Here is a 57671-nt window from a genome sequence, read left to right as displayed (position 1 = left end):
CGCAGCAACGTGCTGGCCCACATGCCCGTCATCGACGGCGCGGGCATGGCGCTGCGGCGGATGTCGTCCACGGTCGAGAAGATGATGAAGGACGCGCTGGACAGCTATGTCCACCGCGACGAGGCGCTGGCCACCGATGTGCGGGCCCGCGATCTTGAAGTCGACCAGATGTACAACGCGCTCTTCCGCGAATTCCTCACGCACATGATGGAAGACCCGCGCAACATCACCGCCTGCATGCATCTGCATTTCATTGCCAAGAACATTGAACGGATGGGCGACCACGCCACCTCGATCGCCGAGCAGGTGATCTATCTGGTGTCGGGCGCGCTTCCGGATGAATCCCGTCCCAAGCGTGACAGCGTCAGCCGCGCCGGGCTTTCCGAAAGCGAGGATTAACGCATGACATCTCGGCAGCAGCCGTGCGTGCTGGTGGTCGAGGACGAAGGCGCGCAGCGCGAAGTCCTGAAGTACAATCTTGAATCCGAAGGGTTTCAGGTCCTGATCGCCGAAAATGGCGACGAGGCCCTGTTGCTGGTGCGGGAAGAAACCCCCGACCTGATCGTGCTCGACTGGATGCTGCCGAACGTGTCGGGCATCGAGGTGTGCCGGCGCGTCAAGGCCGACCCCGAGACCCGGCAGATCCCGATCATCATGCTGTCGGCGCGGTCCGAAGAAGGCGACCGCGTGCGCGGGCTGGAAACCGGCGCCGACGATTATGTGGTCAAGCCATACTCGGTGGTCGAGCTGATGGCGCGCCTGCGCACGCAGCTGCGCCGCACCCGGCCCGCCACGATGGGCGAACGGCTGGCGTTCGAGGACATCATCCTGGACGCGGGCGAGCATCGCGTGTTCCGCGACGGCCGCGCCCTGCATCTCGGCCCGACCGAGTTCCGGCTGCTCAGCACGCTGATGGAAAAGCCGGGCCGGGTCTGGACCCGCGAGCAACTGCTGGACCGCGTCTGGGGCCGCGACATCTACGTCGATACGCGCACGATCGACGTGCATGTGGGCCGCCTGCGCAAGGCGCTGATGTCGAACGGCGGCGACAATCCGGTCCGCACGGTGCGCGGCACGGGGTATTCGCTGGGATGATGCGTGCGAGCGGCGGGTCCGAGGCTCAGCCGGCCAGCGGCATCGCTGCAGGCATAGGCGGCGCGTGGCGCGGCGGGATCGCCCGCGCGCCTTGCGTCACGCGCCCGCGGCCTGAACCGGCACGATCCTGACCGGAATCGCCTTGTAGGCCGGGGTCTTGCTGCCCTTCGCCTGGTGGTGCAGCGGCATCAGCACGTTCGCCTCGGGGAAATACGCGCCGACCGCGCCCTTGGGCAGCGGGTGTTCGACCACCTGCAACGGCCCCAGCCGCCGGTCGCGGCCGTCATCCGCGACCGTCTCGACCTCGACCCGGTCGCCCAGCTTCAGCGACAGCCGCGCCATGTCGTCCGGGCCCATGAACAGGATGTCGCGCGCCCCCTTCACGCCGCGGAAGCGGTCGTTGTAGCCATAGACCGTGGTGTTGAACTGGTCGTTGCTTCGCAGCGTCATCAGCCGAAACACGCCCTCGTCGTGGCCGGCATATGTCGCGTCCAGCGCGTCGGGCAGGATGAAGTTGGCAAGGCCGGTCTTGGTTTCCCACTTGCGCTCGCGCGAGGGCAGCGGCTTGGAGAACCCGCCCGGCTCGTCCTTCCGCGTCTCGTAGTCACGAAATACGTCGGGCCAGATCGCCTCGATCTCGGCCCGCACCAGGGCGTAGTCCCCGGCCCAGGCGTCCCAGTCCACATGCGGGTTCGGCTGCAGGATCTCCCTTGCCAGCCGCGCGATGATCGCGGGTTCCGACATCAGGTCCGGCGCCGCCGGCGCCTTTTGCCCGTGCGAGGCGTGGACTCGGGCCGTGCTGTCCTCCATCGTAACGACCTGCTTGCCGGTGGCCTGCACGTCGTTCTCGATCCGGCCCAGGCAAGGCAGGACCCAGGCGCATTTTCCGGCGATCAGGTGGGTGCGGTTCAGCTTGGTCGCGACGTTCACCGTCACGTCCAGCGTCTTCCACGCGGTTTCCACCGGCACCGTGTCCGGGACCGCGCGCAGGACGTTCCCGCCCAGCATCAGCATCGCCTTGACGCGGCCAGAGACGATGCCCTCGCAGCCATCGGCGATGTCGTAGCCTTCCTCTTGCGACGGCGCGAACCCGTAGCGCGCGCCGATCCGGTCCAGCGGCACCTGTTCGGGGCGGGACGACACCCCCACGGTGCGCTGCCCCTGCACGTTCGAGTGGCCGCGCACCGGGCAGATGCCCGCGCCGGGGCGGCCGATATGGCCGCCGACCAGCAGCAGGTTCATCAGCATCTGCACCGCCTGCACCCCCAGCCGGTGCTGGGTGATGCCCATGCCGTAGATGCTTATGACGCGGTTCGAGCGGGCGAAGATGTCGCCCGCGTCCTGCATCTGGCCGCGCGTCAGGCCGCTTTCGCGTTCCAGTTCGTCCCAGGATTGCTGCTTGATCCAGTCGGCATAGCCGTCGAAGCCGTGGGTGTGTTCGGTGATGAAGTCGCGGTCGATGACCTCGGCGGCGTCGCTGCGCTCGAACACGGCCTTGGCGATCCCGGCCAGCGCCGCGATGTCGCCGCCCGGCAGCGGCTGAAGGTAAAGCGAGCTCATCTTCGTCGCCCGCTGGGTCATCATCTGAACCGGGTTCTGCGGGTTCACGAACTCTTCCCAGCCACGTTCGCGCATCGGGTTGATGACGATGACCGGCACCCCGCGCTGGCGCGCCTGCTGCAGCGGATGCATCATGCGCGGGCTGTTCGAACCGACGTTCTGGCCCACTGCGAAGATGCAGTCCGTCAGCTCGAAATCCTCAAGCCGGACGCTGCCCACGGGGGTTCCCACGGATTCCTTAAGGCCGATGGACGTGCTTTCGTGGCACATGTTGGCGCTGTCGGGCAGGTTGCTGGACCCGTAAAGCCGCGCCATCAGCTGCCACATGTACGACGCCTCGAGCGAGGCGCGGCCCGAGGCGTAGAAGATCGCCGACTGCGGATCGTCCGACAGCGCCCGCATCGCGCGGCCGATATCGGCGAACGCCTCGTCCCAGGTCGAGGGGACAAGCCGGTCCGCGTCGGGATCGATGCGCAGCGGCACGGTCAGGCGGCCCGCGCGTTCCAGGTCATGGTCGCTCCACGTCAGCAGCTCGCACAGGGGGTGGCGGTCGAAGAAGGCAGCGTCGGCGCGGGCGTCGGTCAGTTCCCACAGCGTGGCCTTGGCGCCGTTCTCGCAGAACTCGAACGGGTGGGGCTTGGCGGGCTTTGCCCAGGCGCAGCTGACGCAGGCGAAGCCGCCGGGCTTGTTCTGGTTGCGCATTATCGTCGCGGTGACGGGTCCGGACACCGCGTTGCCGAACTGCTTCGTCAGGCTTTTGACCGATCCCCAGCCGCCTGCCGGGCCAAGCGCGGCGTTCAGGTCCTGCTTGTCGGGCATCGGCTCGTCCTCGTGGTCGCGATTGATCCGGATCAACGCGAGGCCGGGGCGGGGGGTTCACCTAACTTGAAGCAAGATCAGCCGCGCGGCGGCCGGTCTCAGCCGCCGCGCTGGCCTCGCTCAGCGGATGCGCCGGGCGATGGCGGCGGCCAGGGGGTCGTGGACCTCGCGCGCGCCCGATGCGGGGTCGTGGCCCAGAAGGCCGTTCGGACACAGCCGGTCGTCGTCCCAGCCGGGATGGTTGGCGATCGGATAAAGGCAGATCCCCTCGACCCGCGCACCGCGGCGACGCGCCCGCGCGACCTCGTCCGCGACATAGTCGAACCAGCTTGCCCGGCGCGGCCCCTCGGTCCCCGTTTCGGCCAGCATCAGCGGGCGGTCGTAGCGCGCCGCGACCTCGACCAGCAGGTCCGACAGCGGGCGATAGATGATGTCGTCCACGTCGATCGGCTTGCCGCCGTGGATCCACTGGTTGTTGAAGTAGTAGTTGACGCCGACGATGTCCAAGGCGTCCGGGTTGCCGCCGATCTGCGGCCACATCCGTCCACTGACCAGCTCGAACGCCTGGAACTGCGCGTCGTGCCAGCCCTGCGCTTCCCACAAGGGGCGGCCGGTCCAGGCCGCGTGGTGGATGGCGATCAGCGGCTCGGCCATGATGAAGCGGGCGCGGGGGTCGACCGCCCGCAGTTCGTCCACGGCGGCGAGATAGGCGCGGGCAAGCTGGACCTTCAGCTCATACCCGCGACCGGCGGCATGGGGATTGAGATAGCGGGCGTCGCCCCCGGCCCAGGCGAAGAAGCTGACCTCGTTCACCGGGCACCAGAACGGCACTGCGTCGGTCAGGCCGCGCAGGTGCCTGCCCACCGCGCGGGCAAAGGCGGCGAAGCGTTTCACGAAGTCGGCGGACCAGATGTCCAGATCGTCGGGCCAGCCGTAATGCAGCAGGTCCCAGATCACCTGCGTGCCGCTGTCGCGCGCCGCCTCGATCATCGGCATGAGGCTGGAGAAGTCGTAGCGGCCCGGCTCGCGCTCGATCAGGTGCCAGCGCGCGGCATCGCGGCAGGCGCGAATGCCCAGGGCCTGCAACTGGCGATAGTCCTGCGCGGCGTAGGTGTCGTGGCCGGTCGATGCCAGCACGTCGAGCCGCGGCCCGTGGCGCAGCCGGTGGGTGGAGCTTTCCCAGCCGCCCAGCACGAAGCTGTCGAAGGTCGCGGGCGGCGGGGCGTAGGGGTTTTCGGCCAGCACCTCGGCGATCAGGCGTTCCCACTGCGGGACCACGACCTCGGCGGAGTAGGTCGCCTTTACATGGGCGCGCAGCGCGTGGCCCATGCGCGTCCGCAGCGCCGGGTCGCGCGCCAGCCGCAGCATGGCGGCTGCGACCGCGTCGGGGCTTTCGTGCGGCACGAAGATTCCGGTCTCGCCGTCTCGGATCTGCTGTAGCGCGCCGTTGTCGGGGGTGGCGATGACGGGCAGCCCGGCCGCGCCCGCCTCGGCGATGACATGCGGCATCCCCTCACCGCGCGAAAGCCAGCAAAGCCCGTCCATCGCCGCCAGAAGGTCCGGCACGTCCTTGCGGTCGCCGGTGAACTGGAGGCGCCCCTCAAGGCCAAGCTCGTGCGCCAGCCGGTGCAGCTCGTCGCGGTATTCCGGCATGAAGGCGTCGGGGCCGCCGACGACGACGAAGCGCGCCTTCGGCTCGGCCCCGACGACCTGCGCGGCGGCGCGGATGAAATCCTCGACCCGCTTCTTGCGGTCAAGCCGCCCGACCCAGCCGAACAGGACCTGATCGTCCGCGATCCCCAATGCGGCGCGCATCGGCGCGCGGCGGGCGGAATCGAACTCCGCCAGGTCCACCATCGACGGGATTTCCAGCGCGTGCTGCGGCCGTTCGGGCATCCGCGACGCGGCGGCCTCGCGGATGCTGTCGCAGACGCCCACGTAGCGCGCGGTGAAATGCTTCGGTCCCGACAGCGCCTCGCGCACAAGCCCGCCATGCTCGATCAGCGGCGGGCGCACCGCCAGCCGTTCCAGCGCCGGATAGATGTCGGCCACGTCCTGCGACGAGATGACGATGTCGGCGCCGCTGATCTTGCGGCGCAGGTAATCGATCGTCTCCTCGAACCCGAGCGAATACGCGGTCGTGTCCACGTGGACGCCGAGCGCGCGCAGCTGCTCGTGGCTTTGATCCGGCATCCCCTCGCGGCGAAAGCAGGGGATCACGTCGATCCGATACTTCGTCCGGTCGAGGGTCCGGGCCAGAAGCCGCACCTCGGTTTCCTCGCCGCCGACCACGAGCCAGGCAAAGACCCACAGGATGCGGATCTTGCCGGCGTCGGGATGGGGTTCAGGAATGTGCCCCGACCCCAGCGCCTCGGCCACGCGCGCGTCCTCGCGCTCGCGGTCGGAAAGCTCGCGGACGGCAGAGGTTTCCGGGGCGGCGGTCACGGCCGCCGCCCCGGGTTCGGTCATCGGACGCGGCTCATTCATGCGCGAACACGATCTGCAGGAACTCGGGCCGGTCCTTCACGAGATGGCGCAGGAAGCCCGGCGCGTCGTCATATGGCACGACATGGGTAATCATGTGTTCGCGGATCAGGTCGCCCTCGTCGGCCAGCAGGTGCAAGGTTTCCTGCGCCAGCCGGCGCTGGTCCCAGGCATGCGCCAGTTGTCGGGGCATCCGGTTGATCTGCGCGCAGCGGATCGACAGGCCGTTGTGGTGGAACTCCTCCCCCAGCCGCGCGCCGTCCATGCCGCCTTGATAGAAGGCGAGGTCGATGATCGTGCCCTGCGGCCTGAGCGCGCGCAGCGCGAGGTTCAGGCTGTCGGATCGCGCGCGGGTCTGGAACACGTATTCCGCGCCGCGCCCGCCCGCCTTGTGGTGCCAGCGCGACTTGGCGTGGCGCCACGCCTCGTCCTCGCCCATCGCGTCGAAGCCCATGCGCCGGGCGAGGTCCTGCCGCCAGGGCGAAGGGTCCACGATGACGATTTCCGACGCGCCGCCCTGCCGCGCGAACAGCGCGCAGAACAGCCCGACCGTCCCGCCGCCCCAGACCAGCACCGGCCGCCCCTCGACGCCCGCGCCGAGATAGGGCACCGACGCCCCGAACTGATCGGCGTCGGCGTGCAGGATCCCGTTCGCCGCGATCGGCCCCATCTGCGCGACGAAGATCCCCAGCATCGGGTCGATCCCGTCGGGCATCTTCAAAAGCAGGTCGCGGCCGGGATCGGCGGTGTGGCCGGTCTTGTGGCCGAATGTCGTGGCCACCGCGTCGCCGTTGGCAAAGCCGTGGGCGCGGCTGTCGATGACGCGCCCGACCTCCATGTAGCCGAGGAAGTTGACCGGAAAGCGCGCCGACGGCTCGCCCGGGATGAACACGACCTGACCCTCGTCCCAGCGGGAGTGAAGGTAGGGGTTCGTGCCCTTCATGAAGGTGAGTTCGGTCCCGGCGGACAGGCCGGTGTACATCAGGTCCAGCCGGACCTGGCCGTCGCCGGCTGGGCCTTCGTCATAGCCGAAGAAATAGGGCTCGTTCTCGCGTTCGATCCCCAGGCTGCGGATGTGCCTATGCTGATGCGGCAGCGCCGGTGTCCGCCGAAGCGGCTTCACGAAAAAAGGGCTGCGGGTTGGACCGCAGCACCTCCATCTTCACGAGGGCGCCGGTCGCGGCCGATTTCGACACGGCCAATGCGACGCGGTGCGTTTCCAGCGCCTCGGCATAGGGGCAGCGGATGCGGTTTTCCTTCCCTTGCACGGCGTCCACGAAGTCGCGGTCCTCGCGCCAGACGGGGTCGCCTTCGGCATGGCGGACCGGGCGGCCGTGGCCGGTGTCGATCATGATGTCGTGGTCGGTGATTTCCATCGCCAGCGCGTCCGCAAAGACATGCAGGCCGACGCGGTGGTTCCAGCGCAGCAGGCAGGTCGCGGCGAGGTTCGCGATCGTGCCGGATGCGAAGCGCAGGCTGGCGGTCGTCGCGGTGGGGACGGTCAGCCCCTCGAAATCCGCGCGGTCGCGGTGGCTCGCCAGCCCGAACACCTCGGTCACGTCGCCCGACAGGAACCGGGCAAGGTCGATGATGTGGGTCGCCTGTTCCACGACCTGGCCCCCCGACGCATCCTCCCGCCACCACCATTGCGGGGGCGGGGTCTGGTCCAGCCAGAAGCCCGTCATCAGCTGCGCGGGGTTGTCGGCCAGCCGCGCGCGCGCCTCGTCCACCGTGTCGAGATAGCGCCAGTGGTAGCCCACGGCGGTGATGAGGCCCGCGCGCTCGACCTCGGCCGCGATCTCCTCGGCAAGGCCGAGGTCGAGCGACAGCGGCTTTTCGACGAAGAAGGGCAGGCCTTTCTCGATGCAGGCGCGTTCGGCGTCGCCATGGGCGAAGGGCGGGACGCAGATGTAGACGGCGTCCAGTTCGACCGCCTCCAGCATCTCGGCGTGGGTGTCGAACGCCTGCGCGCCGAAGCGGCCGGCGGCGTCCTGGGCGCGGGCCCCGTCAGGGTCGGCGATCGCCACGATCCGCACGTCGGGCATCTGTTCCAGGACGCCGAAATGCCGGTGGGCGATGCCCCCCGCGCCGATGAAGCCCAGACGTGTCGTGGTCATGTCCCGAAGTCCTTTGTCGTTGGCCGCGCAGAACGGCGGCATAGAGCCGGGCGGTATCCTCGCCCATGCGGGTTGCGGTGTAGAATGCATCATAGCGCGCGCGCTGCGACAAGGCGGTCGCGGCACGCGCCGCTGCGTCGTCGATGGCCGAGGCGAGCGATCGCGCCAGCGCGCGGGGGTCGGCGGGCGGCACCAGCCACGGATGGTCCGGCCCCAGCGCCTCGGTCACGCCGCCGATGCGGGTGGCGACGACCGGCAGGCCGTGCGCCATCGCTTCCAGCACGACAAGGGGCAGCCCCTCGAAGGTGGAGGGCAGGACGAGCAGATCGGCATCCGCCATGAGCGCGGGCACGTCGTTCCGGGGCCCGAGGAAATCGACCGCAAGTCCGTGCCGCGCGGCGCGGGCGCGGATGCGGTCCTGCTCGGGGCCGCCGCCGGCCAGCCGCAGCCACGCGCGGGGATGGGTGCGTACAAGCCGCGCCATCGCGGCGACCAGGGTGCGGTGGTTCTTTTGCGGGGTGAAGCGGGCCACGCACAGGATCGTCGGCGGCTGGTCGGCGCGGTCCGGGGGATGCGGCGGCGGCCCCGCGTCGATCCCGTTCGGGATGCACGCCATCGGCAGGCGCGGCCCGCGCATCGTTGCCAGCATCGGCCGCCAGCTGTCGGCGGCGGCCCGGCTGACCGTTATCACCGCGTCGAGCGTGGCCACCATGCGCGCGTAATCCTCGCGCTGCCGGGGGCAGGTGATGAGCCATGGCAGATGCTCGGTCCGCACAACGGGCGCCGAGGTTTCGCCCGCCAGACCGTGGCCTTCCCAGCCGATACCGGCATGGACATGGACGATATCCGCGCCCGTCAGCGCATGACGCCAGCGCCCGTCGGCGACCGTCGCCGCCATGACGCCGAGCCCGCGCCCTTGGACCGCAAGCGCCCGGCCCGCCTCGTGATCGGGAAACACCACCCGCGCGCGCCAGCCGTCCGGCAGCGCGCGGGCGAGCGTCAGCATGTGGCGGCCGACGCCGGACGGGTCCGGGCTGTCGGTCGCCATGACGACGGTTCGGCCCCCGTGCGGGGGCGGATCGGGCGATACCGAAGGCGCCACGTCACTCCCCGGCGATCACCGAAGCGGCGGCGAGGGCGGGCAGGCGGTCGGCCAGCCTGCGGTGGATCGACAGCGCCTGACCGACCACCTGGTCCATGTTGTAGTAGCGGTACGTCCCCAGCCGCCCGGCGAAGATCACGTCGGGCCGTTCCAGCGCCAGCGCCTCGTAGCGCTTGAACAGCGCCTGGTTTTCAGGGCGCGGTATCGGGTAGTAGGGATCGCCCTCGGCCGAGGGGTATTCATAGGTGATCGAGGTCTGCGGGTGGATCTGGCTCGTCAGGTGCTTGTATTCCGTGACGCGGGTGTAGGGCACGTCCTCGGCCGGATAGTTCACGACCGCGACCTCTTGCAGGCGGCGCTGGTCCAGCGTCTCGTGCCGGAACCTCAGGCTGCGATAGGGCAGCTGGCCGAAGCGGTGGCCGAAAAAGGCGTCGATCGGGCCGGTGTAGATCGTCAGCGGCGCGAGATCGCGGTCGGGCAGATCGTGGAAGTCCTGCCCCAGCGCAAGATCGATCAGCGGGTGGTCCAGCATCCGCTCGAACATGCGGGTGTAGCCGTCGCGCGGCATCGCCTGGAAGCTGTCGGTGAAATAGCGGTCGTCGGCGTTGGTGCGGGTCGGCACGCGCGAGGTGACAGACTTGTCCAGTTCCGACGGGTCCAGCCCCCATTGCTTGCGGGTGTAGCCCTGGAAGAACGTCTCGTAGAGCCGGGTCCCGACCGCGTTCACCACCACGTCGCGGCTGTTTCTGATGTCCGCGACGGGTTCGGCCTGAGCGGCGAGGAAGGCCGCGACCTCGGATTCCGTCGAAAGGTTCAGGCCGTAGAGGGCGTTGACCGTGGTGCGGTTGATGGGCATCGGCACCCGTATGTCGCCGACCTGCGCCAGCACCCGGTGCTCATAGGGCCGCCACGCGGTGAAGCGCGACAGGAAGTTCACGACGTCGTCGCTGTTGGTGTGGAAGATGTGGGGGCCGTAGCGGTGGACCAGAACGCCCGCCGCGTCGTGGTGGTCATAGGCGTTGCCCGCGATATGGTCGCGCTTGTCCACGACCAGCACCCGCTGGCCCGAAGCTTCCGCCAGCCGCTCGGCCAGCACCGATCCGGCAAATCCCGCCCCCGCGATCACCACATCATAGGGGCGCTTTCCGCCGCGGCGGATGCCCGGCGCGGGGAAGCGATCGTCGCCCCGGCGTTCCACGCGGGCCGCGGCGGCCTCGGTCACGAGACGGTTCATGTGGCGGAAGGTCGCGTCCCAGCTGAGCGTCGCCAGCATGTGGTCGGCGGCGTCGCGCCACCCGGTCGATTGGCCGCGCGCCATCGCCAGCGCGTCCGCGCAGGCGGCGATGAAGCCCGGGCAGTCGGCGGCGATCCGCACCGCCTCGGTCTCGCCGTATTGGCGGATCACGTCGCGGATAGCGGTCGAAACCACGGGGCGGCCGCCGGCGAGGTATTCCGGCGTCTTGGTCGGGCTGATGAACCGCGTCGCCTCGTTGATCGCGAAGGGCATCAGCGCCACGTCCCAGCCCGACAGGTAGGCGGGCAGGTCGGCGTATTGCTTTTGCCCCAGCCAATGGATGTTCGCCGCGCGCGGCAGGTCCGCGTCGGCGATCTTGGCCACGGGGCCCAGCATCACGATCTGCCAGTCGGGATGCGCCGCCGCCATGTCGCGGATCAGGTCGAGGTCGAGCCGCTCGTCGATCACGCCGTAATAGCCGAAGCGCGGATGCGGGATCGCGGCCTGGTCGGCGGGGTCGGCCTGCGCCACGCGCGCCTGCGCGAAGTGGCGGGCATCGACGCTGGACGGAAAGGGGTGGATGTTGTCGTGCTGGACGCGCTTTGCTTCGTAAAGGCTGTGGCCTCCGGTAAAGACGACATCGGCGGCGGCGAGCAGGTCGGCCTCGTTCCGGCGCAGGCTTTCGGGGGCAAAGCGGAACGCCGACAGTTCGTCCATGCAGTCATAGACGACCGCGCTCGCCTGCACATGGCGCGCGATCGGCCACATCTGCGGGGTGTAGAACCACAGCACCGGCTCGGCGATGCCGGTGAGCGCGAGCATCTGGTCGAGGAGCGCGGCCAGCGCGCGGTCGGCTTCCTCTGGCGAGAAGGCGCGGGGCACGCGCGGGCGCACGGCCTGCACGGTGGTGCCGGGGAAGGCGTGGAACTCCAGATAGGGCAGGTGGTGATCGACCGGGATCGTCTCTTCCCAGAAGATCACGCGGCGGTCGGCGGCGAAGCGGCCGATCAGGTGCTGCGGGCGTTGCAGCACGAAGTCCCAGCGCAGGTGTGAAAAGCAGATCAGCGGCGCGGGGGACGGCGCGGCGGGCAGAACGGCGGGCAGCACGGGGTGGGCATCCGCGGCTGCGGCAATGGTCGAGGTGACAGAGGTCATGCGGAAACCCTTCCGGCACGATAACCGCGTGCCTGGTCGATCAGCGCCGAAAGCTGGCGGATGGAATGGGGCCATGTCCAGTTCGCCTGGACGACGGCGCGGGTGTCGAACTGCGCGGACCGCGCAATCAGGTCGGCAAGAGCCTCGTGGAAGCGATCTTCCGAAGCGGTCAGCCCGGTGTCGGGGCGGATGTACTGCTGGCCGCAGACCAGCCGGTCGTTGGCCAGCACGGGCAGCCCGGCCAGCATGTATTCGGTCAGGATCGCGGGCGCCCCGTCGTCGATTCCGCAAACCACGCCGATGCGGGCGCGGTTGATGAGGGCGTTGACCTCGTCGTGGCTGACAGGGCCGATCCAGTCGATGTTGAGGCCGCGCCGCTCGCCCTCGGCCCGCAGCTCATCGGTCAGGTGGCCGTAGCCCACGACGCACAGCGCCCGGACGCTGCGCGGCAGGCGGTCCAGCGCCTCGATCAGCAGGTCGTGTCGCTTGTAGGGCTGGGTCGCGGCCACATAGACCACGTCGTAGTCCTTGGCCGCGCCCGTCGGGTGGAACGTCAGGTCGGACGCGAAGTCGGGGCCGATCGGCAGCACCTCGCAGATCGCGGCGGGGTGGCGGGCATGGATCCGTTCCGACTGCCAGTCCGATCCGGTCAGGAAGATGTCGAAATGACGGCTGACCTCGGGCGGAATACGGATCGGGTCGGCGTCGATGGAATTGTAGATGCGGATGCTGTCCTGGCAGGCGTCCAGCAGCGCCTCGTTCACGCCAAGGCCCCAGACGCACAGGATCTCGGGCGCGCCGTGGCGGGCGATGTGGGCCAGCGCGTCGGCGGACCCGTAGGGGGCAGGGTGGCCATCGGCGCGGAAGCTGCGGCGGGTCAGCCCGGCGGATGCGGGGGCGGACGGCCGCTGCGCGCCGCGATCGGGACGGGCCTCTTGGTCAAGCAGCCCGGCGCTGTCGAACCACGCATCGTCCCGGCCGGCGAACTGCCAGATCTCGGCCGCATCGACGAGCCCGGCAGCCACCGCCGCCAGCGGCAGTCGTTCCAGGTAGCCGCCCACGACGGACACGGGGGTGAGAGGCCTGGCCGAAGGATCGGGGTCGCCCGCATCGCGCGCCCAGGCACGGTCGAAATCCTCGGGCAGGTAGCGGCTGGGGGAAGGAGGAACGCCGTCGCAGAAGTCCGACACAGCTACGATGCGGCTTTTCATCACGTTCCTTCGGCTTCCCCTCGGTCCACAGCGCGTTCACGAGGACTAGTATTCCCGTGAACACCATGCAGCTTGATGTTTGTTATCATGCGCGGGAAGCAGGGAAAGTTCCCTTGGACGGTCATCTCCGCTTTGGCCGCAGCCCGCCCAGCACGATCCCGGCGACGAACAACACCGTGACTGCGCAGACGATCGCGGGCCCGGTCGGCAGGTCCGCGTGCCACGCGCCTACCAGCCCGCCGACGACGCCCGCGACGCCCACGACGGCGGCGCCGATGGCCATCGCCTCGGGCGTGCGGACCAAGGGGCGGGCGGCGGCGGCGGGGATGATGAGCATGGCGCTGATCAGCAGCGCGCCGACGATGCGGATGCCCGCCGCCACCACCAGCGCCAGCGCGATGTTGAGCGCCCATTGCTCGGCCCGCGGCCTGATCCCCGCCGCGACCGCCATCTCGGGCGACAGCGTGGCCAGCAGCAGCGCCGACCAGCGCCATGCCAGAAGCGCGATGACCGCCCCCGCGCCCAGCCAGATGGTCGCGAGGTCCGTGCCCGTGACGGCCAGGATGTCGCCGAACAGATAGGCCATCAGGTCAACGCGGATGCCCGGCACGAAGGACACCGCGACCATGCCGACGGCGAGCGCCGCGTGCGACAGCACCCCCAGCAGCGTGTCGCCCGCGTTGTTGCGCCCGCCAAGGCCCGTGACCGCCGCCGCCATGGCGAGCGCCACGAGGATCACGGCCGGAAACAGCGGCACCGCAAAGGCAAGCGACAGCGCGACGCCAAGCAGCGCCGCATGCGCCGTCGCATCGCCATAATACGCCATCCGCCGCCAGACGACGAAGCAGCCCAACGGGGCGCAGGCCAGCGCAAGCCCGATCCCGGCAAGCGCCGCGCGCAGCATGAAATCGTCAAGCATCGGGCGCGGCCCCGTGGCGGTGATCGCCGCTTCGACCGTGCGCGTGGCCGCAGTCGTCGTGCGAATGGCTGTGGTGGTGGCGGTAAAGCGCCAGCGTCTCGGCGGCGTCGGTGCCGAAAAGCCCGTGATAGGCGGGCGAGGACGACACGATCTCGGGCGAGCCCTCGCAGCAGACATGACCGTTCAGGCAGACCACGTGGTCGGATGCGCGCATCACGATCTGCAGGTCGTGGCTGACCATCAGGACGGCGCAGCCGTGGCGCGCGCGCACCGCTTCGATGCGGGCATAGAACGCCGCCGTCGCGGGCTGGTCCAGCCCCGCCGTCGCCTCGTCCAGGATCAAAAGGTCGGGCCGGTCCAGCAACGCGCGCGCCAACAGCACGCGCTGAAGCTGCCCGCCCGACAGGCCGGTGATCTGCTGGCCCGCGATCCCCGGCAGACCCGCGTCGGCCAGCGCGGCGGCGACCGCGGCGGCGTCGCGGCGCGCGGGCAGGTTCATGAAGCGGCCGACCGTGACCGGCATCGACGGGTCGATGGCGAGGCGTTGCGGGACGTAGCCGATCGTCAGCCCCTCGATCCGGCGCACCGTGCCCGAGGTCGGGGGCAGAAGCCCGATGATCGTGCGGACGAGCGTCGATTTGCCCGACCCGTTCGGGCCGACGATGGTCACGATCTCGCCCCGGCGCACGCGCAGGTCCACCCGGTCCAGGACCGGATGCCCTTCCAGCGCGACGCTGACGCGGTCCAGTTGGACCAGCGGCGCGCCCGCGAAGACGCGCGGCGCGGCGGCGACAGCGGTCGGCGCGACGGCGGCGCTTTCGGCCGCGGCGGATGCCTGCATCACGACGCCCTCCTGCATGTGGCGCAAACCCCTTCGGCCTCGCGCACGGCATGTTCGATCGCGAAGCCCGCGCCTTCGGCGGCCGTTTCCAGCCTACCGCGCGCCGTCGGAACCGTCGTCTCGATCACGCGGCGGCAGGCGCGGCAGATGAGGAACGCGGGCATGTGCGGGTCTTCGGGCGCGGCGTTCGCGCCGGTTGTGCAGGCGACAAAGGCGTTCAGCGTCTCGATCCGGTGGACGAAGCCGTGCTTCATCAGGAAGTCGAGCGCGCGGTAGGCGACCGGCGGCTGGCTGCCCAGCCCCTCGGCGCGAAGCCGGTCGAGGATGCCGTAGGCGCCGAGCGCGCGATGTTCTTCGAGCAGGATTTCCAGCACCCTGCGGCGCACGGGGGTAAGCTGCAGCCCGGCCACCCGGCAGCGCGCCTCGACCCGGTCGATCGCCGCCGCGATGCAAGCGTCGTGGTCGTGGGCCATCGGGTCGGATGCGACGGCGTCATGCATGGCGCGGCCCCCCAGTCGGGGCGGGCAGTGTTGACGGACGGTGGGTTATAACGTAACTCATGTGATAACATTACATTGGGAGCCGACGGATGTCACGCCTTTCTCATGCCGCCGCTTTGGCGGTCATCCTGCCGCTTCCGGCCCTTGCCGAAGCACCTCGCGTCGTGGCCGACATCGCGCCCGTCCAGGGGCTGGTCGCGCGGGTGATGGACGGCGTGGGAACCCCGGCGCTGCTGATCCCGCCCGGCGCGTCGCCCCACAGCCACGCGATGAAGCCGTCGCATGCCCGTGCGCTGAGCGATGCGCAGGCGGTGTTCATGGTGGGGCCGGACCTCACCCCGTGGCTGCTGAAGCCGGTCGAGACGCTGGCGCCGCAGGCAAGCCACATCGTCCTGATGGACGCGCCGGGAACGCTGCGCCTGCCGAACCGCACCGGCGAGACGTTCGAGACCCATGGGCACCACGAGGATCACGCGCCTGAGGCGGCCGAGGCGGGTCACGCGCATCATGAAAGCGAAGCCGGCACCGATCCGCACGCCTGGCTCGACCCCGAAAACGGCAAGCTCTGGCTGTCGGCGATCGCGGCGGAGCTGTCGCGGATCGACCCGGCGAACGCGCCCGCCTATGCCGCGAACGCCGCCCGTGGCGCAGTCGAGATCGACGCAGCCCGAACCGACGTGCAGACCGCGCTCGCCGCCGGGCAGACGCCGCGCTTCATCGTCTTTCACGACGCCTACCAATACATGGAACACCGCTTCGGCCTGTCGGCGGCCGGGTCGATCTCGCTCGGCGACGCGACGCCGCCAGGTCCCGCGCGGGTGGCGCAGCTGCGCGACAAGGTCGCGGCGCTGGGGATCGACTGCGCGTTCAGCGAGCCGCAGTTCAACGCCGACCTGTTGCGAACGGTGTTTGGGGGATCAAACGCCCGCATGGCGGTGATCGACCCGCTGGGCACGACGATCCCCGAGGGGCCGGACTTCTATCCGGCGCTGATCCGGTCGGTGGGCGAGGCGCTTGCCACCTGCGAGTAGGGGCAGGGGCCCGGCTATCCGGCGCCGCCGAACAGCCCCGCGTGCTGCGCCCGCAGCGCGGCCTTCTGCACCTTGCCCATCGCGTTTCGCGGCAGTTCCGGCACCACGATCACGCGCTTGGGCTGCTTGAAGCGCGCGATCCGGTCGGTCAGCGCGTCCATCAGCGCGTCCGGTTCCAGCGCTGCGCCCGGGCGAGGGGCGACCACCGCCACCACCGCCTCGCCGAAGTCGGGGTGGGGCACGCCGATCACGGCGCTTTCCAAGACGCCGGGCAGGTCGTCGATCAGCATCTCGACCTCGCGCGGATAGACGTTGAGCCCGCCGGTGATGACCAGGTCCTTGCCGCGCCCGACGATGGTGACGTAGCCGTCCGCATCCCTTGTTCCCAGGTCGCCGGTGATGAACCAGCCGTCGGGCCGCAGCTCGGCGGCGGTCTTGTCGGGCATCCGCCAGTAGCCTTGAAAGACGTTGGGGCCGCGCACCTCGATCATCCCGATCTCGCCGTCCGGACGCTTGGCCGGGGCGGTTGCGGGGTCCCCGTCGGCACCCGCCTCGACAGACGTGATCCTGACCTCGACGCCGGGCAGGGCCGGGCCGACCGACCCCGGCCGGCGCTCGCCCGCCAAGGGGTTCGAGGTCGTCATGTTCGTCTCGGTCACTCCGTAGCGTTCGAGGATCCGCTGCCCGGTCCGTTCCTCGAACCGCCGGTGCGTCTCGGGGAGAAGCGGCGCGGAGCCCGAGATGAAGACCCGCGCCGTTGCCGCCACCTCGCGCGTGAAATCGGGCCGGTCCAGCAGGCGGGTGTAGAAGGTCGGGACGCCCATCATCATCGTGGCGCGGGGCAGCAGGGCGATCACCTCGGCCGGGTCGAAGCGGGGCAGCCAGATCATCGCCCCGCCCGCCAGAAGAAGCGTGTTGCAGGCCACGAACAGCCCGTGGGTGTGAAACACCGGCAGCGCGTGCAAAAGCCGGTCCCGCGCGGTCACCTGCCACGCGTCGCACAGGGTGCGGGCGTTCGACAGCAGGTTGTCGTGGGACAGCATCGCGCCCTTCGACCGCCCCGTGGTGCCCGAGGTGTAAAGGATCGCGGCGAGATCGTCCGGCCCGCGCGCGGCCGGGGGGCGGTCGGCGGGCATGGCGCCCGCCGCGTCGATCAGGCTTCCCGCGCCCCCGTCGTCCAGTGTGAAGATCGCCGCCGTGGCCGACGCCCGGCGCATGTCCCGCTCGCGCGCGGGGTCGCAGACGATCACGGCCGGCTCGGCGTCGGTCAGGAAATACGCCACCTCGTCCGGGGTATAGGCGGGGTTTAGGGGCAGGAACGCGCCGCCCGCCCGGACCGTGCCGAGATAAAGCGCCAGCATGGCCACCGACTTGTCCAGCTGCGCCGCGACCCGGTCGCCCGGTTGCAGACCGGCGTCCGCCAGCAGCGCCGCGATCCGGGCGGCGCGGCGGTGAAGGTCGCCGTGGGTGATCGTGCCGCCGTCGGCGAGGATCAGGCACGCCGCACCGGGATCGTCGGTGCCCGCCAACAGCGCGTCGTAAAGATGGTTGCTCATCGCCTGTCCCCGCCGTCCCCGCCGTTCCAGACTAAGGCCGCCCGTCAGCGGCGGCTAGCCCGAGGCGCGCGCGGCCCCCGCAGGCAGGATGCGGTCGCGGTTCAGCCAGGCCGCGGCGACCAGCCACAGCGCCACGATCACGAACAGGTCCACGGTCAGCCGCCATGCCGTATCGGACTGCATGAAGTTCGTCGACAGCGCGTCGCCCAGGAGCGACAGCAGAACGCAGGCCACGAACGACACCAGCCCGCCGCGCCCGGTGGTTGCCAGCGCCCGTCCCGGCAGCGTCGCCGAGAACCGCGCCAAGGGCCGCGCCAGCGGCACCGCGACCACCCACGCCCAGGCCAGCACCGACACCAGCCGGACCCAGTCGAGCGTCCATTTGTCCACCGTTCCGACCGCGTGCCACATCAGGTCGGCGACCTGCTTCCCCTCGGCCCCGAACCGCCACAGGACGGCCATCCCGACGCTGTAGGCCGCGACGAAGCCCGCCACCGCCGTCACGATCCGCGCACGGGGCAGAAGCGCGTCCATGATCGGGCGCCGGAACGCGCCCATCGCGACGCCCGCGAAGAACAGAAGCTGCCAGGCGAAGGGGTTGAACAGCAGCCCGCCGCCGTCACGCTCGTTCGGCAGGAACGCGTTCAGGGGCCGCGCGGCCAGCCACAGCCCGACCGACAGCGCCGCGAAGATCAGCGGGCGACGGGTCAGCAGCGGCAGCGCAAGCGGGACGGCGGCGATCAGGACCACGTAAAGCGCCAGCACGTCGACCAGGTTCGGCTGCATCCACAGGGTCAGGACGATCCCCAGGTAGGCCAGCGGATCGTGCGCCAGCCAGTCGGCATATCCGCTCCAGACCGCGGTGTGCATCAGCCCGAACGAGGTCAGCGCCCCCGACAGCAGCGCCAGCAGGACGCTGCCGACCGCGAGCGCCAGCCACACCTGCACGGCGCGCCGGGCGAACCGCCACTGGGCGGCGCGCAGGCCCTGCGTCACCTCGGTCTTCAGCCAAACGACGCCGACCAGAAAGCCCGACAGCAGCACGAACAGCTCGGCCGCGTCGAACACGGCAAGGTTGGTCAGCGTCCCCGCCCGCAGGATCCCCGCCGGCATGTGGTTCAGCATGATGCAGACCAGCGCGTAACCGCGCAGCATATCGAGCGATGCGTTGCGGTTCATCGGGGCAGGGCGGCCCACTGGGCAAGCAGCTCGGCATCGGAAAACAGCGCCCGCCGTTCGGGCTGGTCGAGAAAAGCCAGCGCCTCGACCCGGGACGAGGCGACGGCGATCTTGGCGCCGGCCGCGATGGCGGGCAGGCGGGTGGCCACCGGCGCGTCGGGGGGCGCGGGCGGCAGCAGGGCGACGTGGCGCGCGCGCAGCGCCGGGTCGCTGCCCAGCCGTTCGGCGGCGCGGTCGGGCGTGCGCAACTGGCGCGCATGGGCGATCGCCGCGGTGACGACCGGGGGCGTGCGCCGTTCCTCGGGCGTGACCAGCAGCCCCGCCATCCGGGCCGAGCGGCCCAGCACCGACGATGCGGTGAAGCGCGACACCAGCGGCGACAGGATCAGCCCCAGCAGGATCGGCGCCAGCCAGATGAGCTGGCCCGGCGACAGGTACGAGATCACGGCCGTGATGACGATGCCCCACAGCACGTGGACCCAGTGGCGCGACCAGACCACGTCCCAGGGCGGCATCGCGCCCTTGCGGACCTGGCTTTCCCAGCCCGAGTTCCGACCGCGCAGGATGTCGAAGATCTGGCGAGACTGGATCAGCATCGCCACCGGCGCGATCAGGGTGGACAGCACGAACTCGAACAGCGCGCTCAGCGACAGCCATCCCATGCCGCCCGATGCGGCCTCGAGCGGGCGGCCGCGCGCGCGCAGCACGGCCACGACCTTGGGCAGAAGCAGCAGGCAGCCGGCGGCGATGAAGAGCCACTTCATGCGGGTCGGATCGAAGGTCGGCCAGGACGGGAAGATCTGGTAGGTCTGCGGGAAGTACTCGGGCGTGACCAGGATCGCGTGCGCGGTCAGGGCCAGGCCCACGACGATCATGGCCAGCCAGATCGGGCTCATCACGAAGCTGAGGACGCCGATGGCGAAGTGGACGCGGCTGATCGCGGTAAAGCCCTTCGCGCCGATCACGCCCAAGTGCTGCAGGTTCCCCTGCGCCCAGCGGCGCTCGCGCACTGCCATGTCCAGAAGCGTGGGCGGACAACCCTCGTAGCTGGCGCGCAGATCCCAGTCCAAGCGCACCTTCCAGCCGGCGCGGCGCAGCAGCGCCGCCTCGACAAAGTCGTGCGACATGACCGTGCCGCCGAAGGGCGGCTTGCCGGGCAGGTCGGGCAGTCCGCAGCAGCTGGCGAACGCGTCCAGCCGGATCATCGCGTTGTGGCCCCAGAAGTTGCCGTTGTCGCCCGACCATGCGGCGACGCCCCGGCCGACGGCGGGGCCATAGACCCGGCTCGCGAATTGGACCACGCGGGCATAGATCGTCTGCCCGCCCACCAGCACCGGGATCGTCTGCACCAGCGCGAGGTCGGGGTCGGCCGCCATCCGCGCGCTCATCTCGGCGATGACGCGGCCCGACATCACGCTGTCGGCGTCAAGGACGACCATCTGGTCGTAGCGTCCGCCCCAGCGGCGCACGAACTCGGCCACGTTCCCCGCCTTGCGGCCGGAATTGTCGGTGCGGCGGCGGTACCAGACCGGGATCGGGCAGGTCTGGCGCATCTGCGCGACCGCCAGCGTCTCGGCCACGAAATCGTCGGGGTTGCGGCTGTCGGACAGGATGAAGATCTCGGCCCGGTCGGCCATCCCCTCGGCCGCCAGTTCGTCGGCGAGGGCCGAAAGCAGCGACAGGCTGAGCGAGGCGTCCTCGTGATAGACCGGCATGACGATCGCCACGCGGGCGTGGCCAGGGTCCGCGGGCGTGCGCGGCGGCTTGGCGCAGAGCCCGGCCACGACCGAACAGAAGCTGAAACCGACCCAGCCGAAGGTGATCGAGAACAGGACCAAGAGCACGTATTGCAGCGGCTGCAACTGGCCGTTCAGCACCAGGAGCATCTGCCAGAACCCCAGCGCGGTGATCAGCGCGCTGCCGCCGAATGCGATCACGCGGGCCAGCACGACCTCGCGCACCGCGCGCTGCGGGGTGGGGCCGGGCGGGGGCGGGCCACGGAAATCCTGCACCGGCATCGCAAGCGGCGCCTCGGGCGGGGTGGGCGCCCCGTCGGCGTGGACCGGCAGGGCCGGCGGCCGCAAACCGCGCGCGGGTTCCATGCCCACGACCGGCTGGACCGTGCGGCCCGCGTGCGCGTCCGCCCCCCGCGTCCCCGGTTCCATATGCGAAAGCGGCGCGGCCGCCGAACCTGCGAGATCGTCGCTTGCGGGTCGCTCGCGCTCCACCGTCACTCCCCGACCCAGCGGTACATCCACGTCTCGGACAGGGGGCCGTTCTCGGCTTGCAGGCGCGCCTGAAGCTCGGCGAGTTCCCCCCCTTGCGGGAAGTATTCGAACGACAGCCGCATCAGCCCCTGGGCGGGCATGTGCGTCACGTAGGGAAACACGATCCGGCCCGCGCTTGCGGTGACCGACCCTTCGGGCAGGGTGCCTGCCGGGAAGATCGCGTCGTCGAAGTCGATGTTGAACGTCCGCGCGTCGGCGTTGTTCACCGACTTGCCCGACAGCGTCTCGCGCACGAAGGCCCACGGGCCGATGTCGCCGGGAGTGGCCCCGACATGCGCGTCATAGCCGTAATCGACCCGTGCCCCTGCCACGAGCGGCGCGCCCGGCTTCCAGAAAGATACGATGTTGTCGTGAAACTCGCTTTCGACCGGGATCTCGACCAGCATCACCGATCCCTTGCCCCAGTTCGTGTGCGGGCTGATCCAGACCGATGGCCGGCGCTCGTAGAACGCGCCCGTGTCCTGGTAGTTGTCGAACTCGCGGTCGCGCTGCATCAGGCCGAAGCCCTGCGGATCCTCGTCCATGAAGGCCGAAAGCTGCAGCGTGGGCGGGTTGTTCAGCGCCCGCCACAGCCGGTTGTCGGTGCCGGTCAGCATCTGCAGCCCGTCGCTGTCGTGGACGGCGGGGCGGTAGTCGTCGGGCACGTTCCCGTCCGAGGGGCCGAACCAGTACATCGACGTCAGGGGCGCGATCCCCACGTCGTCGAGATCACGCCGGGGGAACAGCGCCACGCGGGTGCGGACGCGGGTGTTTTCGCCCGGCGTGATCGTGAACTGGTAGGCGCCGGTGATCGACGCGCTGTCCAGCAGCGCCCAGATCGTCACGCTGCCCGCGTCGAGGTTCGGCTTTTCGATCCAGTATTCGCGGAAGATCGGGAACTCCTCGCCCGCGGCGCTGCCGGTGCCGAGCGCGAGTCCGCGGCACGACACGCCATAGACGTTCCCGCGACCCAGGACGCGGTAATAGCTCGCCCCCTGGAACACGGCCAGCTCGTCCAGGATGTCGGGCCGGTTCAGCGGCGCGCGCAGGCGGAACCCCGACCAGCCCATGTCGCCGGGCGGCTGCAGCGCGGAATCGGCCGGGAACGAGATCGGATCGTAGGTGAAGACGCCGGGATCGAAGGGCAGCGGCCGCGCCGCCCCGTTCTCGACCAGGTTCAGCTTCACCGGCTCGGAATACAGCATGCCGGGCGCGAGCAGGTCGAGGCCCCAGCCCCGGATCTCGCCCCACGGATCGGCCTCGCGCCGGAAGCGGATGCCGCGATAGGAATCGTAGCCCAGATCCTTGAAGGGCGGGGTCAGCGTCGAGGCGGGCTTTTCGTAATCGGTCTGCGCCAGTGCCGCCGCGACAGCCACCACATCGTCGAACCCGAAGGGGCGGGGCGGGGCCGCCGGATCGGGCGCGGGTCCCGCGCCCTGCGGCTGGGGGGCCGGCGCGGTCTGCGCGTACAGCCCCGCGGACCCCAGCGCGGTCGTTCCCAGCGCGGCGGCAGCCAAGGAGCCGACGAATATGCGACGTTTCACGTGTGAGCCCCCGAATTGACAGCAAAACTCGCCATAAGCCAAGGTGTTCCCCACGGCAATCAAATGCATGACGCCCTGACGACGATGTGCGGACCGCCGCCGGGACGATCATCGGCGCGTGATGCACGCGGTGCGGGAAACGGCGCTGTCAGGGGCGGCGCGGGCGAGAACGACGCGCTCGGGGGACGGCGCGGTCGAGAAGGCGTCCGGGCGGGGGACAGCGTAGGGGGCGGGCGGTCAGTCGGCGGGCGTGGCGCCCCGGCTCCAGTAGGCGGCAGCGGTGAAGGCGGTCTTGGCCACGCCCCGGTCCAGAAGGCAGCGGCGCGCGGCCCGCGCCTCGTCGTCGCGGGCGGCGAACCAGACGTGGCTTTGCTCGCAGACCTCAAGGTCGTGGAGCGCGCCCAGAAGATCGTCGCAGCGGGTGACGCGGGGATCGTGGACAAGCGGTCCGAGGTCATCGTCCGAGGCGCGGACAAAGGCGTGAACCTTACCCGGCGCCAGCGAAAGCATCCGCGCGATGGCGGGCAGCGCGGTCTCGTCGCCCAGCAGGTGCAGGACCCGGGCATCCGGGCACCAGCCGCCACCCGGGCCGATGATCCCGACCTCGGCGCCCGGCTGGACCCGGTCGGCCCAGTCGCAGGTGGGGCTGCCCGCATGGCGGAAAATGTCGAACTCGAGCCAGTCGTCGGCCTGCGCGGTCACGGTATAGACCGGGCGGTGCAGCGCGTCCGCGCCGGTGGGCCAGACCGCGCGGCCGCTTTCGGCGATCCGGGGCCAGCACGGGGCGCGCCCTTCGGGCGGCAGCAGCAGGCGGAAATGCAGGCTGCGCAGCGCGAACCGCGCCGCCTCGGGCCCCGCGAGCCGCACTCGCAGGTAGCCTGCCGACACCGGCCGGACCGACGCCACCCGCATCAGCGCGAGTCCGGGCGCCAGCGCGCCAAGCGCGACGCTTTCCCACAGGATCGCCACGCCTTCGTCGGCCAGCATCTGCGTCGCGCTGTCCTGCAGCGTCAGCACCAGCCGCCGCTCGGCGCCCGTGATTTCCACCCGCGCGCCGGGCGCGTCGGGGATCAGGCGCAGCTCGCACCCCCACAGGTGCAGGGTCAGCCGGGTTTCCTCTTCCACCAGCGGCGCGTCCCATTCGGCCGCGCGGGCGCGGATCACGGCGGCTGCGGCGCCTGCTCCGGTCTCGATCCGGCCCGAGGCGCCGGCAAGGGGGGAAACGCTCATGCTACTCCACGAGGAAGGGGACGGTCAGCGTCTGGGTGCGACCATCGGGGGGAGGGGGAAGGCGGGGTATGCGGCTGGCCTGGCGGCTGAGCGCGGCGTCGACGCGGGCGTCGCCGGTGCCGGCGACGAGCTTGGCCGAGACGGCGCCGTTCGGTCTGACGGTCAGCGTCACCGTCGCGCGGTGGGTGCCGGTCGCGTTCAGGCGCGCGCGCTTCATGTGAGCCGTGACGCGGCTTTGCACCTTGCCCAGCCAGTTCGCCTGCCCCTGCTTCGATGCGCCCCGGGACTGGCGCGCCTCTGCCCCCGCGCGCTCGGCCTCGCGCCCGTCCGGCTGCGCGCCGCGGGGTGCCTGACGCCGGGGTTCGCTGGCCTGTTCGCGGGGTTCGTCCCGCGCGGGCTCGCGCGGTTCCTCGCGGCGGGCGCGTTCGCGGCGGGGTTCGTCGGGTTCAGGCTCCGGCTCGGGTTTGGGGTCGGGCTCCTGCGCGGCGAAGCTGGCGGGGGGCGTGGGCTTGCGGCGCGGGGGCGGCACGACCGAGGGTTCGGCCGGCGGCGCAAGCGCGGCAAAGTCGGGGGGCGGCAGCGTGGTCACGGGCGGCGGCACGAAATCGGGCGCCGGCTCGGGCTGGGCGGGCAGCGGCGGCACGAGGCTTGCGAAGTCGGGCGGCGGCAGCGGGACGACCGGCGGGGGGACGAAGTCGGGCTGCGGTTCGGCCACCGGCTGGGGGATCGGCTGGGGGACCGGCTCGGGTTCTGGTTCCGGTTCGGGTTCGGGCTGCGGTTCGGGCGCAGGCTCCGGTTCGGGTTGCGGCTCCGGCTCCGGCTCGGGCTCCGGCTCGGCGGCGGGCTCCGGCGCATCGGCCTCAGGCTCCACCTGCGGCTCGTCCTGCACGGCGGGCGCGGCCTCGGCCGGACCGGGTGGCGGGGCCATGTCGATCATGAACGCCTCGGGCGCGATCGCCACGTCGGGGCGCTGGTGCCGCATCGCCCACCCGGCGACCGCCACATGCGCCGACAGGACCAGGATCCCGGTCGAGGTCCACAGGACCCCCCGCCCAAGCCGAAGGCCGCCTCGGGTCATTGCACCGGTGCCGCCGGGGCGGCAGGGGCAGTAATGGCGGGCGCGGCACCGTCAGATCCAGCGCCAAGCGCGGCCGGCGGGGCGCTGGCGCGGTCAAGTCCGACCAGCGCGATCTTCAGGAAGCCCGCGTCGCGCAGGCCGTTCATCACCGTCATCAGCTCGCCATAGGCGACCGACTGGTCGGCGCGCAGGAAGATGCGTTGTTCCGTGTCGCCCCCCGTCGCCGCCTGCAACGCCACAGGCAGCGCGTCGCGTGCCACCTGCTCGTTGCCGAGCGACAGCGTACCATCCGCCCCGACCGTCAGCCAAAGCGGGGTGTCGGGGCGGCCGGATGCGGGCGCGTTCGACACCGGAAGGTCCACGTTCACGTCCACGGTCGCCAGGGGTGCTGCCACCATGAAGATGATGAGCAGCACCAGCATTACGTCGATGAACGGGGTGACGTTGATCTCGTGGTTCTCGGACAGCTCGTCGCCGCCGGGATCGCCGGTATCGCCGGTATCGCGGATGCCGCCCGCCATCTCAGACCGTCTGACCGGCCGCGCGGCGGTCGAGGTCGCGCGACACCAGCCGCTGGACACCCGCCGCAGCCTCGGTCAGCCGCAGCCGGTAGCCGCCCGAGGCGCGGGCGAACACGTTGTAGATGACGACCGCCGGGATCGCCGCGACAAGGCCGATGGCGGTCGCAAGCAGCGCCTCGGCGATGCCGGGGGCGACGACGGCGAGGTTCGTCGTCTGCGCCTCGGAAATGCCGATGAAGCTGTTCATGATGCCCCAGACGGTGCCGAACAGCCCCACGAACGGCGCGGTCGATCCGATCGTGGCGAGGACGCCGGTGCCCCGGTTCATCTGCCGCACGGCGCGGGCCTGGATCTGGCCCAGTTCCGATCCGATCCGGTCCTGGATGCCCGCAGGCGCAAGGTCGGGGCCCGACCGGTTCAGCTCGCGCGCGGCGGCCCGCAGCATGCGCGCGTCGGGGCTGCGGCCGTCTGCGCCGCCAAGCGCCGCGCGCAGCGTGTCCGCAGCCTCGATTCGACCCGCCCCGCGCCCGACCGAGGCCGTGGCGGACAGGTACTCGAACAGCTTCACCACCAGCACGGTCCACGTCACGATTGACGCGAACACGAGGCCCAGCATCACGCCCTTCACGACAATGTCGGCCTGCCGGTACATGCCGAGCGGCGACAGATCGTGGGGCAGGGCGTCGGCGGGGATCACGGCCGGCGGTGCGGCCGACGGTGTCGGAAGAGCGGCAGGTGCAGCGGTGGGCTGGGGAGCAGCAGCAGGCGCAGGCTCGGGTGTGGTGCCGACGGGGGGTGCCGCGTCCGTCGGGGTGGCCGCAGAGGTGTCCCCGACCGGCGCGGTGGTGCCCGGTGCGGCGGTGCCGGTGCCGGTGGCTGTGGCGGTTGCGGGGACATCCGTCGCCGTCGTCGGCAGCGACACGGCAGGTGCGTCTGCGGTCGTGGGCGCAGTCGTGGGCGGCGTCGTCTGGGCCGCGACCGGACTTCCCGCAAGCGCGATCCCCAGCGCCAGCGCAGGCGCGAACCGGGCCGGCCCCAGGCAGGAGGATGCCAGGCGGGCGGATACAAGGCGGAAAGCGGTCTTGGTCATGTCGTGGCCTTCGGGTCGTGAGCGGCGCCGTCGCGTCCTTCAGCGCCTCCCTTTTCAGTAGCCTAGGATATTTGTCAACTATCCTCGTTGACAATTCCCCGCTATCAATCGAGGAACCCCGGCGCGCCCCGCCCAGGCACCCCATTCACCTCCCTCCGGGCAATCGACAAGGATCCCTTTCCCGTGACCGCATCCCTTCGCGCCTCGCTGCTGGCGGGCGCCAGCATCCTTACCCTCGCCATCGCCGCAGGCACCGTCTGGGCCCAGACCGCGACAGACACGCCGGACGACCAGAGCGCCGGTGCCGCGCCCGCCGGGGCGATCGTGCTGGACACCATCGTGATCGACGCCAACGCCTCGACCGATCCCACCGCGCCGACCAGCGGCTACGTCGTGCCCACCTCGCAGGTGACCAAGTCGTCGGTTCCGCTCGTTGAAGCGTCGCAATCCGTGTCGGTCGTGACCGTGGACCAGATCCGCGACCAGGGCGCGCAGACGCTGAGCCAGGCGCTGAAATACAGCGCGGGCGTGCTGTCCGAACCCTACGGCTCGGACCCCCGCTTCGACGGCCCGCTGCTGCGCGGCTTCGGTGCGGACGAAGGCCAGTTCCTCAACGGCCTGCGCCACATGCGGAAGTTCAGCGCCCCCGCCTACGAGCTTTACGGCATCGAGCGGGTCGAGGTTCTGCGCGGGCCGTCATCCGCGCTTTACGGCTCGGGCGCGCCGGGCGGGGTCATCAACGAGGTGCAGAAGCACGCGCAGTTCGAGGATTTCTCGGAAGCGGGCGCGGGCTTCGGCAGCCACGACGACGCCGAGGCGTTCTTCGACGTGAACCGGCAGGTCTCGGACCGCTTCGCCTATCGCCTGACCGGCGTGGGCAAGCAGACCGCCGAACAGATCGAGGAGCTGACGAACGAGCGCGGCTACCTCGCCGGCGCATTCCGCCATGACATCAGCGATGCCACGCAGATCGACGTGCTGCTGTCCTATCAAGACGATTCCCCGATCAGCCCGGCCCGCGTCCCCTTCGCGCTGACCGAGCTTTACGATGCCGAGGACCTGCGCGACTTCTACGTCGGCGAGCCGCTGGACGACGAGAGCGACCGCCGCATGGCCAACATCGGCATCGAGGTGCGGCACGAGCTCGACAACGGCTGGCGCCTTCAGCAGGGCTTCCGCTACCAGAAGTTCGATTGGGATTACGTCGGCTTCTACGTCGGCGGGCTGGACGCGGACGGCGTCACCGTCAACCGCGGCAAGATCATCCAGACCGAGGACAACGCGACCCTGAACCTCGACACCCGGCTGTCGGGCACCATCGAGGCGGGCGGGGCAAGTCACGAGATCACGGTTGGCGTGGACATGTTGGCCTATGTCACCGACACCTCGACGACGTTCCAGGGCGTGAACCCGATCCGGTTCGACGATCCCGATTACGGCACCCCCACGACCGACGTGGGCCTGCCCTTCACCACCGCCGACGACCTGACGCGCAAGCACTACGGCATCTACCTCGTGGACGAGATCAGCTGGGGCGACTGGCGCCCCTCGTTCGCGCTGCGGCACGACCGGGTCGAGCAGGACGGGACGCTTTACCGTTTCGGCACCGCCTACAGCGCCGATCGCAGCGACAGCCAGACGACCGGGCGCGTCGGGCTGTCCTATGTCACCGCGCAGGGCTTCGTTCCCTACGCAAGCTACGCCACCTCGTTCGAGGCGCAGATCGGCGGCGACAGCGTCGGCAACACGCTGGAGCCGACGCGCGGCAAGCAGGTCGAGCTGGGCGTGAAGTACCAGCCGACCGCCTTCGACGGCTACTTCACCGCCGCCGTGTTCGACCTGCGCCAGACCGACGTCACCGTCTCGGACGGCCTGGGCCAGCTGAGCCAGATCGGCGAGGTCCGGTCGCAGGGCGTCGAGCTTGAGGGCACGGCGAACCTTGGCGCGGGCTGGCTGGTGCGCGGCGCCTACAGCTACAACGACACCGAGGTGAAAGAGGGGCAGTTCGCGGGCAACCGCGTGGTGAACGTGCCGCTGCACAACGCGAGCCTGTGGGTCAAGAAGGCGTGGGACAACGGCATCGACGCGGGCGTGGGCCTGCGCCGCGTGGGCGACCGCTTCGGCGATGACGGCAACACCGTCGAGGTGCAGGGTGAGACGCTGGTTGACGCCAGCGTCGGCTATCAGCGCGGCAACGTGCTGGGCAGCGTGACGGTCACCAACATCGCCGACAAGGCCTATGTCGCGAACTGCAATCCGTTCGGCTGCAACTACGGCGAAGGCCGCGACGTGCAGGCGCGGCTCACCTGGCGTTGGTGACCTGGCGTTGGTGACCACGCCTGACCTTACCCGCCGCCGGCTTCTGACGCTGGCGGCGGGCGGACTGCTCGCGGGGCGGTCGGCTGGCCGGCCCGCCTTCGCGGCGGGCGCGGACCGCCCGCGCCTTGCCGCCATCGACTGGGCGATGCTGGAAACCGCCGTCGCCATCGGCCACATGCCGGTCGCCGCCTGCGAGCTGATCCGCTTTCGCGCCGACGCGGTCACCCCCGCGATCCCCGCCGGGGTCGTGGACCTGGGCCTGCGCGGCGCGCCCAATTTCGAGCTGTTGCAGCTGATCCGGCCGGACCTGATCCTGACTTCGCCCTACTACGTCGCGCGCGAGGCGCAGATGCGCGCGATCGCCCCCGTCATGTCGCTGCCGTTCTATGTGCCGGGCGAGGCGCCGCTGCCCAAGGCGCTGGCGGCGCTGGATGCGCTGGCGCTCGCCGTGGGGGACCCGGGCGCGGGCATGTCGGCGCGGGCGCGGGCCGACGCGGGGTTCGACGCCGCCGCCGCGCGGATCGCGGGCGGGCAAGGCGGGGGCGGGCAGGACGGGGGCGGGCAGGGCGCGTCGGATCGCGCGGTGTGCGTCATCAACATCGGCGACGCGCGCCATTTCCGCGCCTTCGGTCCCGACAGCCTGTTCGGCAACGTCCTGACCCGCATCGGCCTGCGAAATGCATGGGACCGGCCGACCCAGTTTGCTTTTCTCGCGCCCGTCCCGATCGAAACGCTGGCCGAGTTTCCCGACGCCAGCATCGTCATCGTCTCGGACGTGCCCGTGGCGGCCGCGCGATCGCTCGGCCGCAGCGCGATCTGGCGCGCGCTGCCCGCCGTGGCGGCCGGGCGGGTGCGGGTGCTGCCCGACGTCAGCGCCTTCGGCGGCGTCCTCGCCGCGCTGCGGTTCGCGGAGCTGGTGTCGTCGGCGCTGGTCGCCCCGCCGAACGGGTCGGCGCTATGACCCTGCGCCGGGCCGTCCTGCCCGCCGCGCTTCTGGCGCTGGCGCTGTGGCTTGCCGCGGCGCTGCGGCTGCTGCCGCCGGGCGACTGGCCCGCGCTGCCGTTCCGCGCCGAGACGATGGCGCTGCCGCAGGTCATGCTTGCCTTCGGGCTGATGCCGCGCGGGGTGATCGCGCTGGTCGCGGGCGCGGCGCTTGGCCTCTCGGGCGCGCTGATCCAGGCCGTGCTGCGCAATCCGGTGGCCGACCCGACGACGCTGGGGATTTCATCCGGCGCGCAGCTGGCGCTGGTCGCGGCGACGATCCTTGCGCCCGAGCTGCTGGCGGGCGGGCGCTGGCCGGTCGCGCTGGCCGGGGCGGCGGGCGCGGCCGCGCTGGTGATGGCGGTCGGCGCGCGGCGCGGATTCGCGCCGGTGACGATGGTGATCGCGGGGATGCTGGTCGGCCTGACCGCCTCGGCCGTCGCCACGGCGCTGACGCTGGCGCAGGGCGAATATCTCCTGTCGCTGGTGATCTGGAACGGCGGCTCGCTGGTGCAGCAGGACTGGTCTGGGGTGCGCGCGCTCGCGCTGGTTCTGGCGGCGGGCGGCGCGGGTGCGGCGCTGATCGCCAAGCCGCTGCGGGTCCTGTCGCTGGGCGCGCCGGGCGCGGCGGGGCTGGGGCTGAACGTGGGGCTGGTGCGGCTGGCGGCGATGGCGCTGGCGGTGGCGCTGGCGGCGGCGGTGTCGGCCGAGCTGGGGCTGATCGGCTTTGTCGGCCTTGCCGCGCCCGCGCTCGCCCGCACCCTGGGCGCGCGGCGGATGGAGGACGTGCTGTGGTCCGCCCCCCTGATCGGCGCGCTGATCCTGTCGGTCGTGGACGGGCTGGTGCTGGCCGTCGCGGGCGCGGGGGGCGAGATGTTCCCGGCCGGCGCGCTAACCGGGTTGATCGGCGGCCCGCTGCTTTTGTGGCTGCTGCCGCGCCTGCGCGGATCGACCCCGCCGGGGTCCGAGGCGCCCGAGGGTCCGGCCCCCCGTCTTGCCCGGCCGGGCCGGGTGCTGGCGGCGATGGCGGTGGCGGTCGCCGCGGCCGCCCTGCTGCTGGCCTGGATCGGCCGGGTGCCGGGCGGCTGGGCGGTTCTCGACTGGCAGAGCCTGCGCGACTTCCTGCCGCTGCGCCTGCCGCGTCTCGCCGCCGCCGCGGCGGCGGGCGCGCTGCTCGCGATCGCGGGCGCGGTCATGCAGCGGCTGACGGCCAACCCGCTCGCCTCGCCCGAGGTGCTGGGGGTGTCGGGCGGCGCCGCGCTGGGGTATGCGGCGGCGGTGTTCGCATGGGGAACGCCCGCGCCCGCGATCACGCTTGCCTGCACGGCGGCGGGCGGGGCGGGGGCGCTGCTGGCGGTCGCGGTCTTCGCCGCGCGGCGCGACATGCCGCCCGAGCGGGTGCTGCTGGCCGGGATCGCGGTATCGTCGCTGGCGGGCGCGGTCCTGTCGGCGCTGATGGCGTCGGGCGACGCGCGGGCCTGGGCGATCCTCGGCTGGCTCAGCGGATCGTCGGGGCAAGTCACGCCTGCGGGCGCGGCGGCGCTGGCCGCGCTGGCGCTGGCGATCTGGATCGCGGCGCTGGCCGCGCGGCGCTGGCTGGCGCTGATGCCCCTGGGGGCGGGCGTGTCGCAGGGGGTGGGGCTGCGGCTGGGGCCCGCGCGGCTGGTCCTGATCGTGCTGGCGGGGGTCGGGACGGCTGCGGCCACCGTTCTGGTCGGCCCCCTGAGCTTCGTGGGCCTGATGGCCCCGCACATGGCGCGCCGCATGGGCCTTGCCCGGCCCGGCGACCACGTCACCGGCGCGGCGCTGACGGGCGCGGGGCTGATGCTCGCCGCCGACTTCGGGGCCCGGATGGCGGGCTTTCCCTACGAGCTGCCGCTGGGCCTCTTCGCCACGCTTCTGGGCGCCCCCTGGCTTCTGTTCCTGCTGATGAGGACGACACGATGACCCTGTTCCGCATCGCGAAGCTGTCGGTGGACGTGCCGGGCCGCCGCCTGCTGGATGACGTGACGCTGGACCTGCCGGCGGGGCGGATGATCGCGCTGATCGGGCACAATGGATCGGGCAAGTCCACGCTGCTGCGCACGCTCGCCCGCCAGATTGCGCCCGCGGCGGGCGAGGTCCGGTTCGAGGATCGCCCGCTCGGCCAGTGGCGTCCGCGCGACTATGCCCGACGCCTCGCCTTCCTGCCCCAGCACCCGCCGCCGGCCGAGGGGATGACGGTGCGCGAACTCGTCGCGCTCGGCCGCTATCCCTGGCACGGGGCAATGGGCCGCTTTTCCGCCGCCGACGAGGCGGCGGTCGCGGGCGCGCTGGACGAATGCGGCCTGCGCGATTTGGCCGGCCGGATCGTGGATACGCTGTCGGGCGGCGAGCGGCAGCGGGCCTGGCTTGCGATGATGGTCGCGCAGGCCGCCCACGCGCTGTTGCTGGACGAGCCGATCAGCGCCCTCGACATCGCCCACCAGGTCGAGGTGCTGTCGCTTGTGCGCCGGATGTGCCACGCGCAGGGCCGCAGCGCGATCATCGTCCTGCACGACGTGAACATGGCCGCGCGGTTCTGCGACCATGTCGTGGCGCTGCGCCACGGTCGGCTGGCGATGCAGGGCACGCCCGCCGACCTGATGCGCCCCCACACGCTGGCCGCCATCTACGGCCTGCCGATGCAGGTGCTGTCGGACGCGCAGGGCCGGCCCGCCGCCTTGCCCGCCTGAGGCGGCGGGGATAGGGAAAGACCCATGCTTCGCGAATTCGCCGCCTATTACCGCCCGCACATGCGGCTTTTCTGGGTCGATTTCGGCTGCGCGGTGCTGTCGGGGCTGCTCGAGCTGGCCTTTCCGCTTGCGATCGTGGGGTTCATCGACGTGCTGCTGCCGCGCGGCGACTGGGGCCTGACGCTGGCCGCCGCCGCCGGGCTGATGGCGATCTATGCGGTCAACACCGGCCTCATGGCGATCGTGATCTACTGGGGCCACCGCCTGGGCATCAACATCGAGACCGAGATGCGCGCCCGCGCCTTCGACCACCTGACCCGGCTCGGCTGGCGCTGGTACGACCGCGCCCGCACCGGCAAGCTGGTCGCGCGCGTGACCCGCGACCTGGAAGAAATCGGCGAGGTCGCCCACCACGGCCCCGAGGACGCCTTTATCGCGGTGATGACCTTCGCGGGCGCGTTCGTGCTGATGTTCCTCGTCCACCCGACGCTCGCGCTGATCGTCGCGCTGATCGTGCCGGTGATGATGGCCGTGCTGATCGTCGCGGGCGGGCGGATGACGCGCACCTGGCGCGCGATCTATTCCCGCGTCGGCGACTTCAACGTGCGGCTTGAGGAAACGCTGGGCGGCGTCCGCGTGGTCCAGGCCTTCGGCAACGAGGCGCACGAGACCCACCTGTTCGCCGCCGACAACGCACGTTACCGCGCGACCAAGCTTGACGCCTACCGCATCATGGCCGGGGCCAACGCGCTGCAATACATGGGCCTGCGCTTCGTGCAGGTGATCGTGATGGTGGTGGGGGCGGGGTTCGTCCTGCGCGGCGATCTGTCCACCGGCGGCTATGTCGGGTTCCTGCTGCTGGTCGGCGTGTTCTATCGGCCGCTGGAAAAGATCGCGGCCGTGATCGAGACCTATCCCAAGGGCATCGCGGGCTTCCGCCGCTACCTGGAGCTGCTGGCGACCGAGCCCGAGATCGCCGACGACGCGGGCGCCGTCGAGGCGCCGGCCCTGCGCGGCGACATCGTGTTCGAGGGCGTGGGCTTCGGCTACGATCCCGCCCGGCCGATCCTGGCGGGGATCGACCTTGCGATCCGCGCGGGCGAGACGGTGGCGTTCGTCGGCCCCTCGGGCGCGGGCAAGACCACGCTTCTGGCGCTGCTGCCGCGTTTCTACGAGCCGACGGCGGGCCGCATCACCGTCGATGGCCTGCCGCTGGCGGCGGTCACGCTAAACAGCCTGCGCCGCCAGATCGGGCTGGTCAGTCAGGACGTGTTCCTGTTCGGCGGCACCCTGCGCGACAACATCGCCTACGGCCGGCTTGGCGCGAGCGGGGCCGAGGTGGCCGAAGCCGCCGCCCGCGCCCAGCTCGGCCCCCTGATCGCGTCGCTGCCCGAAGGGCTGGACACCATCGTGGGCGAGCGCGGGGTGATGCTGTCGGGCGGGCAGAAGCAGCGCGTGGCGATCGCCCGCGTATTCCTGAAGAACCCGCCGATCCTCATCCTGGACGAGGCGACGAGCGCGCTCGACACCCGGACCGAGCGCGAGATCCAGACCGCGCTCGAGGCGCTGTCGGTCGGGCGCACGACGCTGGTGATCGCGCACCGCCTGGGCACGATCAGAGACGCCGACCGGATCGTCGTCATGCAGGACGGCCGCGTGGTCGAAACCGGCAGCCACGCCGACTTGACCGCGCGGGCGGGCGTCTATGCCGCGCTGGCGTCCTGACGGTGGCGAAGCCGGGCGATCCGCGCGGTTCCACGGCGTCCGCAGCCGTCCGCGTCGCGCAGGCGTCACAGTCCGGCGGTAAGCGCCCCCGATGACCGACATACGCCTTGAGAACCTGTCGCGCAGCTTCGGTGCGACCCGCGCCGTCGATGGCCTGACCGCGGCCTTCGGCGCGGGGCGTTTCGTGGCCCTGATGGGACCATCCGGCTGCGGCAAGACGACGCTTCTGCGCCTGATCGCGGGGCTGGAACGGCCCGACGCCGGACGGCTGTGGCTTGGCCGCGACGAGGTCGCGGGACCCACCGTCTTCGTCCCGCCCGAACGGCGGCGGCTGGGGATGGTGTTTCAGTCCTACGCGCTGTGGCCGACCATGACCGTGGCGGGCAACGTGGGCTTCGGGTTGAACCGGCTGCCCCGCGCCGAACGCGATGCGCGGGTCGCGGACGCGCTGCGGCTGGTCGGCCTGCACGATCACGGCTCGCGGCGGCCGCACGAGCTGTCGGGCGGCCAGCGACAGCGCGTGGCGCTGGCCCGCAGCCTCGCCGCGCGGCCGCGCATCCTGCTGCTGGACGAGCCGCTCGCCAATCTCGACGCGCATCTGCGCCACGCCATGCTGGCCGAGTTCCGCCGCATCCACGCGGCGACCGGCTGCACGATGGTGTTCGTGACCCACGACCAGAACGAGGCGATGGCGGTCGCCGACACCGTGGCCGTCATGGACCACGGGCGGCTTGAACAGATCGGCGCGCCGGGCGAGCTGTATGACCGGCCGCGCACGCCGATGGTCGCGCGCTTCGTGGGGCAGGGCCGCACCCTGCCGGTCGAGGTGACGGGGCGCACGCCGGATGGGCTTTGCACCTTGCGGCTGGGCGCGGCCACGCTGGCGCTGCCGGGCGACGCGCCGCCGGGCCCCGGCTGGCTGTGCCTGCACGCCCGCGACCTGACGCCCGACGCGGGCGGCCTGCCCGCCCGGATCGCCGGGGTCCGGTTCGAGGACGGCTACCTGCTGGCCGACGTGCTGCTGGACGATCTGCCGGGCGGCGCGCCGCTGTCGCTGCGCCTTGACCGCCCCGGCGCAGTGGGCGAGGCGCTGCCCGTCCGCATCCGGGGCGGCTGGGTGCTGCCGCGCGAGGGGCAGGGGGTTGCGCCGGTGCCGGGCGGCGGGTCCGCGCAGGATGCTGCCGGGCCCGTGTCCCCCGCATCCCGGCACACCGAGCTCGCCCCATCCACTCCGCGCCCCTGAACACCCGCGCCACCTGCGCCGGCCGCCTGTCCTGTCACGAATTCTTCAGGCCGCCGCAGTAAAAGCGGGCAACCCTTGCAGGAGCGTCTGATGAACCACTACCGCAACGCAGCCCTCGTCCTTCTCGCCCTGTGCAGCCCGGCCCTGTCCGGCCCGGCGCTCGCCGCCGCCTCGGGGCAGATCACCGTCTATACCTCGCAGCCGCAGGACCAGATGGCGCAGGTCGTGGCCGAGTTCAACAAGGACTACCCCGACGTCGAGGTAGAGATATTCCGCACCGGCACGACCGAGCTGATGTCCAAGCTGCAGGCCGAGTTCGCGGCAGGCTCCTCGCCCGCCGACGTGCTGCTGATCGCCGACGCGGTCGCCATGACGCAACTGAAGGGCGAAGATCGGCTGCTGGCCTATGCCGACGCGCCGGTCGAAGGGGTCCCCGCATCCGTCATCGACCCCGACAAGACCTTCTTCGGCACCAAGCTCATCACCACCGGCATCGTCTACAACACCGGCCTGGTAAAGACGCCGCCCGCCTCGTGGGACGATCTCAAGTCCGAGGACGTGGCAAGCTCGCTCATCATGCCGAGCCCGCTTTATTCCGGCGCCGCCGTGATCCACGTCGGCACCATGGTCCAGCAGCCCGAGTTCGGCTGGGCCTGGTACGAGGACATGGCCGCCAAGGGCGCGGTCGCGGGCCAGGGCAACGGCACCGTGATCGAGGCGGTCGCGCGCGGCGAGAAAGCCTATGGCATCATCGTCGAATACATGGCGATGAACGCGGCCAAGGACGGCTCGCCCGTGGCCTTCAGCTGGCCCGCGCAGGGCGTCAGCGCGATCACCCAGCCGGTCGCGATCCTCAAGGGCACCGACAACGAGGACGCGGCCAAGGCGTTCGTGGACTGGCAGCTGTCGCGCGCCGCGCAGGAACAGTCGGTCGCGCAGGGCTATTTCCCGATCATCGACGGCATGGCCGCGCCCGAGGGGTATCCCGCGCCCGCCACGCTCAAGATCCTGCCGCTGGACGCGGCCAAGCTGATGGCCGACGACCAGGCCAACAAGGAAAAGTTCGCTGACCTCTTCGGCGGCTGAACGCCCCTTTCGCGCCACATGGAAGGGCGGCGACCTGGCGGTCGTCGCCCTTCTGGCCGTGTTCGTGCTGGCGACCGGGCTCTGGCCGCTGCTGCGCCTGTTCGGCGAGGCGTTGCGGCCGGGCGAAGACGGGGAAGTGCTGGGCGTCCTGCGCGACACGCTGCAGGGCCGCGCCTTCCGCGTCGCGTTCTGGAACACGCTGTCCTCGGCCGCGGGCTCGGTCGCCGTCTCGACCGTCATCGGCGTGGCGCTGGCGCTGGCGACCGGGCTTGCGCGGCTGCCCGGGCGCGCGGTGATGAGCTTTCTGGCGCTCTCGCCCTTGCTGATCCCGTCGCAGATCGTGGCGCTGGCGTGGATCGAACTCTTGGGCAGCGGCTCGCCCATCGCGGGCCTGCTGCGGCCGCTGGGCATTGCGCCCGCGCCGGGGCAGCCGAACCCGCTTTACTCGGGCTCGGGAGTGGCCTGGCTGATGGGGATCGAGCATATGCCGCTTGTCTTCATCGCCGTGCGCGCGCGGCTGGCGGCGGTGCCGCTTGACCTGGTCGAGGCCGGGCGGATCGCGGGCGCGCCCGCGGGCCGGATCGTGGCGCGGGTGATCCTGCCGCTCGCCTGGCCTGCGGCGATGGCGGGGGCGGTCCTGGCCTTTGCGGCGGCGGTCGGCAACTTCGGGGTGCCCGCGCTTTTGGGGATTCCGGGGCGGTTCCCGGTCCTGACCACGCTGATCTACCAGCGCCTGAACGGCTTCGGCCCCGACGTGATCGGCCGCGTCGCTGCCATGGCGCTGGTGCTGGTGGCGCTGGCGGCGGCGGCGCTGGTCCTGCGGCAGGCGATCGTCGCCCGGCTGACCGTGCCGGTGGGGGCTGGCGCCGCGTTCACGGGCTTTGCGCCGGGGCGCTGGCGCTGGCCGCTCGCGGCGCTGGTGTGGCTGGCGCTTGCGTGGGTGGCGATCCTGCCGATGGTCGCGCTGGCCGCCACCGCGCTGGTCCCGGCGCTGGGGGTGCCGTTCGGTCCCGACACCGCGACCCTGCGCAACTTCGAGGCGGCGATCCAGAACCCGGCGGTGCGGCGCGCCTTTGCAAACTCGTTCGCGCTGGCGGCCGGGGCTGGGGCGATCCTCGCCGCCGTGGCGATCCCGCTGGCGTGGCTGTCGCGGACCGGCCGCAGCGGACCCGCGCGGGTGCTGTCCTGGCTGGCCGAGGGGGCGTGGGTGGTTCCCGGGACGGTGCTGGCGCTGGCCACGATCCTGGTTTACCTGCCGCCGCTGCCCGGACTGGGCTTTTCGATCTACGGGACGGCGGCGATCCTGCTGCTGCCTTACCTTGGCCGCTTCCTGCCCCTGACGCTGCGCCCGGTCGAGGCGGCGCTGGCCGCGATGGACCCGTCGCTGGACGAGGCGGCGCGGATCCACGGCGTCAGCCCCGCCCGGCGGATGCTGCGGATCGCCGCGCCCGCCGCGCTGCCCGCCGCCGCCGCAGGCGCGCTCGTGATCTTCATGACCGCGCTGAACGAGCTCACCCTGTCGGCCCTGCTGTGGTCGGCGGGAAACGAGACGGTCGGGGTGCAGATCTTCTCGATGCAGTACGAGGGGAACTCGACCGGCGCGGCGGCGCTGTCGGTGATGTCGCTGGCTCTGGTCGCGGTGCTGGTCGCGGCGGCCGACCGGCTGGCGCGGCACCTGCCGCCCGGCACGTTGCCGTGGCGGGGGCCGTAGGACGGGCAGGCGGGACGCGCCCGGCCGCCGCCGTGGATGCCGTTCCGCACTTGGATGTTTTCACCATTGCGGGATCGCCGCGTCATCGGGCGGTTTTGGCTTGTCAGGGCGGCCGCCGGGGTGGCACCCCGCAAGGGACGGCACCCGCGCCGCGGACGACGACAGCGAGGCCACGATGACCCCCAGAACCGCCGCCCCGATCCTGGCCGCCGCCCGTGTCGCCACCCGTGCCGTAGCCCGAGCCGCCGCTTTCGTGCTGGTCATGCCCGCATTGGCATTGTCGCAGACGGGTCCCGGCGGCCCCGGGGCTGCCGGCGGCACCCGTGGCCCGACCGAGGTCGGCGTGATGACCGCCGCCCGCAGCACCGTCCCCGTCACCGTCACGCTGCCCGGCCGCGCGGTCGCCTTTCAGCAGGCCGCGATCACGCCGAAGGTCGGCGGCGAGGTGCGCGAGGTCGCCTACGAGCCCGGCTCGACCGTCAGGGCGGGCACCGTGCTGTTCCGGCTTGAGGACGAGACGATCGCCGCTCAGCTGAACGCCGACATCGCCGCCGTGGAATCGGCGCAGTCGGCGGTGGACGGCGCGCAGGCGACCGTGAACCGCTATGAACGGCTGCAAGGGTCGGGCGTGAGCCAGGCCGAGCTGGAAAACGCGCAGGTCGCGCTGTCGAGCGCGCAGGCCGAGCTGGTCGGCGCCGAGGCGCAGCGCGACCTGACCCAGCTTTCGCTCGGCCGGACCGAGATCCAGAGCCCGATCGACGGCATCGCCGACATCTCGGCCGTCAGCGTGGGCGACATCGTGTCGGCCGGGCCGCAGACCGAACTGACCACGGTCACGCAACTGGACCCGATCTACGTGGACGTGGCCGAAAGCCGCGCCCGCATCCTGCGCAACCGCGCCCGCCGCGCCGAAGGCAGCCTGCAGCCGCTGGACGGACCGTCGGCGCAGCTGATCCTGGAAACCGGGCAGGTCTATGAGCACGCGGGCTTTCAGGTCAGCCCCGGCGTCGCGGTGTCGCCCACGACGGGGACGGTGCCGTTCCGCATCCGCTTCGCCAACCCGAACCGCATGATCCTGCCGGGCCAGTTCGTCCGGGTGGAAATCCAGGTCGGCACCGTGGACGGCGTTCTCGTCCCGCAGCGGGCGACCAGCCGCAGCGCGGACGGGTCGCTCACCGCCTTTGTCGTGCGCGACGGCCGCGCCGACGAGGTCGAGCTGACCGAGAACGGAACCACCCGCAACAGCTGGATCGTGACCGACGGCATCGCCGAGGGGGACCAGCTGGTGCTGGACGGCCTCGACAACCTGCGCGACGGGGCCGAAGTGACGACCGTGGCGGTGGCGATCGATGACGAGGGCGTGGTGCGCGACGCGGACGCGGTCGTGGCCGAGGGGCAGGGCGCCACGGCGGCGGACGGCGGCCCCCCTGCCGCAGACGGGGCGCAAGGCGCGGCGGCGGATACCGCCGCCACGCCCGCCCCGGCCGTCGATGCGAACGCCCCCGCCGCCATCGCGCCGGAACAGCCGGCGGGCAGCGACGCGGCGGTGGGCCAGCCGGACGCGGGCACCCCCGCAAGCACCGCCCCCGCCACCACTGCCCCCGCAAGCACTGCCCCCGCGCAGGCGCCCGCCGCCGGGACCAACTGAGCGATGGCGCAGTTCTTCATCCACAGGCCCGTCTTTGCCTGGGTCCTCGCGATCGTCACGATGCTTGCCGGGGTCTTTTCGCTGATCGGCCTGCCGGTGTCGCAATATCCAGACATTGCGCCGACCACGGTCCGCATCTCGGCCTCGTACCCGGGCGCGACGGCGGGCGCGGTCCAGAACTCGGTCACGACGCCCATCGAGGATTCGCTGAACGGCATCGACGGGCTCATCTATTTCGAATCGAACTCGTCGCAGGGGCGGTCGTCGCTGACGCTGACCTTCGATGACAGCGTCGAGCCGACGGACGCGCTCAACGACGTGCAAAGCCGGGTTCGCAGCGTGGAATCCCGCCTGCCGACACCGGTGCAGAGCAACGGCGTGTCGGTCAGCCGCTCGACATCGTCGATCCTGATGGTCGGCGCGCTGGTGTCCAACGACAACGGCTACCGCACGGTCGAACTGGGCAACCTGCTGGAAGAAGTCGTCGAAGGCCCGGTGAACCGGGTCGAGGGCGTGGGCGGGATCAACCTGTTCGGGTCTGGCTACGCGATGCGGATCTGGCTCGACCCGCTGCGGCTGGCGCAATACCAGCTGACCCCTTCGGACATCGTGTCGGCGGTGGCCGAACAGAACGCGACCGTGTCGGTCGGCTCGCTCGGCACCCAGCCGGTCGTGCCGGGCCAGCAGTTCACCGCGACGATCACCGCGCAAAGCCAGCTGACCAGCGCCGAGGATTTCCGCCAGATCCTGCTCAAGACCGGCGAGGACGGGGCCTCGGTGTGGCTGGGCGACGTGGCCAAGGTCGAGATCGGGCAGCAAAGCTACGGCAGCGACAGCCGCTTCAACGGGCTGAACGCGGCGGGGTTCGGGGTCAACCTGGAAACCGGCGCCAACGCGGTCGAGACTGCCGCCGGCGTCCGCGACACGCTGGACCGCATCCAGTCGGCGCTGCCCGAGGGGGTCGAGCTGCGGATCGCCTATGACACCTCGCCCTTCGTCGAGGCGTCAATCGAGAAGGTCTACCACACGCTGATCGAGGCTGTGGTGCTGGTCGTCGCGGTCATCCTGATCTTCCTTCAGAACTGGCGCGCGACGCTGATCCCGGTGATCGTCGTGCCGGTCGTCCTTCTGGGCACCTTCGGGGTGCTGGGCGCGCTTGGCTATTCGATCAACACGCTGACGATGTTCGCGATGGTTCTGGCGATCGGCCTGCTGGTGGACGATGCCATCGTCGTGGTCGAGAACGTCGAGCGGGTGATGCGCGAGGAGCATGTCGGCCCGGTCGAAGCGACCGAGCGCAGCATGCGCGAGATCAGCGGCGCGCTGATCGGGATCGTGGTCGTGCTGTCGGCGGTGTTCCTGCCGATGGCGTTCATGGCCGGGTCGACCGGCGTCGTCTATCGCCAGTTCTCGGTCACGATCATCTCGGCCATGGGCCTGTCGCTGGCGGCGGCGCTGATCCTGACGCCCGCGCAGACCGCGACCATGCTGCGCCCCCACGACGGCGAGGCGGGCTTCGCGCCCGCGCGCTGGTTCAACCGCGGCTTCGACCGGCTGACCGCGTGGTACGGCCGCACCGTGCAGCGCATCGTCGGGCGGCCGTTCCTCGTGCTGCTGGTCCTCGTCCTTTTGTCCGTGGGGGTGTGGCAGCTGTTCACGCGCATGACCTCGACCTTCCTTCCGACCGAGGATCAGGGCGTCCTGATGGCGCAGGTGAACCTGTCCGAGGGATCGACGGTGCAGCAGACCCGCGCCGTGGTCGAGGAAATCGAAGCCTATCTGCTCAAGGAAGAACCGGCGATCCAGTCCACCTTCGGCGCGCTGGGGTTCGGGTTTTCCGGCACCGGGCAGGGCCGGGCGACGCTGTTCGTGCGGTTGAAGGACTTCGCCGACCGCAAGGACGCCGACCAGACGGCGGCAGAGATCGCCGCGCGCGCCAACAAGCGGTTCGCCGACACCCGGGCGGGGCGCGTCACCTTCATGCAGCCGCCCGCGATCCAGGGACTTGGCAACAGCGCGGGCTTCAGCATGTTCCTGATCGACCAGTCGGGCGCGGGTGTCCCCGCGCTCCGCGATGCGGCGGCGTGGCTTGAGCAGGCGGCAGAGGATGACGGCCGGCTGGACAACGTGCAGGGCCGGGGCGACGAGGACGACGCGGCGCTGAAGCTTTACATCGACCCGCAGCGGGCCGAGGCGCTGGGGCTGAGCCTCAGCGAGGTGAACGGAATGCTCGCCACGATCTTCGCAGGACGCGAGGTGAACGACTTCGCGCTCGGCACCGCGCTCAGGCCGGTGATCGTGCAGGGCGACGCGCCGTTCCGCATGCAGCCCGACGACCTGGAGGAGTGGTATGCCCGCAACGGCGACGGCGAGATGGTGCCCTTCAGCGCCTTCGCCTCGACCGCGTGGGAGCCGGTGTCGCCCCGCCTTGCCCGGTTCGAGGGCACGGACGCGATCTCGGTGTCGGGGTCCGAGGCGCTTGGCGTCAGCACCGGTGAGGCGATGGAGGCGATGGAGGAGCTGGTCGCCCAGATCCCCGGCGGCGGCTTCGACGTGGCATGGACCGGGCTGTCCTATCAGGAACGGCAGGCGGGCAACCAGGCGCCGTATCTGTACGCGCTGTCGGCGCTGGTGGTGTTCCTGTCGCTAGCCGCGCTTTACGAAAGCTGGACCGTGCCGCTGGCGGTGATGCTGTCGGTGCCGGTCGGGGTCTTTGGCGCGGTGCTGGCCGCCCTGCTGCTGGGCCAGCCCAACGACGTCTATTTCAAGGTGGGCATCCTGACGACCATCGGCCTGTCGGCCAAGAACGCGATCCTCATCATCGAGTTCGCGGTCGCGCTCGAGGCGCAGGGTCGTTCCGCCGCCGAGGCGGCGATCGAGGCCGCCAAGCTGCGCCTGCGCCCGATCCTGATGACCTCGCTCGCGTTCATCCTGGGCGTGCTGCCGCTGGCGATCGCCACGGGGGCGGGGGCGGCGGCTCAGAACTCGATCGGGATCGGGGTGATGGGGGGCATGATCTCGGCCACGTTCCTGGGGATATTCCTTGTGCCCGGCTTCTACGTCGCGGTGCGTCGGATCACCGGCGGGCGCAAGGCACGCGGCGCGCCTGCCAAGGCATGACCGACGCGCGGCGGGGGCGCGCGTCCGGCGCCGGGCAGGTCAGCCGGTTCGCGCCTCCGCCAACGCCCGCGTCAGCTCGGCATGAAGCGCCCGGCGTTCGTCGGGCGACAGGAACGCGCCCAGTTCGATGACGCGCTGGCCGTCGGTGAGGGTGAGGTAATCCTCGACCGGGCGCGGGTGCAGCGCAAGGCGGACCCAGTGGGGGTTCGCGGTCCAGACCCGGTCGGGGCGGCCGGGATCGCTGCGAGTGACGGTCAGCGCGGCGGGCGTCAGGTCGAGCGTCTCGCGTGTGGTGCCCTGGCGGTCGCTCAGGCGGATGGCGGTCCACAGACCCGCGACGGCGACCCCCGCGAACGGCAGCAACCCCCACAGCGCGGTGCGCCCCAGCATCGACAGGATCGGCAGCGCAAGCCCCGCCGCCGTCAACCCGATCACCCACGCGAACCCGCTGCGGGGCAGCGACCGGTGCGGCCAGATCGTGAGCCGCCGAAGGCCCGGCGCGTCGTCGTCCCAGCGATAGGGCATCGGTCGGTCGCATTCCCCTTGTCGGCGCGCGGGCCCCTCATCCGCCCTGCCGGACGGCTTTCATGGAAAAGGCCCCGGATCGCTCCGGGGCCGTTTTGTCTGCTTGGGTCCGCTCAGTGGGCGGGATGCACGTTGTCCCAGTCGGACCGCTTCGGCAGCGTCTCGAACGTGTGTTCGGGCGGCGGCGAGGGCAGGGTCCATTCCAGCGTGTCGGCGTATTCGTTCCAGTAGTTCGGAACGTTCACGCGCTTGCCGGCGAACAGGGTGTAGAAGACGATCCCGATGAACAGCAGGAACGAGGCGAACGAGATGTAGGCGCCGATCGAGCTGTAGTAGTTCCAATGCGCGAACTCGACCGGATAGTCGATGTAGCGGCGCGGCATGCCCTGGCGGCCAAGGAAGTGCTGCGGGAAGAAGATCAGGTTCGAACCCAGGAACATCATCCAGAAGTGCAGCTTGCCCGCCCATTCCGGGTACTGGCGACCCGACATCTTGCCGATCCAGTAATAGACCCCGGCGAAGATCGCGAACACGGCGCCCAGCGACATCACGTAGTGGAAGTGCGCCACGACGTAGTAGGTGTCGTGATAGACCCGGTCCAGCGGCGCCTGGCTGAGAACGACGCCGGTGACGCCGCCCACAGTGAACAGGAACAGGAAGCCGAACGCCCAGAGCATCGGCGTCTTGAACTCGATCGAGCCGCCCCACATCGTCGCGATCCACGAGAAGACCTTGATGCCGGTCGGCACCGCGATCGTCATGGTGGCGAGCATGAAGTAGGCCTGCTGCGTGACACTCATCCCGGCGGTGTACATGTGGTGCGCCCACACGACGAAGCCCAGCACCCCGATCGCGATCAGCGCCAGCACCATCGGCAGGTAGCCGAAGATCGGTTTCTTCGAGAAGGTGGCGATCACGTGGCTGATGATGCCGAAGCCCGGCAGGACGATGATGTACACCTCGGGGTGGCCGAAGAACCACAGGATGTGCTGGTAAAGCACGGGGTCGCCGCCACCGGCCGGGTTGAAGAAATTGGTGCCAAAGTTGCGGTCCATCAGCAGCATGGTGATCGCGCCGGCCAGCACCGGCAGCGCCAGCAGGATGAGCCACGCGGTGACGAACACCGACCAGGCGAACAGCGGCACCTTGAACAGCGTCATGCCCGGCGTGCGCATGTTCAGGAAGGTGGTGATGATGTTGATCGCGCCCACGATCGACGACGCGCCCGAGACGTGGACGGCGAAGATCGCGAGGTCGGTGGAATAGCCGCTTTCGGTCGTGGATAGCGGCGGATACAGCACCCAGCCGATCCCCGAGCCGCGCATGTCGTTGCCGCCCGGCGCGAGAAGCGACGCGATCCCCAGCGCCACGCCGCAGACATAAAGCCAGTAGCTGAGGTTGTTCAGGCGCGGGAACGCCATGTCCGGCGCGCCGATTTGCAGCGGCATGAAGTAGTTGCCGAAGCCCCCGAACAGCGCCGGGATGACGACGAAGAACATCATCAGGACGCCGTGATAGGTGATCAGCACGTTCCAAAGGTGCCCGTTGGGCGTGCAGACTTCGCCGTCGCCCGCGGGAATGAAGCGCATGCCTTCAAGGCACATGTACTGGACGCCGGGGAACTGGAGTTCCATCCGCATGTACACGGTGAAGGCGACCGCGATCAGGCCGACCAGGCCAGCGGTGAACAGGTAAAGGACACCGATGTCCTTGTGGTTGGTGGACATGAACCAGCGGGTGAAGAACCCGCGTGTGTCATGGTGCCCGCCATGGTCGTGTATCGCGGCGTCAGCCATGCGCGATCTCCTTCGTGAATCGGTGGCGTGCCGGGCAAAAGACCGGCGAGCTATGAGCGTTGTTCTAGCGATCCCGTGAACGGACGGCAATGCATCCCGACAGCGCCGGACGGCGATACGGGCGGGTGCCAGGTGCCTAGTTCGCGGGTGCGGCGGGGGAGTTCTGGCGCAGATAGGCCACGACGTCGGCCTGCTTCTTCGCCAGCTTGAAGGTCATCTTGGTGCGCAGCTTTTTGTCGCCGGTCCTTTCCTGGACGTAGCGGTTGGGATCGGTGACGTAGTGGCTCAGGTCCTCGGGCGTCCAGACCTCGCCCGCCTCGCCCAGCTTCACCAGCGCGTCCGAGTACTTGAAATCCGCCTGAGTGCCCGCCTTGCGACCCACCACGTTGTAGAGGTTCGGGCCGGTCCTGCCGCCCTTGACGATGTCGTTGCCCTGATCGTCGCGGATCATGTGGCAGGCCTTGCACTTCCTGAACTCGCGCTCGCCCGCCACGGGATCGCCTGCGGCGACCTGGGTGGCGGCCGTTGGGGTCGTGGTCGCGGGGGTCTGGACTGCGGGGGTCTGGACTGCGGGGGTCTGGGCGACGGCGGGGGCGGCCAGCGTCAGGGCGGCAAGAATGACCGGCATTTTCAAGGTCATGGCTGTTCCTCGTGGAATGGGGCGGGACGTGGAATGGCTTGGCGGTGCGGTTCGGCGAACGGGTAGCAGGTCCGCGCGGACCTATCCATGCGACGAAGTGCGGCGTTTGTCAGCCGTCCGTCAGCCGTCCGTCAGCCGTCCGACAGCCGGTCGAACCGCCCCGGAAAAGTCGCCATCAGCGCCCGGTCCAGGTCGTCCATGCCGACCGGCAGGCCAAGGTCCACGAGGCTCGTGACCCCGTGGCCGCGGATCCCGCAGGGGACGATGCCCGCGTAGTGCGACAGGTCCGGCTCGACGTTGACGGCAAGCCCGTGAAAGCTGACCCAGCGCCGCAGCTTGACCCCGATCGCGGCGATCTTGTCCTCGCGGGCGGCCCCGTCGGGCAGGGGGGCCTTGTCGGGGCGCGTGACCCAGACGCCGACGCGGCCCGCGCGGATCTCGCCCCGCACCCCGAACTCGGCCAGCGCGTCGATGACCCATCCTTCCAGCGCCGCGACAAATGCGCGCACGTCGCGGCCGCGCCGGTTGAGGTCCAGCATGACATAGACCACGCGCTGCCCCGGCCCGTGATAGGTGTACTGCCCGCCGCGCCCGGTGGCGTGGACGGGAAAGCGGGCGGCGTCCGTCAGGTCCTCGGGCCGGGCCGAGGTTCCGGCGGTGTAGAGCGGCGGATGTTCGACCAGCCAGATCGCCTCGGACGCGGTGCCGGCGTGGATGGCGGCGATCCGCGCCTCCATGAAGGCGACCGCCTGCGGGTGGTCGATGGGCCGGGGCGTCAGCAGCCATTCCGGCGTGCCGGCGGGCGCCGCCGCCACGCGGATCGTGTCGCGCGTCGGCAGGTCTGGCGCCGCAGGGGTCGTGGCGAGATCGCTCATGCCGCACGGCATGGGCCGCCCCACAAGAAAGAGCAAGTCCGCACGGCGGAACCCCGCCCCGACCGGGCGCTTGTGGTCTGGCACCGAGCCTGAGGAGAACGCGCCATGGAAATCACCGCCGCCGTCATGACCAAAGCCGACGGCATGCTCACGCGCCGCAAGATCCGGCTGGAGCAGGTCGAACTGGACGATCCGCGCGACAACGAGGTCCTTGTCCGCATCTCGTCCTGCGGCATCTGCGGCACCGACCGCGGCGCGATCCACGGGCTCGAGCCCTATCCCACCCCCGGCGTCCTTGGTCACGAGGGGTGCGGCATCGTCGAGGCGGTGGGGCGCGAGGTCACCGCCTGGAAGCCCGGCGACCGGGTGATGATCGGGTTCGCCTATTGCGGCTATTGCCGCAGCTGCCGGCGCGGACAGCACCGCTATTGCGAGAACGGGGCCAAGCTCAACTTCTCGGGCTACCGGATGGACGGCAGCAGCGGGATGAAGCGCAGGAACGGCGAGGCGGTCGCGGGCCGGTTCTTCCAGCAGTCGTCCTGGGCGACCCACGCGCTTGCGGTCGAAAACCAGCTTGCGCGGGTGCCCGACGGGCTGGATCTCGACACCACCGGACCCTATGGCTGCTCGATCTCGACCGGCGCGGGGACGATCCTGAACGAACTGCGGCCCGAGCCGGGCAGCAGCCTCGCGGTGTTCGGGGCGGGCAACGTGGGCCTCGCCGCGATCATGGCGGCGCAGCTTTCGGGCGTGACGCGGATCATCGCGGTGGACAAGGACCGAAAGCGCCTTGCCCTGGCCAAGGAACTGGGCGCGACCGACACGCTGGTTCACGGCGCGGGCACGGTGTTGGAAATCAAGGACCTGGTCGGCGACAAGCTCAACTATTCGGTCGAGGCGACGGACGGCGAGAACCTCGTCTCCGAGGCGGTCGCGGCGCTGGGTGTCCTCGGCACCTGCGCGATGGTGGGCGGCGCGGCGGCGACCGAGTTCGTGAAGGTCAACCACCCCGACTTCCTGCTGCACGGCAAGCGCCTGATCGGTGTCGTGGGCGGGGGCGGGCAGACGCCCATGTTCCTGGAGGCGCTGATGGACCTGCAGCTGCAGGGGCGGTTCCCGGTCGAGAAGCTGATGAAGACCTATGATTTCGCCGACATCGACAAGGCCATCGACGACAGCGACGACGGGCGGACGATCAAGCCGATTCTGAAGATGAACGGCTGAGCAGCCGGCCCGCTCAAAAGATGAGTGCGCTTCATCTTGTTTCTGCGTAACATGAGTTACACTTTTGCACCCGGCAGGCGTATATGATCGGGTCAAAACCTGCCCCGAAGGTCGCCATGCCCGTTCTTTCCCCCGCTTTCGACGCCATCCGCGCCGCCGCACGCGAGCGCATCCTGATCCTCGACGGGGCGATGGGGACGCAGATCCAGAACCTGCGGCTGGGCGAAAGCGACTTCCTGGGCGATCCGAACCACGGCGGCGGCTGTGGCTGCCATATTCACTCCGACCACCCCCAGCAGGGCAACAACGACCTGCTGAACCTGACCCAGCCCGAGGCGATCGAGGACATCCATTTCCGCTATGCGCTGGCGGGTGCCGACATCGTGGAGACGAACACCTTCTCGTCCACCACCATCGCGCAGGCCGACTACGCGATGGAGGATCGCGTCTATCAGCTGAACCGCGAGGGCGCGCTGCTGGCGCGCCGCGCGCTCGACCGGGCGACGGCCCGCGACGGGCGGCCGCGCTGGGTCGCGGGCGCGCTGGGGCCGACGAACCGCACCGCCTCGATCAGCCCCGACGTGAACGATCCGGGCTTTCGCGCCGTCACCTTCGACCAGCTGCGCGTGGCCTATGCCGAACAGATCCGCGGCCTGATCGCGGGCGGCGCCGACCTGATCCTGATCGAGACGATCTTCGACACGCTGAACGCCAAGGCCGCGATCTTCGCCGCCGACGAGGTGTTCGAGGAGACCGGCACGATCCTGCCGGTCATGATTTCCGGCACCATCACCGACCTGTCGGGCCGCACCCTGTCGGGACAGACGCCGACGGCGTTCTGGCACTCGGTCCGCCACGCCCGGCCGCTGACTGTCGGGCTGAACTGCGCCCTTGGCGCCAACGCGATGCGCCCGCACCTGGCCGAACTGTCCGAGGTCGCCGACACCCTGATCTGCGCCTATCCGAACGCGGGTCTGCCCAACGAAATGGGCGAATACGACGAAAGCCCCGCCGCGATGGCGCGCCAGATCGCCGATTTCGCGGGAGAGGGGCTCGTCAACGTCGTCGGCGGCTGCTGCGGATCGACCCCCGACCACATCGCCGCGATCGCCGCCGCCGTGGCCGAACTGCCCGCGCGCACGGTCCCGCAGATCGCGCCGCGACTTCGGCTGTCCGGCCTCGAGCCGTTCGTCAAGACCGAGGACATCCCGTTCGTCAACGTGGGCGAGCGCACGAACGTCACCGGCAGCGCCCGCTTTCGCAAGCTGGTGACGGCGGGCGACTTTCCGGCTGCGCTGGACGTGGCCCGCGACCAGGTGGAAAACGGCGCCCAGATCATCGACGTGAACATGGACGAGGGGCTGATCGACAGCGCCGCCGCCATGACCACCTTCCTCAACCTGATCGCCGCAGAGCCCGACATCGCCCGCGTTCCCCTGATGATCGACAGCTCCAAGTGGGAGGTGATCGAGGCCGGGCTGAAATGCGTGCAGGGCAAGCCGGTCGTGAACTCGATCAGCATGAAGGAAGGCGAGGTCGCGTTCCTTGAGCAGGCGCGGCTTTGCCGCCGCTACGGGGCCGCCGTCGTCGTCATGGCCTTCGACGAACAGGGCCAGGCCGACACCGCCAACCGCAAGGTCGAAATCTGCGCCCGCGCCTACGACCTGCTGACCCGCGAGGTGGGCTTCCCGCCCGAGGACATCATCTTCGACCCCAACATCTTCGCCGTAGCCACCGGCATCGAGGAACACGACAACTACGGCGTCGACTTCATCGAAGCGACGCGGCGGATCGTGCAAGGGCTGCCGCATGCCCACATCTCGGGCGGCGTGTCGAACCTGTCGTTCAGCTTCCGCGGCAACGAGCCGGTGCGCGAGGCGATGCACGCCGTGTTCCTGTATCACGCGATCCAGGCCGGGATGGACATGGGGATCGTGAACGCGGGCCAGCTTGCGGTTTACGACCAGATCGAGCCGGAACTGCGCGAGGCGTGCGAGGACGTGGTGCTGAACCGCGCGCCCGCGGGCGGGGGCAGCGCAACCGAGCGGCTGCTGGAGCTTGCCGAGCGCTACAAGGGCGAGGGCGGGGCGAAGGCGCGCGAAAAGGACCTGACGTGGCGCGAATGGCCGGTCGGCAAGCGGCTGGAACACGCGCTGGTCAACGGGATCACCGAATACATCGACACCGACACCGAAGAGGCGCGGCTTGAGGCCGAGCGCCCGCTGCACGTCATCGAAGGGCCGCTGATGGCCGGGATGAACGTGGTAGGCGACCTGTTCGGGGCGGGCAAGATGTTCCTGCCGCAGGTGGTCAAGTCGGCCCGCGTGATGAAGCAGGCCGTGGCGCATCTGCTGCCCTACATGGAGGCGGAAAAGGCCGCGAACGGCGGCGGATCGTCGTCGGCCGGCAAGGTGCTGATGGCGACCGTCAAGGGCGATGTCCACGACATCGGCAAGAACATCGTCGGCGTCGTCCTTGCCTGCAACAACTACGAGATCATCGACCTGGGCGTGATGGTCCCGGTGCAAAAGATCCTCGAAACCGCGCGGGCCGAGAAGGTGGACATCATCGGCCTGTCCGGCCTCATCACCCCCTCGCTGGACGAGATGGTCCACGTCGCCTCCGAGATGGAGCGCGAGGGGTTCGACATCCCCCTGCTGATCGGCGGGGCCACGACCAGCCGCGTCCACACGGCGGTCAAGATCAACCCCCGCTACCACCGCGGCCAGACCGTCTATGTCACCGACGCGAGCCGCGCGGTGGGGGTGGTGTCGAACCTTCTGTCGGGGGAACGCGACAGCTTCACCAGTTCGGTCCGCGACGAGTATGTCGAGATGGCCGACCGCTACGCCCGCGGCCAGACCGACCGCGAGCGGCTGCCGGTCGAGGCCGCGCGCGCGAACGCGCTGAAGATCGACTGGACCGGATACCGGCCGACGCCGCCGACCTTTACCGGTGCGCGGGTCGTGGGTGACTGGGACCTTGCCGAACTGGCGCGCTACATCGACTGGACTCCGTTCTTCCAGACGTGGGAAATGAAGGGCGTCTATCCCAAGCTGCTGGACGATCCGGCGCAGGGCGCGGCCGCGCGGTCGCTGTTCGCCGACGCGCAGGCGATGCTGAAGCGGATTATCGACGAAAACTGGCTTTCGCCCCGCGCGGTCGTGGGGTTCTGGCCCGCCAACCGCGACGGCGACGACATCCGCCTGTGGACGGACGAGGCGCGCGCCGCGCCGCTCGCCACGCTGCACACCTTGCGACAGCAGGTGACGAAGCGCGACGGCCGCCCGAACGTGGCGCTGGCCGATTTCGTCGCGCCCACGGGTCAGCCCGACTGGGTCGGCGGCTTCGTGGTGACGACGGGGGACGAGACGGCGCGCGCGCAGGCCTATCGTGACGCGCACGACGATTTCTCGGCGATCCTGCTGCAGGCGCTGTCGGACCGCTTTGCCGAGGCGATGGCCGAACTGCTGCACGAACGCGTCCGGCGCGAACTGTGGGGCTACGCAGCAGGCGAGGGCTTCACCCCCGAGCAGCTGATCGGCGAGCCCTATCGCGGCATCCGTCCCGCCCCTGGCTACCCGGCCCAGCCCGACCACACCGAAAAGCGCACGCTCTTCGACCTGCTGGGCGCGACCGAGGCGACCGGGGTCGAGCTGACGGAATCGATGGCGATGTGGCCGGGATCGTCGGTCAGCGGCCTTTATATCGGCCATCCCGACGCCTATTACTTCGGCGTGGCCAAGGTCGAGGTGGACCAGGTGGCCGATTACGCCGCCCGCAAGGGGATGCTGGTGGCCGAGGCGGAGCGCTGGCTTGCGCCCGTCCTCAACTACGATCCGGCGCGGCAGATTGCCGCCGAATAGGCCTTTTCAAGCGTGATGGGGTTGGCTATGTCAGCCCCACCACGGATGCGGTCGTGGCGGAATTGGTAGACGCGCAGCGTTGAGGTCGCTGTTCCTTAACCGGAGTGAAAGTTCGAGTCTTTTCGACCGCACCACTTTTTTCGGGTCCAGCCGGGCCGACGTTCCGGCACCGACCCAAGCGGAAGGCAGCTTCCCATCATCTGACCTCGGGGATGACGAAAGCGGGCGCCACAGCGGCGCCCGTTTCGCGTTCATGCGGCCCCCGCCGGGCGCACGAACCCTTCGCTCGCCTTCATCAGGGCGCGGGTGTAGTCGCTTTCGACCCGGCGGTGGGACAGCGCCCCTTCGGTCAGTTCCTCGACCGCGCGTCCGCCCTTCATCACCAGCAGCCGGTCGCACATGTGGTCGATCACGGCGAGGTCGTGGCTGACGAACAGGTAGGTCAGGTTCTTTTCGCGCCTGAGCCGCGACAGCAGGTTCAGGATTTCCGCCTGGATCGAGGCGTCGAGCGCGCTGGTCGGTTCATCCAGCAGCAGGATCGTCGGTTCCAGGATCAGCGCGCGCGCGATCGCGACCCGCTGGCGCTGCCCGCCAGACAGCTGGTGCGGCAGGCGGAACCGGAACGCGGGGTCCAGCCCCACGTCGGCCAGCGCCCCGGTGATCCGCGTCTCGCGGTCGCGGAAGCCGTGGATCGCCAGCGGCTCGGACAGGATGCGGTCGATTGTGTGGCGCGGGTGCAGCGAGCCATACGGGTCCTGAAACACCATTTGCACCTGCCGCGTGAACGCCCGGTCGCGCCGCAGGTCAAGCGGCTTGCCGTCGATCAGGATCTGCCCGCCCGCCACCGGGGAAAGGCCGCAGATCGCGCGCAGCACGGTGGACTTGCCCGATCCCGACTCCCCCACCAGTCCGAAGGACGCGCCGGGTTCGACCCGGAACGACACCGCATCGACCGCGACCACGCGGCGCTCGTCCTCGCCGAAGACGACGGTGAGGTCCCGGACCTCGATCCGGGGGACGGGTGCGTCGGTCATGCGTCTTTCCAGGCTTGCTGGCGTTGCAGGGTGGGCAGGTCGCCATGCCCGCCGCCGATCCGGGGCAGGCAGTTCAGCAATCCCTGCGTGTAGGGGTGCTTCGCCTCGTGCAGGCGGCGCGCCTCGATCTCTTCGACGATGCGGCCGCGGTACATCACCAGCACCCGGTCGCAGAAGGTGGACACCAGCCGCAGGTCGTGGCTGATGAAGATGAGCCCCATGCCACGCCGGCGCACGAGATCGTCGAGAATCCGCAGCACTTCCAATTGCACGGTCACGTCAAGCGCGCTGGTCGGTTCGTCCGCGATCAGCAGTTCCGGCTCGGTCACCAGCATCATCGCGATCATCACCCGCTGGCCCATGCCGCCCGACAGCTCGTGCGGATAGGCTTTCAGCACCCGCTCGGGATCGCGGATCTGGACCTCGTTCAGCATGTCGAGCGACCGGCGCCGGATCTCGTCGCGCGGGGGGCGGCCGTGGACGCGCAGCGCCTCGGCGATCTGGCGGCCGACGGTCATCACCGGGTTCAGCGAATAGCGCGGGTCCTGCATGACCATCGACACGCGCTGGCCTCTGATCCGGCGCATCTGCCGTTCGGGCAGGTTTCGCATGTCGATGCCGTCGAACGTCAGGCAGCTGGCCGCGACGCGACCGGGCGCGCGGACGAGGCCCAGGATCGCGCGGCCGGTCATCGACTTGCCGGACCCGGATTCCCCCACGATCCCGACCCGTTCGCGCCCCACGTCGAACGAGATGCCGCGCACCGCCTGGAACGGTCCGCGCCGGGTGTCGAACGTCACCGACAGGTCGCGCACCGACAGCAGCGCGTCGCCATGTGCCTGGGTCATTTCGATGCCGCCCTGGGGTCGAGGACGTCGCGCAGCGCGTCGCCCAGAAGGTTGAAGCCAAGGCTGACCAGCAGGATCGCGATACCGGGAACGGTCGCCACCCACCAGTGCGACAGCAGGTACTGCCGCCCGGTCGAGATCATCGCCCCCCATTCCGCCAGCGGCGGCTGCGCGCCCAGGCCCAGGAACCCGAGCCCCGCGGCAGTGAGGATGATCCCCGCCATGTCCAGCGTCACCCGCACCACGACCGAGGACAGGCACATGGGCATGATGTGGCCGGTGATGATCCTGAGCGTGGATGCCCCCTGCAGCCGCGCCGCCGCGATGTAGTCCGACCGGCGCACGGTCAGCGTCTCGGCCCGCGCGACTCGGGCATAGGCGGGCCACGCCGTCAGCGCGATCGCGAGAACAGCGTTGACGATCCCCGGCCCCAGCGCCGCCACGAAGGCGAGCGCCAGGATCAGGCGCGGAAAGGCCAGGAAGATGTCGGTGATCCGCATCAGGATCCGGTCGGTCCAGCCGCCAAGCGTGCCCGCGACGGTGCCGACGATCAGCCCGAACACCGGCGCCGTCACCGCCACCAGCGCGACGATATACAGCGTCACCCGCGCGCCGTAGACGATGCGAGAGAAGATGTCGCGGCCAAGCTCGTCGGTGCCGAGGATATGGCCCTGCCAGCCCGGCGGACGCAGCCGCCCGGCAAGGTCCTGCGCGTTCGGCGCGTGGGTGGCGATCAGCGGCGCGAAGATCGCCATCATGATAAGCAGGACGATGATCCCCAGCCCGACCATCGCCAGCGCGTTGGACGACAGCGTCTGCCACGCGTTCCAGGCCGAGATGCTGCGCGCCTGCAGGCGCGAGCGCGGCGTGTCGGTGTTGAGCCATGCGCGCAGGCCCGGCGCGGTTCCCGCGTCGCTCATCGCGCCCTCGGATCGACGATGGTGTAGAGGATGTCGGACAGCAGGTTCAGCACGATGAACATCGCCCCGATCACCAGCGTGCCGCCGAGGACGGCGTTGAAGTCGGCCGCGAACAGCGCCTGCGTGACGTAAAGGCCGAGCCCCGGCCACGCGAACACCGTTTCGGTCAGGACCGACCCTTCCAGCAGCGAGGCGTACGACAGGACAATCACGGTGATCAGCGGAACCATGGCGTTGCCGAGCGCGTGGACCCAGATCACGCGCCATTCCGGCACGCCCTTCACGCGGGCGGCGGTGATGTATTCCTGGCCCAGCTGCTCCAGCATGAACGACCGCGTCATGCGCGAGATGTAGGCCATCGAGAAATAGCCCAGCACGGCGGCCGGCAGGATCAGGTGCGCGACGGCGTTGCGGAACACGTCCCAGGCGCCCGACAACGCGCTGTCGAGGATGACCGATCCGGTGTAGCGGGTGACGTCGAACTCGTAGGTGAACTGCTGCGTCACGTCGAGCCTGCCCGGTCCCGGTGCCCAGCCGAGCGTGCCGTAGAAGATCAGGAGCGCGACGAGCCCCAGCCAGAACACGGGCATCGAATAACCCAGCAGCCCCACCACGCGGATCACCTGGTCGGGCCATCTGCCCTGATAGACCGCGCCGACAACGCCGCCGGGAATGCCCAGCACGATTCCCAGGATGGTGGCGAAGGTCGCAAGCTCCAGCGTGTTGGGGAAGGTGCGGCCGATGTCCTTCAGGACCGGCTGCCCGGTCAGGTTGGCGGTGCCCAGATCGCCCGTCAGCACGTCGCCCACGTAGCGGACGAACTGCTCGGGGATCGGCCGGTCAAGGCCAAGCTCGACCCGTGCGGCGTCGTACTGGGCCTGCGTCGCGCGGTCGCCGACAACCGCCAGCACCGGGTCCAGCGGCACCACGCGGGCGATCAGGAAGGTCACCAGCAGCAGCCCGAACAGCGTGACGGCAAGCGAAAAGACGAAGCTTGCGACGCGCCGTGCCGCGCGCGCCAGTCCCCGCGACGACCTGCCCCGGGACGGCGGGATCCGCGCGCGGCCGAGCCCGCGCGGATCGTCGATGTTGGTCGAGGTCATGGGCCGGGATTACTGCGCCGCAGCCTTGGTGACCGGCCAGTAATAGGCGGATTCGACCGCGCCGCCGGCCTGGAAGCCGTCGACGTTCGACCGCATCGCCGTCTGCTCGATCTGCTGGAACAACGGGATCAGCGGCGAGGACGCCTGCGCCATGCGCTGCATTTCCTCGTACATGCCGCGGCGGGTCGCCTCGTCCTGTTCGATCACGGCCGCATCGACCATCGGCGTCGTCTCGGTCGCCGCATAGGCGTTGCGCCAGGCGAGGTTGCCGACCAGCTTGGCATCGACCGAGTTGTCGGGGTTCGCGGCAAAGACCGAGGCGTTGGTGTGGGGGTCGGGATAGTCCGTGCCCCAGGTCTGAAGCGTCAGCTCGTGGTTGCGGGCGCGATAGATTTCCAGCGCCTCGGACCCCACGACCGGGCGCAGGTTCAGGGTGATCCCGGCCTGCGCCATGGTGCCCTGCAGCGCCTGCCCGATGTCGATCCGCTCCTGTTCGTTGCGCATCAGGAACTCGATGGCGAAGCCGTCCGGGTAGCCCGCCTCGGCCAGCAGCGCCTTGGCCTTTTCCACGTCGAGCGTGTAGGGATTGTCCTTGATCTCGCCCAGGAACCCCTCGGGCAGGAACGACTGGTGGATCACGTCGCGGCCCTTGAGCAGCGTGGTCGTCAGCCCCTCGTAATCGACGAGGTACCGGATCGCCTCGACCACCTTCGGGTTCTTGAGGATCTCGTTGTCCTGGTTCGCGCCGAGATAGTAGATCAGGCCGCGAAGGCTGTCCTGTACCTTCAGCCCGTCGACGGTCGAGATCGCCTCGATGTCGGTGGGCGTCAGGTTGCGGACCATGTCCACGTCACCCTTTTCCAGCAGCAGGCGCTGGGTCGCGGGTTCCGCGACGTGGCGCACGAACACGCGCTTCATCTGCAGGTCGGCGGCGCGGTTCCAGTTCGGGTTCGCTTCAAGGATAACGGATTCGTTGGGCGTCCACGAGCGCAGGACATAGGCGCCCGAGCCGGCGGAGTTCTGGCTCAGCCACTTGTTGCCAAGATCCTCGCCCTCGACGTGCTGCATGACCGTTTCCATGTCCACGACCGAGCCGGCCGAGGCGGTCAGCGCGTTGGACAAGAAGGTCGGCGCGAACGGCTTGTCGGTCTGGATCACCAGCGTCATGTCGTCGGTGGCGCGGACGTTCTGTTCCACGTTCTCCTTGGTCAGGCCGAACTGCGTAATGATGAACGCGGGCGTCAGGTCCAGCTTGACCACGCGCTGCAGCGACCATGCCGCATCCTGCGCGCGGACCGGGTTGCCCGACGCGAACTTGCGGCCTTCCTGCATCTTGAAGGTGAAGGTCTTGCCGTCCTCGGACACCGACCATTCCGACGCGAGGCCGGGGATCGGCTGCAGGCTGACCGGATCGACGTCCACCAGCGTCTCGTACACGTTGTTGATCTGATCGCCGCCCGAGATTTCAAAGCTTTGCGCCGGGTCCATCGAAAGCATGTCGTCGATCGAGGTGGCGATCACCAGCGTGTCGGGCGGCGTTTCGGCCAGGGCCATGCCGCCCAGGGCGGTCCCGAGCAGAAGCGAGCCGGCAAGGACGGGAGTGCGAAGATTGAACACGTCAGAACCTCATGTCTTTCAGCGGCCGGTGATCGGGGCTGGGTGGAGTTCATGCATGCGCGCTACGCTAGGGCGTGTTGACAAAAGGGGTTCACCGGGCGCGGTGATCGTGATTCAAGCTGGTATCTGCAATGGAGACCAGC

Annotated in this window: 42 protein-coding genes and 1 tRNA gene (1 of these 43 running past the window's edge); 16 read left to right on the top strand and 27 right to left on the bottom strand. The window is 70.2% G+C overall.

The genetic code is table 11. The features are described from left to right. Window positions 1-399 carry the 3' portion of a phosphate signaling complex protein PhoU gene (gene phoU / locus FNF32_RS08560; protein WP_131673488.1) on the top strand. The gene continues 324 nt to the left of window position 1, outside the view, so 399 of the gene's 723 nt are visible here — the last part of the coding sequence; its start codon lies off the left edge, out of view; the stop codon is at window positions 397-399. A 3-nt stretch (window positions 400-402) separates the two neighbouring features. Then, window positions 403-1095, top strand: coding sequence for a phosphate regulon transcriptional regulator PhoB (gene phoB / locus FNF32_RS08555; protein WP_131673487.1), 693 nt, complete (start codon window positions 403-405; stop codon window positions 1093-1095). Window positions 1096-1191: 96 nt separating this feature from the next. Here phoB and FNF32_RS08550 read toward each other — a convergent pair whose 3' ends face one another. From FNF32_RS08550 to FNF32_RS08515, 10 genes are all read right to left on the bottom strand, one after another. Then, window positions 1192-3474 carry an FdhF/YdeP family oxidoreductase gene (locus FNF32_RS08550; protein ID WP_143796567.1) on the bottom strand — a complete coding sequence of 761 codons (2283 nt, stop codon included), beginning with the start codon at window positions 3472-3474 and terminating at the stop codon, window positions 1192-1194. Between the two features lie 120 nt (window positions 3475-3594). After that, a complete protein-coding gene (locus tag FNF32_RS08545) occupies window positions 3595-5943 on the bottom strand; it encodes a glycosyltransferase family 4 protein (protein WP_131673486.1) in 2349 nt (782 codons plus the stop codon). A gap of 10 nt (window positions 5944-5953) precedes the next feature. Further along, complete coding sequence (locus FNF32_RS15440; RefSeq protein WP_221930691.1) at window positions 5954-7081, bottom strand: zinc-dependent alcohol dehydrogenase; 1128 nt, start codon at window positions 7079-7081, stop codon at window positions 5954-5956. After that, window positions 7038-8075 (bottom strand): Gfo/Idh/MocA family protein, encoded by a 1038-nt coding sequence (locus tag FNF32_RS15435; RefSeq protein WP_221930690.1) that lies wholly within the window; start codon window positions 8073-8075, stop codon window positions 7038-7040. The genes FNF32_RS15440 and FNF32_RS15435 overlap by 44 nt, the downstream gene beginning before the upstream one ends. After that, window positions 7966-9123 carry a glycosyltransferase family 4 protein gene (locus FNF32_RS15430; RefSeq protein WP_221930689.1) on the bottom strand — a complete coding sequence of 386 codons (1158 nt, stop codon included), beginning with the start codon at window positions 9121-9123 and terminating at the stop codon, window positions 7966-7968. The genes FNF32_RS15435 and FNF32_RS15430 overlap by 110 nt, the downstream gene beginning before the upstream one ends. Window positions 9124-9178: 55 nt before the next feature. Beyond that, window positions 9179-11566 (bottom strand): UDP-galactopyranose mutase, encoded by a 2388-nt coding sequence (gene glf / locus FNF32_RS08535; protein WP_131673485.1) that lies wholly within the window; start codon window positions 11564-11566, stop codon window positions 9179-9181. Beyond that, window positions 11563-12777 (bottom strand): glycosyltransferase family 4 protein, encoded by a 1215-nt coding sequence (locus tag FNF32_RS08530; protein WP_131673484.1) that lies wholly within the window; start codon window positions 12775-12777, stop codon window positions 11563-11565. The genes glf and FNF32_RS08530 overlap by 4 nt, the downstream gene beginning before the upstream one ends. A 121-nt stretch (window positions 12778-12898) precedes the next feature. Next, window positions 12899-13696 carry a metal ABC transporter permease gene (locus FNF32_RS08525; RefSeq protein WP_131673483.1) on the bottom strand — a complete coding sequence of 266 codons (798 nt, stop codon included), beginning with the start codon at window positions 13694-13696 and terminating at the stop codon, window positions 12899-12901. Continuing rightward, window positions 13689-14555: a metal ABC transporter ATP-binding protein gene (locus FNF32_RS08520; protein ID WP_246087751.1), complete on the bottom strand. Its 867-nt coding sequence runs from the start codon at window positions 14553-14555 to the stop codon at window positions 13689-13691. Before FNF32_RS08520 ends, FNF32_RS08525 begins: the two co-directional genes overlap by 8 nt. Next, window positions 14537-15037 carry a Fur family transcriptional regulator gene (locus FNF32_RS08515; RefSeq protein WP_143796566.1) on the bottom strand — a complete coding sequence of 167 codons (501 nt, stop codon included), beginning with the start codon at window positions 15035-15037 and terminating at the stop codon, window positions 14537-14539. Before FNF32_RS08515 ends, FNF32_RS08520 begins: the two co-directional genes overlap by 19 nt. Window positions 15038-15126: 89 nt before the next feature. On the opposite strand from FNF32_RS08515, the gene FNF32_RS08510 reads away from it, so the two are divergent. Continuing rightward, window positions 15127-16068 (top strand): zinc ABC transporter substrate-binding protein, encoded by a 942-nt coding sequence (locus tag FNF32_RS08510; RefSeq protein ID WP_131673481.1) that lies wholly within the window; start codon window positions 15127-15129, stop codon window positions 16066-16068. 14 nt (window positions 16069-16082) lie between these two features. On the opposite strand, the gene FNF32_RS08505 is transcribed toward FNF32_RS08510, so the two are convergent. The 8 genes from FNF32_RS08505 to exbB form a co-directional block, all read right to left on the bottom strand. Then, window positions 16083-17624 (bottom strand): malonate--CoA ligase, encoded by a 1542-nt coding sequence (locus FNF32_RS08505; RefSeq protein WP_143796565.1) that lies wholly within the window; start codon window positions 17622-17624, stop codon window positions 16083-16085. A 54-nt stretch (window positions 17625-17678) separates the two neighbouring features. Further along, window positions 17679-18803 carry an OpgC domain-containing protein gene (gene opgC / locus FNF32_RS08500; protein WP_131673479.1) on the bottom strand — a complete coding sequence of 375 codons (1125 nt, stop codon included), beginning with the start codon at window positions 18801-18803 and terminating at the stop codon, window positions 17679-17681. Further along, window positions 18800-21031, bottom strand: a complete 2232-nt coding sequence (mdoH, locus tag FNF32_RS08495; protein WP_246087750.1) for a glucans biosynthesis glucosyltransferase MdoH — start codon at window positions 21029-21031, stop codon at window positions 18800-18802. The genes opgC and mdoH overlap by 4 nt, the downstream gene beginning before the upstream one ends. 2 nt (window positions 21032-21033) lie before the next feature. Then, window positions 21034-22614, bottom strand: a complete 1581-nt coding sequence (locus FNF32_RS08490) for an OpgD/OpgG family glucan biosynthesis protein (protein ID WP_131675399.1) — start codon at window positions 22612-22614, stop codon at window positions 21034-21036. Window positions 22615-22851: 237 nt separating this feature from the next. Beyond that, entirely contained in the window at window positions 22852-23844 is a 993-nt protein-coding gene (locus tag FNF32_RS08485; protein WP_131675398.1) for a siderophore-interacting protein, read from the bottom strand. A 1-nt stretch (window position 23845) separates the two neighbouring features. After that, a complete protein-coding gene (locus tag FNF32_RS08480; RefSeq protein ID WP_131675397.1) occupies window positions 23846-24922 on the bottom strand; it encodes a TonB C-terminal domain-containing protein in 1077 nt (358 codons plus the stop codon). Then, window positions 24919-25443 carry a TonB system transport protein ExbD gene (exbD, locus tag FNF32_RS08475; protein WP_143796564.1) on the bottom strand — a complete coding sequence of 175 codons (525 nt, stop codon included), beginning with the start codon at window positions 25441-25443 and terminating at the stop codon, window positions 24919-24921. The genes FNF32_RS08480 and exbD overlap by 4 nt, the downstream gene beginning before the upstream one ends. A 1-nt stretch (window position 25444) precedes the next feature. Beyond that, a complete protein-coding gene (exbB, locus tag FNF32_RS08470) occupies window positions 25445-26533 on the bottom strand; it encodes a tonB-system energizer ExbB (protein ID WP_131675395.1) in 1089 nt (362 codons plus the stop codon). A 183-nt stretch (window positions 26534-26716) separates the two neighbouring features. On the opposite strand from exbB, the gene FNF32_RS08465 reads away from it, so the two are divergent. From FNF32_RS08465 to FNF32_RS08420, 10 genes are all read left to right on the top strand, one after another. Further along, entirely contained in the window at window positions 26717-28852 is a 2136-nt protein-coding gene (locus FNF32_RS08465) for a TonB-dependent siderophore receptor (RefSeq protein WP_185961903.1), read from the top strand. 7 nt (window positions 28853-28859) lie between these two features. After that, window positions 28860-29813, top strand: coding sequence for an ABC transporter substrate-binding protein (locus FNF32_RS08460; RefSeq protein WP_425467900.1), 954 nt, complete (start codon window positions 28860-28862; stop codon window positions 29811-29813). Then, window positions 29810-31780 carry a Fe(3+)-hydroxamate ABC transporter permease FhuB gene (fhuB, locus tag FNF32_RS08455; protein ID WP_131675388.1) on the top strand — a complete coding sequence of 657 codons (1971 nt, stop codon included), beginning with the start codon at window positions 29810-29812 and terminating at the stop codon, window positions 31778-31780. Before FNF32_RS08460 ends, fhuB begins: the two co-directional genes overlap by 4 nt. Then, window positions 31777-32547: an ABC transporter ATP-binding protein gene (locus tag FNF32_RS08450; RefSeq protein ID WP_131675389.1), complete on the top strand. Its 771-nt coding sequence runs from the start codon at window positions 31777-31779 to the stop codon at window positions 32545-32547. The genes fhuB and FNF32_RS08450 overlap by 4 nt, the downstream gene beginning before the upstream one ends. 24 nt (window positions 32548-32571) lie before the next feature. Continuing rightward, on the top strand, window positions 32572-34272 hold the full coding sequence (locus tag FNF32_RS08445) for an ABC transporter ATP-binding protein (protein ID WP_131675390.1): 1701 nt from the start codon (window positions 32572-32574) through the stop codon (window positions 34270-34272). Window positions 34273-34363: 91 nt separating this feature from the next. After that, window positions 34364-35515, top strand: a complete 1152-nt coding sequence (locus FNF32_RS08440) for an ABC transporter ATP-binding protein (protein ID WP_131675391.1) — start codon at window positions 34364-34366, stop codon at window positions 35513-35515. 90 nt (window positions 35516-35605) lie between these two features. Next, complete coding sequence (locus FNF32_RS08435; protein ID WP_131675392.1) at window positions 35606-36601, top strand: ABC transporter substrate-binding protein; 996 nt, start codon at window positions 35606-35608, stop codon at window positions 36599-36601. A gap of 64 nt (window positions 36602-36665) precedes the next feature. Further along, on the top strand, window positions 36666-38312 hold the full coding sequence (locus tag FNF32_RS08430; RefSeq protein WP_131675393.1) for an ABC transporter permease: 1647 nt from the start codon (window positions 36666-36668) through the stop codon (window positions 38310-38312). A 175-nt stretch (window positions 38313-38487) separates the two neighbouring features. After that, window positions 38488-39960 (top strand): efflux RND transporter periplasmic adaptor subunit, encoded by a 1473-nt coding sequence (locus FNF32_RS08425; protein WP_221930688.1) that lies wholly within the window; start codon window positions 38488-38490, stop codon window positions 39958-39960. Window positions 39961-39963: 3 nt separating this feature from the next. After that, window positions 39964-43080, top strand: a complete 3117-nt coding sequence (locus tag FNF32_RS08420) for a multidrug efflux RND transporter permease subunit (protein WP_131674249.1) — start codon at window positions 39964-39966, stop codon at window positions 43078-43080. 39 nt (window positions 43081-43119) lie between these two features. Here the strand turns inward: FNF32_RS08420 and FNF32_RS08415 are convergent, their stop codons facing one another. The 4 genes from FNF32_RS08415 to lipB all read right to left on the bottom strand — a co-directional run bounded on the left by FNF32_RS08415 (window position 43120) and on the right by lipB (window position 46916). Further along, complete coding sequence (locus FNF32_RS08415) at window positions 43120-43605, bottom strand: DUF2244 domain-containing protein (protein ID WP_131674248.1); 486 nt, start codon at window positions 43603-43605, stop codon at window positions 43120-43122. Between the two features lie 113 nt (window positions 43606-43718). Continuing rightward, a complete protein-coding gene (ctaD, locus tag FNF32_RS08410; RefSeq protein ID WP_131674247.1) occupies window positions 43719-45401 on the bottom strand; it encodes a cytochrome c oxidase subunit I in 1683 nt (560 codons plus the stop codon). Between the two features lie 136 nt (window positions 45402-45537). After that, a complete protein-coding gene (locus FNF32_RS08405; protein WP_131674246.1) occupies window positions 45538-46041 on the bottom strand; it encodes a c-type cytochrome in 504 nt (167 codons plus the stop codon). 131 nt (window positions 46042-46172) lie between these two features. Continuing rightward, window positions 46173-46916, bottom strand: a complete 744-nt coding sequence (gene lipB, locus FNF32_RS08400) for a lipoyl(octanoyl) transferase LipB (RefSeq protein WP_131674245.1) — start codon at window positions 46914-46916, stop codon at window positions 46173-46175. Between the two features lie 126 nt (window positions 46917-47042). Here lipB and FNF32_RS08395 point away from each other — a divergent pair, with 126 nt between their 5' ends. From FNF32_RS08395 to FNF32_RS08385, 3 genes are all read left to right on the top strand, one after another. Next, window positions 47043-48140 carry an NAD(P)-dependent alcohol dehydrogenase gene (locus FNF32_RS08395; RefSeq protein WP_221930687.1) on the top strand — a complete coding sequence of 366 codons (1098 nt, stop codon included), beginning with the start codon at window positions 47043-47045 and terminating at the stop codon, window positions 48138-48140. 116 nt (window positions 48141-48256) lie between these two features. Then, window positions 48257-52006, top strand: a complete 3750-nt coding sequence (metH, locus tag FNF32_RS08390) for a methionine synthase (RefSeq protein WP_246087748.1) — start codon at window positions 48257-48259, stop codon at window positions 52004-52006. Window positions 52007-52053: 47 nt separating this feature from the next. After that, window positions 52054-52140, top strand: a tRNA-Leu gene (locus FNF32_RS08385). A gap of 117 nt (window positions 52141-52257) precedes the next feature. On the opposite strand, the gene FNF32_RS08380 is transcribed toward FNF32_RS08385, so the two are convergent. From FNF32_RS08380 to FNF32_RS08360, 5 genes are read right to left on the bottom strand one after another with little or no spacing between them, the layout of a single operon-like run. Next, window positions 52258-53040, bottom strand: coding sequence for an ABC transporter ATP-binding protein (locus FNF32_RS08380; RefSeq protein ID WP_131674242.1), 783 nt, complete (start codon window positions 53038-53040; stop codon window positions 52258-52260). Then, complete coding sequence (locus tag FNF32_RS08375) at window positions 53037-53888, bottom strand: ABC transporter ATP-binding protein (RefSeq protein WP_131674241.1); 852 nt, start codon at window positions 53886-53888, stop codon at window positions 53037-53039. Before FNF32_RS08375 ends, FNF32_RS08380 begins: the two co-directional genes overlap by 4 nt. Next, a complete protein-coding gene (nikC, locus tag FNF32_RS08370) occupies window positions 53885-54808 on the bottom strand; it encodes a nickel transporter permease (RefSeq protein WP_131674240.1) in 924 nt (307 codons plus the stop codon). The genes FNF32_RS08375 and nikC overlap by 4 nt, the downstream gene beginning before the upstream one ends. Next, window positions 54805-55911 (bottom strand): ABC transporter permease, encoded by a 1107-nt coding sequence (locus FNF32_RS08365; protein ID WP_131674239.1) that lies wholly within the window; start codon window positions 55909-55911, stop codon window positions 54805-54807. The genes nikC and FNF32_RS08365 overlap by 4 nt, the downstream gene beginning before the upstream one ends. Window positions 55912-55920: 9 nt before the next feature. After that, entirely contained in the window at window positions 55921-57528 is a 1608-nt protein-coding gene (locus FNF32_RS08360; protein ID WP_342778048.1) for an ABC transporter substrate-binding protein, read from the bottom strand. Window positions 57529-57671 lie beyond the last annotated feature (143 nt).

Origin of the sequence: Paracoccus marinus (genome assembly GCF_007018965.1) — a bacterium.
GTDB classification, from domain to species: Bacteria; Pseudomonadota; Alphaproteobacteria; order Rhodobacterales; family Rhodobacteraceae; genus Paracoccus; species Paracoccus marinus.
Note: the sequence above shows the minus strand (reverse complement) of the source record. Positions and strands in the feature narration are given on the sequence as shown.

Bases quoted from the DNA above. Each gene is read 5' to 3' on its own strand.
- phoB (WP_131673487.1), top strand. From the start codon at position 403: ATGACATCTCGGCAGCAGCCGTGCGTGCTGGTGGTCGAGGACGAAGGC.
- FNF32_RS08550 (WP_143796567.1), bottom strand. From the start codon at position 3,474: ATGCCCGACAAGCAGGACCTGAACGCCGCGCTTGGCCCGGCAGGCGGC.
- FNF32_RS08545 (WP_131673486.1), bottom strand. From the start codon at position 5,943: ATGACCGAACCCGGGGCGGCGGCCGTGACCGCCGCCCCGGAAACCTCT.
- FNF32_RS15435 (WP_221930690.1), bottom strand. From the start codon at position 8,075: ATGACCACGACACGTCTGGGCTTCATCGGCGCGGGGGGCATCGCCCAC.
- FNF32_RS15430 (WP_221930689.1), bottom strand. From the start codon at position 9,123: ATGGCGACCGACAGCCCGGACCCGTCCGGCGTCGGCCGCCACATGCTG.
- glf (WP_131673485.1), bottom strand. From the start codon at position 11,566: ATGACCTCTGTCACCTCGACCATTGCCGCAGCCGCGGATGCCCACCCC.
- FNF32_RS08530 (WP_131673484.1), bottom strand. From the start codon at position 12,777: ATGAAAAGCCGCATCGTAGCTGTGTCGGACTTCTGCGACGGCGTTCCT.
- FNF32_RS08525 (WP_131673483.1), bottom strand. From the start codon at position 13,696: ATGCTTGACGATTTCATGCTGCGCGCGGCGCTTGCCGGGATCGGGCTT.
- FNF32_RS08520 (WP_246087751.1), bottom strand. From the start codon at position 14,555: ATGCAGGAGGGCGTCGTGATGCAGGCATCCGCCGCGGCCGAAAGCGCC.
- FNF32_RS08515 (WP_143796566.1), bottom strand. From the start codon at position 15,037: ATGCATGACGCCGTCGCATCCGACCCGATGGCCCACGACCACGACGCT.
- FNF32_RS08510 (WP_131673481.1), top strand. From the start codon at position 15,127: ATGTCACGCCTTTCTCATGCCGCCGCTTTGGCGGTCATCCTGCCGCTT.
- FNF32_RS08505 (WP_143796565.1), bottom strand. From the start codon at position 17,624: ATGAGCAACCATCTTTACGACGCGCTGTTGGCGGGCACCGACGATCCC.
- opgC (WP_131673479.1), bottom strand. From the start codon at position 18,803: ATGAACCGCAACGCATCGCTCGATATGCTGCGCGGTTACGCGCTGGTC.
- FNF32_RS08485 (WP_131675398.1), bottom strand. From the start codon at position 23,844: ATGAGCGTTTCCCCCCTTGCCGGCGCCTCGGGCCGGATCGAGACCGGA.
- FNF32_RS08480 (WP_131675397.1), bottom strand. From the start codon at position 24,922: ATGACCCGAGGCGGCCTTCGGCTTGGGCGGGGGGTCCTGTGGACCTCG.
- exbD (WP_143796564.1), bottom strand. From the start codon at position 25,443: ATGGCGGGCGGCATCCGCGATACCGGCGATACCGGCGATCCCGGCGGC.
- exbB (WP_131675395.1), bottom strand. From the start codon at position 26,533: ATGACCAAGACCGCTTTCCGCCTTGTATCCGCCCGCCTGGCATCCTCC.
- fhuB (WP_131675388.1), top strand. From the start codon at position 29,810: ATGACCCTGCGCCGGGCCGTCCTGCCCGCCGCGCTTCTGGCGCTGGCG.
- FNF32_RS08450 (WP_131675389.1), top strand. From the start codon at position 31,777: ATGACCCTGTTCCGCATCGCGAAGCTGTCGGTGGACGTGCCGGGCCGC.
- FNF32_RS08445 (WP_131675390.1), top strand. From the start codon at position 32,572: ATGCTTCGCGAATTCGCCGCCTATTACCGCCCGCACATGCGGCTTTTC.
- FNF32_RS08440 (WP_131675391.1), top strand. From the start codon at position 34,364: ATGACCGACATACGCCTTGAGAACCTGTCGCGCAGCTTCGGTGCGACC.
- FNF32_RS08435 (WP_131675392.1), top strand. From the start codon at position 35,606: ATGAACCACTACCGCAACGCAGCCCTCGTCCTTCTCGCCCTGTGCAGC.
- FNF32_RS08425 (WP_221930688.1), top strand. From the start codon at position 38,488: ATGACCCCCAGAACCGCCGCCCCGATCCTGGCCGCCGCCCGTGTCGCC.
- FNF32_RS08420 (WP_131674249.1), top strand. From the start codon at position 39,964: ATGGCGCAGTTCTTCATCCACAGGCCCGTCTTTGCCTGGGTCCTCGCG.
- FNF32_RS08415 (WP_131674248.1), bottom strand. From the start codon at position 43,605: ATGCCCTATCGCTGGGACGACGACGCGCCGGGCCTTCGGCGGCTCACG.
- ctaD (WP_131674247.1), bottom strand. From the start codon at position 45,401: ATGGCTGACGCCGCGATACACGACCATGGCGGGCACCATGACACACGC.
- FNF32_RS08405 (WP_131674246.1), bottom strand. From the start codon at position 46,041: ATGACCTTGAAAATGCCGGTCATTCTTGCCGCCCTGACGCTGGCCGCC.
- lipB (WP_131674245.1), bottom strand. From the start codon at position 46,916: ATGAGCGATCTCGCCACGACCCCTGCGGCGCCAGACCTGCCGACGCGC.
- FNF32_RS08395 (WP_221930687.1), top strand. From the start codon at position 47,043: ATGACCAAAGCCGACGGCATGCTCACGCGCCGCAAGATCCGGCTGGAG.
- metH (WP_246087748.1), top strand. From the start codon at position 48,257: ATGCCCGTTCTTTCCCCCGCTTTCGACGCCATCCGCGCCGCCGCACGC.
- FNF32_RS08380 (WP_131674242.1), bottom strand. From the start codon at position 53,040: ATGACCGACGCACCCGTCCCCCGGATCGAGGTCCGGGACCTCACCGTC.
- FNF32_RS08375 (WP_131674241.1), bottom strand. From the start codon at position 53,888: ATGACCCAGGCACATGGCGACGCGCTGCTGTCGGTGCGCGACCTGTCG.
- nikC (WP_131674240.1), bottom strand. From the start codon at position 54,808: ATGAGCGACGCGGGAACCGCGCCGGGCCTGCGCGCATGGCTCAACACC.
- FNF32_RS08365 (WP_131674239.1), bottom strand. From the start codon at position 55,911: ATGACCTCGACCAACATCGACGATCCGCGCGGGCTCGGCCGCGCGCGG.